Source organism: Mammaliicoccus fleurettii (genome assembly GCF_002018435.1).
GTDB classification, from domain to species: domain Bacteria; phylum Bacillota; class Bacilli; order Staphylococcales; family Staphylococcaceae; genus Mammaliicoccus; species Mammaliicoccus fleurettii.
This window is the reverse complement of sequence record NZ_MWJM01000002.1, coordinates 230,687-288,357: the sequence shown is the minus strand read 5'-3', so window position 1 is coordinate 288,357 and position 57,671 is coordinate 230,687. Positions and strand designations below refer to the sequence as shown.

The window sequence follows — 57,671 nt, the reverse complement described above, 5'->3', positions numbered from 1 at the left end:
ACATAATTCGAAGTCAGTAAATATTGAAATGCACTTTCTCTATGGTTGTCACTCATAGAATCTACACCTGGCGTATCTTGAAAAGTGAAACCTTTATTAAATTTATCAGAAGTAAACTCTATCTCGATTGATTCTACTTTACGATCTTCAGTATTTAATCTTTTGACATCTTCTTGGTTATTCACCACTGTATATTGGTTATCACTTAAATTGACGGAAATACTATTTTTATTTGATGAAATTAATTGTGCGGTATTACTCGTTGTCGGCACTGGTGAACTCGGTAATATGCTTTGGCCGATAACATTATTTATTAATGTAGATTTTCCAGCTGAAAAATGACCTACAAAGCTAACAGTATATTGTTCATTATATACTTTCTTAATCATTTCATTGATTTGTTTAATCAATTGTTGATTTGATGATTTTTCAATTTCTTTTTTTAGTTTATAGAGTAAATCTAATGATTCTTGATTACTTTCCATTTTAATTCCCCTTCATTTATGCACAAATAATTTAAATAATGTGATTTACATCACATTATTTTTTCTATCTCTATTCTATTATAAATAATGAAGAGAATATAAGAAAGGATGAATCATATGACAGTCCAAAAAAATGACCTTAGTAATAAAACTGATGACCATTCACATGATGATCTCGACCTAAGAGGCACGCTCTACTCAGTTTTTACATTGGGAGGAATTTTTGCAGTATTATGGGTGATTTGTTTTATTTTATTTTTGATAAGAATGTAAGGGGTGAAATTTGTGCATAAATATGAAAAGTTATGGTTAACCATAGGAACAGCTTCTTTAGTATTGTTTCTTGCAATTTTAATAATCACTGGATTACATAATGGACATAAGCCAGCCGCTTCTGGTAGAGAGTATGTAAATCCAGATAAAGTCGATCAAATTGAACCTTTTAATAAGCCGGGTCTCAATAAAGTGGATGGTAAAGATTATGACTATGAACTAGTAATAGTCGCTTCAGCTTTTAATTATCAACCTGGGAAAGTAGAAATACCTAAAGGTTCGAAAGTAAAAATCATTGCAACAAGTAAAGATACTTTGCATGGCTTCAGTTTACCTGGAACAAACGTTAACATGATGCTTGAACCAGGACACATTAGTGAATATACAAAGACATTTAATGATAAAGGCGAATATTTGATCATCTGCAATGAATATTGTGGTGTCGGTCATGCAGATATGAAGTCGATGATAAAGGTTGTGGATAAAAAATGATAACACGTTTAAATAAGTCAGACAGTAAACTCGTTATGGCACATATGTATGTGGCAATTGGTTGTTTAATTCTAGGGGGACTCGCAGGTTTATTACAAACTTTCGTAAGATCAGGTTTATTACAATTACCTAAGAATATTTCTTATTATCAAATTTTGACTGTACACGGTATTGTTTTAGCACTTGTACTTACAACTTTCTTTATTTTAGGGTTTCAATATTCAGCAGTAGCCAAAACATGTGGACATTTAACATCCGTACAAAGAAAATTAGGATGGATTGGCTTTTTTGTTATGATTGTTGGAACGCTTATGGCTGCTACAATGGTGTTACTTAATAAGGCAACAGTTTTATATACTTTTTATGCACCATTACAAGCACACGTCATATTCTATGTAGGTATGGCTTTAGTAGTTGTAGGTAGTTGGATTTCTGTAATTGGCCAAATTTTGAAATATAGAGAATTTAAGAAAACTTATCCAGGTAAGAAATCTCCCTTACTTAGTTATATGGTAGCAATAAATGGAGTAATGTGGATTGTATGTTCGTTAGGGGTTGCAGCAACAGTGCTTTTTCAATTAATACCATGGTCTTTAGGTTTAGTTGAAAGAGTTGATGTGTCTTTAAGTAGAACATTATTTTGGTATTTTGGACATGCATTAGTTTATTTCTGGTTATTGCCAGCTTATATGTGTTGGTATGCAATTGTACCGAAAATAATAAACGGCAAAGCATTCTCAGATAACTTAGCAAGAATGTCATTTATGCTTTTCTTATTCTTCAGTATTCCTGTTGGGATACACCACCAATTAGTTGAACCTGGAATTGATGATATATGGAAGTATTTACAAGTAGTTCTAACATTTATGGTAGTAGTACCTTCATTTATGACAGCATTTAGTTTATTTGCAACTTTCGAGCATCATGGGCGTTCTTTAGGATATAAAGGATTATTTACATGGTTTAAATCTTTACCTTGGAACGATGCAAGATTTGTATTACCTTTCTTAGGTATGTTGGCATTTATACCTGGTGGTGCTGGAGGCTTAGTAAATGCTTCAGCACAAATGAATGGTCTTATACACAATACGATTTGGGTAACTGGACATTTTCATTTAACAATCGCATCAGCTGTTATATTAACTTTCTTCGGCATAATGTACTGGTTGATACCTCATTGTACAGGTAGAAAATTGACTAAATTTACTAATAAATTAGCAATTATACAAGGTTATACTTGGGCTATCGGAATGACAATTATGAGTGGTGCAATGCACTATGTAGGTTTATTTAAAGGTGCTCCAAGAAGATCGACTTTTTCTGAATATGGTGGCGCTAAACAAGCGGCAGAGTGGATCCCATATCAAGTTTTACAAGCCGTTGGGGGAACAATTCTATTTATTTCAATTATATTAGTTGTAATGATATTTATACACTTAACTTTCTTATCACCAAAAGGAGAAGAAGAATATCCAATTGCGGAAGCATTAGATGAGCAACAACCAGTAACTAAACTTGTCGAAAATTGGAGATTCCTAATCATCATTACTGTATTATTAATTCTAATAGCTTATACAGTTCCGATTGGTCAAATGTTTATAGATCCACCACCAGGCGCTAAAGGATTAGGTGAAGGTAAACTTTGGTAAGTAAATGAAAAGTTAATAAATACGCTTCATACAAAAAAGATGAAACACCCACAATTGGATGTTTCATCTGTTTATTTATGTTTTATTTACTTCGCTTACCCCAATATTGATAGTAAGTACATTCGATATAACCGTTAAATAATTTTCTTCTCTTAGTAGCTTTTGTACCTACTAAAGGTTCGAATTCTTTATAACTCGTTAACATATATAATGAAACTTGGTTATTCTTGTTTAATATTTCACCTAAATGTTTGTACATTGCTTCTACTTCGCTTCGTTCACCTATACGTTCTCCGTATGGTGGATTCCCTATTATTGAAACAGGTCCTTCTGGTACTACTAAATCATGTACATCTTGAACAGTAAATTTAATTATATCGCCTAGTCCAACTTCTACAGCATTTGCTTTCGCTATTTCTACCATTCTAGGGTCTATATCGCTAGCCACAATATCAATCTCTTTATCATATAAAGCTGCTTCATCTGCTTCTTGTCTTAATTGATCATATAAGCCTTCTGGAATGATATCCCATTCTTCACTTGCAAAGCTACGATTGAAACCTGGTGCAATGTTCTGAGCTATTAGAGCTGCTTCAATTGCAAGAGTACCTGAACCACAGAATGGATCTATAAATGGTGTTTCTCCACTCCAGTTTGTTAATCTTACGAGTGCAGCTGCTAACGTTTCTTTCATTGGAGCTTCACCTTGTGCTAAGCGATAACCTCTTTTATGAAGTCCTGAACCTGATGTATCAATTGTTAATAACGCTTCGTCTTTTAACAATGATACTTCTACTTGATATTTACTACCAGATTCATCAATCCAACCTTTAATGCTATATACATGTTTAAGTCTTTCAACTATCGCTTTTTTAACGATTGCTTGGCAGTCAGATACACTAAATAATTTAGATTTAACGCTTTTGCCTTGTACTGGAAACATGCCTTGAGCTCCAATAACATTTTCCCATGGTAGTGACTTTGTCTTTTCGAATAGTTCATCAAAAGTTGTTGCATTAAATCTTCCGACTACTATTTTGACTCTATCAGCAGTTCTTAACCATAAATTTGCTTTAACAATTGCTTTTTCGTCACCTTCGAATAATACGCGACCATTTTCTACAGTCGTCTCATACCCTAATTCTTGAACTTCTTTAGCAACAATTGATTCTAATCCCATGGGACTAGTAGCGAGTAATTGATACATGTATATACTCCTTTATATTTAAATTATTATTTACAAATAAAAAGCTCTCCTACTTGGGAGAGCGACACTAGTAAGTGATAAATCTGTAAGCCATGTTTTGTCCTTTAGTACTGCTAACGTGTACTAGTTACACTCGTACGCCAGTGATAATCATCTGTCTGTATGATTACATACCTTCTCATTCCGTTCATTTCCGTCAAAGAAGTGCTCCTACCAATTTTGGATTGCTCACTCGAGGGGTTTACCGCGTTCCACCTTCTACATTTCTGTAGAAGCTACGTCACTGTGGCACTTTCAAACTACTTTAACCATATTATAAATAACTTAGGTTATTTCGTTGCCGTCAATTAATTGCCTTGGCTTATTGTTTCGCCAAGCACGAACACTACATTCATCTCAGAATGTGTGAGCATGGACTTTCCTCTACATAATGTAGCGATTATCCGAAATACCACTCGACTTAGAATTATAGCATAAACTGAGAAAAATAACTATAATTTATTCACCAAATACAGCTTTTTCAAGATTAGAGATTCTCTTTAATATATCTACATTATTAGAATTATATTGTTGTGAACCTTGTGGTCTTCCTGAAGCAACACGCAATCTTAACTCTTCGATTTCTTTTTTTAGTTTAGAATTTTCTTCTGTTAACTTTAGTACTTCATTATTTAAGTCAGCCATCTTTTGATAGTCTGAAATAATGTCATCTAAAAAAGCGTCTACTTCTTCAGTTTTAAAGCCTCTTAAACTTTTTTCGAATTCCTTTTCATAAATATCTTTAGCAGATAGTTTTAATGTTACATCAGCCATATTTACACCTCATTTAATAAGATTCATTTTCATTATTATAATTAAATTCCATAAAGTCTTGTAAATCGATGAACGTAATAACATTATAAGTATAATTTGTCTTTTCAGCAAAATCAACTAACTTACTTTTGAAGTACTTTGGTGAAGCTTCTTGTTCGTCATCATAGAATAAAATGGTTTTGTCGGTATTATCCAAAATAAAATCATTTGCTTGTTGGAATTGAAATGCTCCTTGGTATTCATTTTGATGAATAGCATTTACGTAATCAGCTTGAGCAACAATACTTTGATATTTATGTTGGTTTGTTTCATTCCATTTATTAAAATGATTCAAGAATGGTGTTAAAATTGCAAGTTTCAATTGAGGATATTTACTTTTCATTTCTATTGTAACTTCAGCTGCCCACAATTCAAAGCCAAGCTGACCAGATATTATTGCCCATTCCATACCTTCCTCAATTTCTTGTTCAATGATTTCCTTAATATATGCTTTGATCACTTTAACTTCAGGCTGATCATCTTTAAATATATTGAGTTCAAAAGGTTTATAGCCAGTAAAGTATATGGATGTCATGACAAATCACCTAAATGTGTATGAATATAATTCAAATCGTGTTGTACTGCTTTATGTTTCTCTAGAAACATTTTTTTACTCGTTCTTTTATAATGACATTCAACTGATAATTCTTTATAGTTATCAATTAGTAAATAAAACTTTTGTTCGTTCATATACTGTAATTTTAGAATTTCTTGTTGTTGCGAAGAAAGTTTATCTAGTAACTCGTCAACCACTTCAACAAATGGGACGACATCATTATAAAAATCATATTCATGATCATCTTTAGCATTTTTAAATATTTGCTGCATATCATTCAATTTATTTATAAGATTTAATAACATAATTATCCCTACTATCAATGAAGTTTGTGTTTTAAAAATCCCCACGATAAAATGATAACATAACTAGAAAAGTTCTAGAATATATTTGTATCATAAAAAACTTTTGTAACTTATAATGAAATAAGGTATAATATTTAGAGTTTTATGATATGAAGATAGGTGATGAATTTGAACTACCCAAATGGTAAAAAAGTATCAAAAGATACTTCTAAAGTCTTAAGTCAAGACTCCACAAAGTATAGTAAAATAAAATATGGTAAACGGGGTATGAATTTAGAAGAGGAAATTGATAAATCAAATCAATATTTCAGATTAGAAAATATTGCTGTTATCCATAAGAAACCGACACCTATTCAAATTGTTGATGTAGATTATCCTAAAAGACAAAAAGCTGTCATTAAAGAAGCATATTTTAGAAAACCTTCAACAACAGATTACAATGGTGTTTATAATGGATACTATATTGATTTTGAAGCTAAAGAAACCAAAAATAAAACAAGTTTCCCATTAAATAATATTCACGACCATCAAGTATCACATATGGAACAAGTTTCAAACCAAAAAGGTATATGTTTTTTATTGATAAAATTCAGCTATCATGATAGCGTATTTTTATTGCCTTTTAGGGAATTTATGGTATATTGGGACAGATATAAATCTGGTGGGAAAAAGTCCATTACACTTAAAGAAATTGAAAATGATGGATATTTAATTCCAATCCAATTTAGACCAAGAATTAACTACATAAAAATAGTTGATCAATTGATAAAAATAGAAAGTGAGGCGCTCAAATGAGTCAATCAAAAGCTTCTAATAGTAAAAATAACAAAGAACAACCTAAGAAAAAGAGGAATATTAAAAGAACAATAATTAAGGTGTTTGGTATTCTCGCACTTGCATTCTTGGCAATGGTAATAGTAGGTGTTCTCTTATTTGCATATTATGCTTGGAAAGCTCCTGCTTTCAATGAAAGTGCACTTAAAGACCAGTTGCCAACTAAAATTTACGATAAAAACAATGAACTCGTAACAACCCTTTATATGGGACAAAAAAGAGAACATGTTAAATTTGACGAAGTTCCAGACCAATTAAAAGATGCTGTTCTAGCAACTGAAGATAATCGGTTTTATGATCATGGTGCATTAGATTATAAACGTTTATCTGGCGCAGTATTGAAAAACTTTACAGGTGGATTTGGATCTCAAGGTGCCTCAACACTTACACAACAAGTTGTAAAACGTTCATTCTTAACAGATAAGAAATCAATTGAAAGAAAAGCTCAAGAGGCATACCTTTCATATAGACTTGAACAAGAATATTCAAAAGATGAAATTTTTGAAATGTATTTAAACAAAATCTATTACTCAGATGGTATTTATGGTTCACAAACTGCAGCTAAGTATTATTTTGACAAAAAACTAAAAGATTTAAACTTAGCAGAAACAGCATATTTAGCTGGTTTACCACAAGTTCCAAACCAATATAATATTTATGACAATCCTGAGGGTGCTGAAAAACGTAAAGACACAGTACTTTATTTAATGGAAAGACATGGTAGAATTTCTAAGGAAGAAATGAAAGAAGCACAAGATACACCTATCGATAAGAACTTAGTTCAAAGAACGGTAGAAGAAAGAAATGAAGCTATGACAGAAACACCAGATAACGAGTACGCTTCATATATTAATTTTGTTAAACAAGAAATTACTGAGAATAAAGCATTTAAAGGACAATCTTTAAACGATATTATGACAAACGGAAATAAAATCTACACAAACATGGATAAAGATGTTCAAAAGAAATTACAAGATGCTGTAGATAACGGTACTTTCTATAAAAACAAAGACCAAATTACTGGTTCATCCATTATAGATACTAAAACTGGTAAACTCGTTGGTATTAGCGGTGGTAAAGATTATAAAGATGTTGTAGATAGAAACCAAGCAACAGACCTACATCCAACTGGTTCGTCATTAAAACCAATTTTATCTTATGGTCCAGCAATAGAAAATATGCAATATGCTACAAATCATAAGTTCCAAGATGAAAAAGAATACAGCATTAATGGTAGTGTATTTAAGAACTATGATGGCAATGGCCACGGATCAGTGACAATGGCAGATGCATTAGCAAGATCATATAACATACCAGCACTGAAAGCTTGGCAAGAAACAAATCAAAATGCTGGTGAAAAAGCAGTTAAAGATTTTGCATCTAAAGTTAATTTAAATTATAAAGAAGAAATAGGACCTTCAGAAGTACTAGGTGGTTCACAATCTGAATTCTCCCCTACTCAACTCGCTTCAGCATTTGCAAGTATGGGTAATGGCGGAACATATAACGAAGCTAAATCAATTAGAAAAGTTGTAACACAAGATGATGAAACAATTAAATTCTCAAGTGATAGTCATAAAGCAATGGAAGATTACACAGCATATATGTTAACTGAAATGCTTAAAGGTACTTTCGATGCATATGGTTCTGCTTATGGTTATGGCGTTGACGGAGTAAATGTAGCAGCTAAAACTGGTACAGGTACTTATGGTGATGAAGTATATAATGAATATCAATTACCTGAAAATGCAGCCAAAGATGTTTGGATTACAGGTTATTCACCTCAGTACACAATGTCCGTTTGGATGGGCTTCAATAAAGTTAAAGATTACGGTGAAAATTCATTCTTAGGACACGATGAACAAATTAAACCACAAATGTTATTTAAAGATGTAATGTCACAAATATCAAGTTATGATGGTGCAGACTTCGAAAAACCTGATTCAGTAACAGGTAGTGGTAAGAGCCTAAGTGTTGCAGGTAATGAAGATAATCAAACAACAAGTAGCTCAGCACCAAGTACTGACAATAGTAATGATAGTAACAATAACAATCAAAATAACTATAATTTCTCAAACAATAATAATAATGTAACAACAAATGAACCACAAACAAACTCAAATACTTCAAGATCATCTAACACACAAAGTACAACTCAACAACAATCAACTAATACTGAAGAAGTAACAACAGAAGAACAAACAACTGAAGCACCTACTTCCGAAGATTCTAGTGATAATAGTTCAAGTAGTTCCAGTTCGAGCGCAGCTAAAGAAGCCGCCAAAGAAGCTGAAAATGATTAACGACTACTAAAAAATAAGAGCAGAAATTCATTATTAAAATGAATTTCTGCTCTTATTTTTTATAAAAATTGTTTTGGCACCTCTTAGAACTACCATCAGATTGCCCGCAAAGTCATAGACATTGTGGGCAATCTTTTATGCGCATGCTTACACTTCTACTGACTTGTGTTAACATAGGCATCTTTATTTACACTTCTCTCCACTTATGTGAATACAGACATCCTTGCTTACACTTCTTTCGACTTGTGTTAACATAGTTATCCTTAGTTACACTTCTACTGACTTGTGTTAACATAGGCATCCATAGTTACACTTCTACTGACTTGTGTAAATATAGATACCCTTGCTTACACTTCTTTCCACTTATGTAAATATAGACACTTAATATTAATTGCCTTTGACATAAATGTCCTAGTATTTTAATGATAATCATTTAGCTAACTCTTAGAACTAACATTTTTCTATATAAATATGGTTATTACGACGATTTTGTAAGTGCTGACGCCTGAGGGAATAGTATGTGTGAGAGACTACAGGCTCGAGCCATACCCTAGGCAAGCACGCACGTACAAAATCGTAAGATTTTATAAAAATAGTTATTAGTAATGATTTTGTAAAGTGCTGACGCCTGAGGGAAAAGTATGCGTGAGAGACTACAGACTCGAGCCATACCCCTAGGCAAGCATGCACTTTACAAAATCGAAAGATTTTATAAAAATAGTTATTAGTAATGATTTTGTAAGTGCTGACGCCTGAGGGAAAAGTATGCGTGAGAGACTACAGGCTCGAGCCATACCCCTAGGCAAGCATGCACGAACAAAATCAAAAGATATAAAAAAATTAGCATATCACTGTAAACTTTAAAAAATCAGTTACGTGATATGCTAAAATAATAATCCACATGATCAAATACTTTTATTTATCTTCTTTTAATCTTGCTTCTCTTTTAAGTTTAAGTTGATGTCTTGCATTCATCTTAATAAGTTCATCTTTAAGCGTTACCATCTGTCTATAACCCATAAAGTGATAAATTCTATCATTTATATATTGATATCTTTCTTCAAAGTTCATTGGTATAACTGGATAGTCATGAATACCTTTTATTTCAAATTTGTCTATTTGGTTGATTTGTTCTATATAAGCTATGATAAGTGCATAATATTGATCTAAGAGTTCGTGAGCTTCATTACTTTTTAATTGTTTGTTTTTTACAAGTGGTTCTATTTGTTCTTCTAATATTATAAAATCATTCTTTTCTATCATGCTTCATCAACCTTTACTAGTCCTGCTTTTAATCTTTTCTGACCTTCTCTACAATCAGCCAGCAATGGACATGCTTCACATTTAGGTTTGCGTGCAACACAGTGATATCTACCAAAGAAAATTAACTGATGATGGCTTTTAGTCCACCTTTCTCTTGGTATAATACTACATAAGCGATCTTCTACTTGTCGTACATTATCCTTTTGTCTACATATTGCTAGACGTTTTGAAACTCTTTCAACATGTGTATCAACCGCAAGAGAAGGTTCTCCAAATGCAACACTCATTACAACGTTTGCCGTCTTACGGCCAACACCTGCTAAAGATTCTAGCTCTAAATGTGTACTAGGTACAATGCCGTCATAATTATCCAACAGTGATTGACATAATTTTTGAATGTTTTTTGCTTTATTTCGAAATAGTCCGATTGATCTAATATCATCTTGTAATTCTTCTAAACTCACATTTAAGTAGTCTTCAGGTGTTTTATATTTTTGAAAAAGCGACTTAGTGACTTTATTAACTAAAACATCTGTACATTGTGCAGATAGCAATACAGCAATTGTTAGTTCAAAAGGATTGTCGTGTACAAGCTCACATTCAGCATCAGGAAACATTTCATCTATGACATCCATCATTTCTAATGCTCTTTTTTTACTTATCATAAGGATTCTCCCCGTTCACCCAATCAAAAATCGGTATTGAATTTACATTTTGTTTTAATTTTTTGTTGTGATTAAATTTCTCACTTTCTTCTTTTGAAGACTGAACAGTTGTAATGTTTTTCTTCTTCCAATTTAATAAAATTCTATCAATATATTTGAAGCTTAGCTTGTCTAAACTATGCGCTTCATTTAGTGCACTTTGTATAAGTTCATTAGAATGGTGATCAGTATCAATCCAATGATTTAATGTTTGAACTTCAAGTGGTGTTAAAGGACGTCCAAACGTAGATTCAAATTCATGGAATAATTTTTTGAATTGACTGTTTTGATCTTCAACAGTATCTTCTTGCTTTACTTCATTCATTATTAAAGCTAATTGTTCAAATAATGGTTCAAACGATATGAATTCATTATATTTATGCTGCTCATCTTTTTCAATTTTAATGTCAATACATTTAAGCTGTGAAAGTTGATTAATGACATGACTTACTTCTTGAATAGACAAACTTGTTCCTTGTTGAATATTTTCTAATGGTGGTTGCAAATTTCGCTCATTTTCTTGATCTAATAATTTTACTAATATAACAAATTGTTTTTCATTTAATCCTAACTTTACGTAATGATTAAATAAAGCGCGTTGAATAATGACCGGTTTTTCTTTTAACATTTCGCTGGAATACATCTTTTCACCTACTTTGTGATTGAAATAATGCCAAATGATTAGAGGCTGAGACAATTAATATGTCCCAGCCTGATTATTATGGATATAAACGATTTAATAAGCGTGGGAACGGTGAAGTTTCTCTAACATGTTCAACTCCACTTAACCATGCTACTGTTCTTTCTAGACCTAATCCAAAGCCACTATGAGGTACACTTCCATATTTTCTTAAGTCCGTGTAATAGCTATATGATTCTGGATCTAATCCATGTTCTTTAATTCTTTGATTAATTAAATCTAAGTCACTAATTCTTTCTGAACCACCAATAATTTCACCGTAACCTTCAGGTGCAATTAAGTCAGCACATAGTACTGTTTCTGGATTTTCAGGATTTGGTTCCATGTAAAATGGTTTAATTTTAGTTGGATAATTGATAATAAATACTGGTTTATCATAATGATTTGCAATTGCTGTTTCATGAGGTGCGCCAAAATCATCGCCCCATTCAATATCATCAAAGCCTTCTTTATGCAAGAATTCAACAGCATCATCATAAGTGATTCTTGGGAATGGTGTTGAAACGGCTTCTAATTTAGAAGTATCTCTTTCAAGTAAATCTAATTCTAAAGTACAATTTTCTAATACTGATTTCACAATATGATGTACATAATTTTCTTGAACTTCTAAACTTTGATCATGTTTCATAAATGCCATTTCTGGTTCAATCATCCAGAACTCAATTAAGTGACGTCTTGTTTTAGATTTTTCAGCTCTAAATGTTGGACCGAAACTGAAAACTCGACCATGTGCCATAGCAGCAGCTTCCATGTATAATTGACCACTTTGTGATAAGAATGCATCTTCTTCGAAATATTTTGTATGGAATAGTTCACTCGTACCCTCAGGTGCACTACCAGTCAAAATTGGTGGGTCTATTTTAGTGAATCCATTGTCATTAAAGAATTCATAAGTAGCACGAATAATTTCATTTCTAATTTTCATAACAGCATGTTGACGTTTAGAACGTAACCACAAATGTCTATGGTCCATTAAGAATTCTGTTCCGTGGTTTTTAGGCGTTATAGGATAATCGTGTGATTCTGAAATGACTTCTACTGAGCTTACTTGCATTTCATATCCAAATTTAGAACGCTCATCTTCTGTAATTGTTCCCGTTACAAATACTGATGTTTCTTGAGTTAATGATTTAGCAAGTTTGAAAATATCTTCTGATACTTCTGCTTTTACTACAACACCTTGCATAAATCCTGTACCATCTCTTAATTGTAAGAATGCTATTTTCCCACTAGATCGCTTATTTGCAATCCAAGCACCGATTGTCACTTCTTGATTGACATAATCTTTTGCTTGTTTAATCGTAATATTCATTTATATTTCTCCTATTCAAATAAATTACCTATAGTCATTTTATCAAATTATCTATATAACTGCTATCTGTTTGGATATTTTCTTAATTTATCTTGGAAATTATTTATATCGCCTTCTATAACTGGTATTTCGCCTAAAGCATTTATGAAAAATTTACTATAATTACTATCTAAAATTCTTCTATCAAAACATACTAACAATCCTTGATCATTTTTATTTCTAATTAATCTACCGATACCTTGTCTAAATTTAGTAACGGCATCAGGTAATACAAAGTCTTTAAAAGGATTTTCAAATTCATCTTTCATCAAATGGTATCTAGGGTCATCTTGATGAATGAACGGTAATTTAGTCATCATGACACATTTAATTCCTGAAGATTGATAATCAAAACCTTCAAAGAAAGATAATGTCCCAAGTAAAATTGTTTTATCAAATTGATTAAATTGTTGAACAATTTTATAAACATGTGAATGTTGTTGTTGCATTAATAATACATAGTCATCAAATATTTCAAGTTCTTCCATATAACGGTATGCTTGATAAAGCATTGAATAGTTCGTGAATAATACTAAACATTTTTGATTTGTTTCACTTACAAATGTAGATAAGTAATGAACAATTGTTTCAATATAGTCATCTTGATTATGGAACTGATAACTTGGCATATTTTTAGGAACAAAACATGCTGCTTGATTTTTCAAATCATAAATATCATTCAAATAGTATGTATTGAATTCAATATTTTTAGGAAACATAGATTTAAACGATGTAAACGACTCATTTACAGTTAATGTTCCTGAAATGAAAATATTACTATTAAATTGCTCAATAAATACTTGATTAAGTAAATCTTTAACTTCTTCTTTTTTAACAAAAAGAGAAAGTGTAGATTTTTGAGTTAACTTTTTAATTGATACGTATGGTACTTGCCCCGATTTAATAACGTTATATATCTTAGTATACTGATGATATATATAAATCAATTCTTTTTTGAATGCTTTCACATGAGCATGTGTAAAAGATTTGAATCTAGATAAAATTTGATTAATCGTACCGATTTGTAGTTTGAATATTTCAGATAGCTTCGTAACATCGATATCATAGATATAATGAATTTGTTGTTCGTCATCATTTTGAGATTTATGCTTTTGATTGATTTGATCCATTAATTCATCGAATAAATTTTCATTTTGTTCATGTAATAATTCGATATCTTTTTTTAATTGATAAATATCAATGGGATCTATTGGGTATTGCTCTATAATTCTTCTGTTTTCTAATTTATCTAATCTTCTAAATAATTTTTCTTGTTCATTTTTACCTAATAAACCAAGGTGATATTTAATATGTTGATAACTTAAATTATCAGTAACTTGGTTAAGTGCATAGTCTTGTATACGGTGTGCTTCGTCTACAATTATATGTTTAAACAATTGATAAACAGTGTCTTCAGTACTATGTTGCAATAAATGCGCATGATTCGTAATACCTATCTCAACACTTTGAGCACTCTCTTTAATAAATTGATAATAATGAATGTCATTTTTAAATGGAACATAAGTTGTTCTTTTTTGGTCAAAGAATACTTTTTGTCCTCCTTTTAGATGTAACTCTTCAATATCTCCAGTTTCAGTCTCTAAAATCCAAACTAATAACTGCATTTTTAAAATCGTTGCTTCATAATTATCAGTATCATCTTGAAGAATGTTTAAAATTAAGCCTAGTGAAATGTAATGATCTTTACTTTTTATAATCATCGCCTTTAAATCAAGATCTAATGCATTCAGCACTTTGTTGAACTCTTGCTCTAGTAGTTGATTTTGTAATAATTTTGTATGAGTTGAAACAAGTATATGTTCTCCTGTTTCTAAATAGTAAAGCAGTGAAGCAAGTACAAAACTCATCGATTTTCCACTTCCAAGAGGTGCTTCGATAAGCGCATTTTCATTATGCATTAAAGAATCAAATAATTGTTGAACTAATTGATATTGTTCTTTACGATAATCAAAATTAAATGTTTTAAGAATTCTATCATAGGCTTCATCAATTGTTATAATTTCACTATTTTTCGATTTACGTATAGGTGTTTGCTTTAAGTAGTTGATATTTTGATATTTTTTTATTTTGCTTGAATTTGTCACTGTATTTTGACTAGTTCTAACAATTTCAAATAAAATATCTTTCAAGTCATATTTCAGTGACTTTGATAAATAGTAAAGTTGTTTAACAGTATCTATAGGTAAATCTTTTATTTTTTGAATAGCTTTTATAAACAATAAAGCTGTTGCTTTAGCATCTTCATCTGCACTATGTGCTTGATTCAAATCGACTTTTAAAGATTGGCTTAATTCACTTAACTGATAGCTTTCTTCAGTTGGAAAAGCAATTTTAAAGAGTTCCATCGTATCTATTATTAATTTTGGTTCAAATTCTATTTGATATTTTTCAAAATGAGCCTTTAAAAAGTTCAAATCAAATAAAACGTTATGCGCTACAAACACACAGTCTTTTAACATTACAAATAAAGATTTACTAATCTCGTCAAAATATGGCGCATCTTGTAAATCTAACTCATTTATATTTGTTAATGCCTGGATGAAAGATGGAATTTCCAAATCAGTTTTAACATATGTATGGTAAGTATCTACAATTTGTTGGTCTTCTATAAATGTAATACCAATTTGTATAATTTCATCATATTGTATTTGGTTTCCAGTTGTCTCTAAATCTACGACAGCGTATCTTTGCGCCATATTATCTCTCCTATATTTCGATATCTGCGCTCATAAATTGATGTAAATTGCCATCCTCAGATATCACAGTTAAGAACCCATTATCTTGTATATCTATTGCTCGCCCAACGATTTGTTTTTTACCTTCAGTATAAGTTAAAGTTTTATTCCAGATCATGCTTTTTTCTTTATATAATGCTTTAATTTCACTAAATGGTAAATTCAAGAATTGGTCATATCTCTGTTCAATTGCTTTAATTAGTAATGTTAGAAATTGATAAGGACCTATAGGCTTACCATTCTCTAAATTTAAACTCGTTGCACGTGATTGATTTACTTTATCAAATTCTAATTGAGTCTGATTTAAATTTATACCTATTCCACAAATGATTGCATGAACACCATCCGTATCGGCAATCATTTCTGTCAAAAATCCACATACTTTTTTATTACCAATATAAATATCATTTGGCCATTTTATTTTACATTGTATATTATAATGTTGTTCAATCACTTCTTGAATTGCAAGACTAATAAATAAATTGAATGTCGACATTTTTTGAATAGCTATGTCAGGTTTTAATACGATTGACATCCACAGGCCTTTGCTTTTTAGAGAGGACCATTCACGATTAAATCTCCCTCTTCCTTTAGTCTGTTCATCGCTTAATACTACAAAATGATTATTTATCTCATTAATATAAGATTTAGCAAGTATTTGAGTAGAATCAACTTGAGTTTGAACGATTGCTTGATTCAACAATGCGTTGTCTTTAAGTTCAATATTAACAATGTCTTCTTGCCAAATGGAAGGAATACTCGCAATTTTATAACCTTTATTTGAAATGGATTCAATTTGAAATCCTTCTTTTCTAAGTTGATCAATTACTTTTTTTACAGTAACACGTGAACAATTTAAAGTCTCAGCAATTTGTTGACCTGATAAATATTCATCATTTTGATATAAATAACTAACAATTTCACGTTTATATTTCGACATTCTCTCGCACCCATTCTATTAACTCATTTTGTGTATTATTCACTTTATTTAAAATTACTGCTTGCTCTACTTTATTTAATATATCTTTTATCCATGGCCCACCATTTTTATTAAATTCATTCATGATGATTTGACCATTAATACTTAAATCTGACTTATCATATATAGGTAGTTTATCATAAATTTCATTTACTAAAATAGTATTCATTATTGTAGGATGAAATTGTATATTAAGTGATTGATTATTTTCATATATAAATTGTATGACTTTGTTTACTTTATTGTTGCCATAATTATAAATCATACTAGTCATTTCCACTTTTGAAATGTTTCTATTTTCAAATTCATTAAATAGATTATAATAAGAAATTATTTCATGTTTCTCTTTATTACTTATTTTCAAATGATTTAAACTCGAAAGTTCTAAATGATATATATAGCATAATGAAGCAATCCATAGTTCGAAATTTGAATGTTGTGGTATAAAAATTGTTTCCAAATTGATAATTTTAAAAAATGGTATATATTTAAAAATTGCCATGTCTTTCATGGTTTGAATAATATGGTATACATAATTGCCTGAAATCATCTTTTTTAATTCAACGACAATTCTTTCGATTGCAATTTTATCTAATAAATGTGCTGATTGGCTCATAGCTTCTTTTGTTTCATCATCAATATTAAATCCTGTTTGAGCTTGAAACCTTACACCTCTCATTATACGTAGAGCATCTTCTTCCATTCTATCAATAGGTGTACCTACAGCTTTTATTATTTTATTGTTAATATCTTTCAATCCATTAAAATAATCATGCAGTTGATATGATTTATCCATAGCAATTGCATTCATCGTAAAATCTCTTCTTGCAACATCTTCATATAAATCTGTTACAAATTGTACCGATGTAGGTCTTCTGTGATCAACATAATCTCCATCTTTTCTAAACGTGGTTACTTCGAATTGTTGACCACTTCCTAATACAATTATCGTACCGTGTTCTTTTCCAATTGGTAAAGTTTTATCAAAGATTGATTCCACTTCTTCTGGTAAAGCACTTGTTGTTATATCTACATCAGAAATATGTTTATCCATTAAGTAATCTCTTACAGATCCTCCGACAAAGTAAGCATGATGGCCTTGATTTTCAAGTGCTTCAATTATCCATTTGGCATCTTCAAAAACTTGATTAGCGCTCATATTAATCTCCTAACATATTGTTGTAACAAGATTCATATTGATCAGCAATCACTTTTGATGAGAAACGTTCCTTCACATCTGCTACCATAGCTTCTTGCATATTTTTATAAAGTGTATGATTAGTTAAAAGTTCAATTGCATGCTCACTTGCTTTATCAGTATCACCAACATCTACAGTGTATCCTGTTTCGCCATTTTTAATAACTTCTTTAATACCACCAGCATTAGTACCAATAGGAACGACACCAGTTAGCATAGCTTCTAACAGTACTAAGCCAAAGCTTTCTTTTTCACTCATTAACAAAGTTAAGTCTGACATCTGATAGAATATATTGACTTCATCTTGTTTTCCTAAAAATAGTACATGATTTTCTATATTGAGATGTTTGATTTGTTCTCTAGCAACTTGTAGTTCAGGTCCATCCCCTATTAAAAGCAATTTAGATTTAACCTTTTTGTTTATTTTATAAAAAGTATCTACTACGTCATGAACACGTTTAACTTTTCTAAAATTTGATACAAAAGTAATAACTTTCTCGTCTTCTTCAATTCCGTATCTACTTCTTAAATCTGTATTATAAACTTGAGGAAAGTTATCTTCTTGTACAAAGTTGTATATTGTTTTAATTGGTTTATCGGGTCCTATCACTTCGTATGTTTCTTCTTTTAAACTATCACTTACACTTGTAACGACATCACTTTTTTCAATTCCAAAGCGAATAGCACTTTGCAACGATGTATCATAACCTAATACAGTTATATCAGTGCCATGTAATGTAGTCATAATTTTTACGTCTTTTCCTGATATTTGTCTAGCTAAAATACCACATATTGCATGTGGTACGGCATAGTGCATATGTAAAATATCTAAATCGTAATCATTTATTACATCTGCAATTTTTGCGCTTAATGTTATATCGTATGGTGGATATTGGAATACAGAATATTGATTCACATCAACTTGATGAAAAGTAACATTTGGAACAGGTTCTCTCATTCTAAAAGGCATATTTGAAGTAATAAAATGAACTTCATGACCTCTTTTTGCCATTTCCAATCCTAGTTCAGTAGCTACTATACCTGAACCACCCATTGACGGATAACAAGTAATACCGATTTTCATATTATGCCTCCATAAAAACTTATTTTCGTTCAAATCTATCTTTATCTCTTACATTGAATTTATTCATAGTATCTTCAAAACTTTTATTTAAATCGATATTTAATGAATTTGCTAAACAAATTAATACAAATAAATTATCGCCTAATTCAGCTTCAATTGTATTTTCTTCTTCAGTAGATTTCTTTTTCTTTTCTCCATGAGTATGGTTGATTTCTCTAGCCAATTCTCCAACTTCTTCTGTTAATCTCGCTAAGTTAGCTAATGGTGAAAAATAGCCAGTTTTAAATTGAGAAATATAAGTATCTACTTCTTTTTGCATTTCTTGCATATCCATACAAATCCCCCTCACTTATCTTTTATATTAATTTATAAAAGTGCTCACATATTAAAATTATATATGATTAACGTACATAATGACAATGTTATAAACTGACTATAGATTTTGATGCATATAATTTTAAAATTTATAGTTCATTATGAAATTGAAAATAAAAAACTACCGATTTAAGTTTATAACTTAAATCGGTAGTTAGTAATACGAATTAACTGTTACGTGCCATTAGAATAAATCTTGCTAACTCGGCTACTGCTACTGCTGTTGCAGCGACATATGTCATCGCAGCGGCTGATAAAACTTTCTTAGCATGTCTATATTCTTGTTGATTGACCATGTTTAGTTTTTCAATTTGGCGCATCGCCCGTTTACTTGCATCAAATTCGACTGGCAATGTAATGATTGAGAATAATACAGCGAATGACATAAATACGATACCAACCCATAATAATGTTGTTCCGAATGTACTGCTCATTGCTGTTAATACGATACCAGCTAAAATAATAATATAAGATAACGAACTACCTAAACTAGCAAGTGGTACTAAAGCTGTTCTAAACTTTAAGAAACCATAACCTTGAGCATGTTGTATTGCATGTCCTACTTCGTGAGCTGCAATCGCTGTACCTGCTACGCTAGGTTGTTGATAGTTTGATGGTGATAAAACTACACGTTTTTTAGATGGGTCAAAATGATCTGATAAGAACCCTTCACCTTGTAATACTTCTACATCATGAATACCATTAGCTGCTAGTATTTCTTCAGCCACTTGTTTACCCGTTTTACCGCTTGTTGAACGTACTCTTGAGTATTTATTGTAAGTTGATTTTACTTTAAATTGGAAGTACATAGGGACAAGCATAATAATCACAAAATAAATAATGAATGAAAACAAATTACTTCCTCCTTTATATCCCTGTTAGTTATTATATTACGGAGTGATGACCCCTACGTCAAATATTTCGAACGTATTTTTATGTTTTTTTGTAAATAAATTAAAAGGAGAAAAGCGATTATACTTAGCCAAAATGCAAAATATCCAATATGTGATTCATACTGACTTAACATGCTATATACAGGATATTGATGATACACATAATCTATTACATCGTTATGAAAGACCCATATCATCGTTATTACAATATGCCAAGTTTTTATATTAAATGTAGGATAAAACATAAATGCTTGGATTGCCATAAGCCCGTGAGATGTCATTAGCATGATTGCCATAGGAAGAAGTTGTTCATAGTGAATCATGACAAATAAGTTCATCACCACTGCCCATACACCATATTTAATTAATGTCACAAATGCTAAACATTCAAATAAACCTAAATGTTTATTGAAATAAATAGCTGCAATGGCAATGACTAGGAAGAATGTTGCTGTTGGACTATCAGGTATGAATGGCCAAAAATACCATTTACTTTCTAACAATTGTCCTCCATACCAAATATATCCATAAATTGTTCCGAGTAGATTTGCAATAAATAGAGTTATGAGCACTGATTTTTGTCCCATAACGTATCTCCAAAATGCCATTATGTAACTCCTTTGAAAAAAGCCACCATAAAATGGTGGCTTTAATAATTATTTTTTCAATTCTTTACCGTTCGCATCTGTTTCGTGTAAATCAGCAACGTATTTAGAAACTTTATCGATTTCATCTTTTGAAAGTGTATCTTTAAAGCTAGGCATTTTACCTGCACCTTTTTCTACAAATCCTTGTACGCCCTCTTTTGGTAATTTCGATTCTACTAAGTTTGGACCTTGTCCACCAGTCAATTCACCACCATGACAACTTGTACAGTTTGACTTGATAATGTCTGTGTAGACTGGATCGGATTTATCTAAGTTAGAAAATACGATTTCACCTTGCTTAGCTTGTTGTTTCCAATCATGGTAATAACTTGATTCCCATGTTGTATAGAATAAGATAGCAATTGCAATTAACATGAAACCAGAAGCAAATGGTCTCTTTGTCCATTTACGTTCAGGGCCTCTATCTAACCATGGAGCTAATAATAAAGCACCAAAAGCAATACCTGGTAAGACGATTGCCCCAAATGTATTATAAGGACCAGATGCGAATGTATATTTAAGTATTTGATATAAGAATAAGAAATACCAGTCTGGTAATGGTGTGTAACCAGTATCAGATGGATCTGCCACACGTTCAAGTGGCGATGGATGAGCAACTGTTAAACATAAGTATGCAATTAAGAAAACTGCACCAGTCATCCATTCTTTTAATAGAAAGTCAGGCCAGAAACTTTCTGTACGACCTGGAAATTCTGAGTAATCTCTATTTAACTTTGGTTTGTCGTATGACTTAATTCTTGAGTCACCAACAAACTTCATCCCTTTACCGCGATGCATGTCGCATGACCTCCTTTTTCATTTATTCACGTTATTTTTATAGTGGACCTGAAATACCTTGTTTTCTGATCATTATAAAGTGTGCTGCCAGTAACGCGAATAGTGCAGCTGGTAGGAAGAATACATGTATCGCAAAGAAACGAGTTAGAGTTTGTGCACCAACTATTTCGGCATCCCCTGCTAGTAATGTCTTAACCCACGGCCCAATGATAGGAACTGATTCTGCAATTTGTAAACCTACTTTTGTTGCGAAAAGTGCTTTCATATCCCAAGGTAATAAATATCCAGTAAAACTTAATCCAAGCATTACGAAGAATATTAAAACACCTACAACCCAGTTTAATTCTCTAGGTTGTTTGTAAGACCCTGTGAAGAATACACGGAGTGTATGTAAAAACATCATTACTACTACTAAACTTGCTCCCCAATGGTGCATACCACGTACGATAACACCAGCAGCTACATCGTGTTGTAGATAGTAAACTGATTTCCAAGCATTAACGATATCTGGAACATAATACATCGTTAAAAACATGCCTGATAAAACTTGTATAACAGTAATGAAAAACGTTAGACCACCAAAACAATAAACGAAAGCTGAAAAGTGATAAGCAGGGTTAACATGCTCTGGCACTTCATGATCAGCAATATCTCGCCAAATTGGTGTAATATCAAGTCTGTCATCGACCCAATCATAGATTTTATCTATCATTGTTAATCCCTCCTTATTTAGCTAATTCGTTTTCGTGTTTTTTGCCGATTTGAATAATGCCATCTTTAACTTTTACTTCGTATTGATCAAGTGGTGCTAATGGTGGCGTACCAGGAATGTTTTTACCATTCTTTTCGTAACGGCCGTTATGACATGGACAATAGAATTGATTAGGATTTGAGTCATCACCATTCCAAGTCACTGTACATCCTAAATGTTTACAGACAGGTGATAAAGCTACAATTTCCTTTCCATCTTTGTATACCCAAGCGAATTCTGTAACTTCACTCGTATACCAAGCATCTTCTTGCTCGAATTTAAAGTCCACTTTTATAGGCTCTTTGCCAAGTTCTGACTCCTTTACGCCTGTAGCAATCAAATCGCCTTGTGCATCCGCTTTGAAAACAGGATCAAGCGCAAATCTACCCATAGGTAAAATCATACCAGCAGCCATAAATGACCCAACACCCATTAATGAATAGTTTAAAAATTGGCGTCGTGTGACACGTTGGCTCATTCAGATTCCCCCCTCTATTAATCGTTCTTTTATAACTAGGACAATTTAATTTTAGCCTATTATTTCAAGACGGTCAACGCTTTGTCACAATTTATATTTTATTTATTAAGGTTTTAACTAAGAAAGTTCAAAAATATGAAAAGGCTTTAATTTTTATGGACATTTTTTGGCGATAAAAGTGATTTTTGAAGAGTACTTTTTGAAAAAATTATCTAAGACATACTCAAAATAAAAAGCATATCACTGCATAACTGAAAATATCAGTTGAGTGATATGCTTATTATTTACAAAAATTAAGAGTTTGATTTATTCCAAGTTTTTATGATGAATTTCATAAATTGTTTAACTTCATCTTCTATAAGTGTACGTTTCATTTCATCGTCTAGATCACTCATAGGGATTGTGTTAACCGTATAATATTCAATCTCAGAATTTATATTTATTTTTTCACTACTTAAAATGATTATATTGTTAAGTCCATATTCATTTAAGCTTTGCACAAATGAATTTACATGGTCGTATTGATTTCCACTTGTAAAAAATGTAGGAGTTAGTAGTAATCTACCTTTAAATTGTTTTTCTGCTAGCATTCCAACTAATTGTACTGTTTCATTTTTATCGCATGAAGTTAATAATTGATGATTCATATCGATATTTGAAACTGGAATAATTGCTGTATCTATATATTCTAAGTTGTTTTTTAATTCTTTTAAGTCAATGTGATTAAATAACATTACTGATGTTCCTCCAACTCATTAATGAATTGCAATATTTTAGACATCTCTAAAAATGTGTCTTGATCATTATTATCTAATGATTTATCAATCTCATTTCTGATTAGTTGTCCCCAATGATGAAGTGAATTATTGTTATTGTTAAATGAACGTATATCTTTATCTTCTCCATAATAGTCAACTAACATTTGTAATAGCAGCAATCTATTTAAGCGATCGTCATTTTTATTTAAATATAGTAAGACATTAAGTTCTGTATTATCCAATCTTATATCATGAAAGATTTGTCGACCATTTTCTATACAAAATTGGTCTTTACAATACAATAATGGTAATTGTTTAGATTGGGAAGTACTAATAGATAGAATTCGATTATTAGATAATTCACTAACAAAAGTTATATTTGATAAATATTTTGGACTACTTTTAAGTAAATTTAATATCCATACACTTTCAGCAATTTTAAAATCATATTGATACAATATATATTCAATGAACCGCTGTTTTTCATAGTTAAGCCATGTATGATTCATATTTAACCCTACTTATAATAGTCTTTCGTATTCTTGGTCCCAATAAGGATTCTCAGGATCGAGTTTGCGAACAGACTCTAATATATTTTTAGCAGTTTCTACATTTCCAATTTCTATTAAATAATGGTAATAGTCATTTAAGAAGTCAATGTTTTGTGTTAAATCTGGATAAGCTAATTCGTAAAAATGCTGTGCTTCTTTATCTCTTTCTTCTTCTCCGAATGCATACCCAACATGCCAAGCTACTATTGGATCGATGTCTTCATGGTCAACATAAGTTAGCAAGTTAATTAAGCCAGTTGTGTTATCTTTTTCACGATAATAATCAGCAAGAATAATTGCAGCTTCTGTATAAGATGGATCAACTGTTAAAGCATCTTGTAAAAGAATTGCACCATGTTCGTCATTTGTTGTTAACATTAGTCTAGCTGTATCAGTCATTAATTCTTTATAATATGCATTTAATCTAAGACCTTCTTTACCTATTTCAATTGCTTTTTCATAATCTTTTTCAGATTCGTAAATTTGAAGTAAGTAATGGTAAGCTTGCATAAAGTCGGGATCTTTTTGTAGAAGCTTCTCAAGTTGTTTAATTGCTTCTCTTGTTAAGTCATTTTTTTGATAACTTATTGCTTGTTTGAAATAATCTTCAGCAGTCATATCCATTTCAGAAACATTTTCATAATATTTAATCGCTTCTTCATATGCACCACTTTGTAAACTCGCATCAGCCATACGTGAATAAATAGATATACCATTTATAATATCTTCACCTGTTTGCGTAATCGTTTCATAATTAGACATTGCTTTTAAATATTGACCGTCATAATAATACATTTCAGCTAAAGCAAAAGTAATAACGATGTCATCTGGTTCAATTTCTTTTGCTTCAATAAGTTTTTCAATTCCAACTTCGAATAATCCTTGTTGTTGATATAAATCAGCTTCTAGCATTAATTTTTCTGTTGAATGGGGGCTATTATATAGAACTTCATGTGCTTTATCTAAGTCATTTTGGTCGATAAGACCTTCTATATAATAAACGAGTAGTTCATTTTCATCTGGATAAAGTAAATAAAGTTCTTCAAATATTTTTACACCTTGATCGACTATTCCATATTTATATAATGTTTCTCCTAACATAAATAAAGCATCATGATCGTCAGATTGTAAAACTCTATTTACTTTCTCATCTAATTGTTCGATATTTTTCATATGAATATCGTCAATTACTTTATATACATCTTCCATATTTAAAGGACTCCTTCTATTCATTTATTAGAGATTTAAGTTCTATAAATGCATCTAATACTTCATCTTTAGAAACGGATTCAATTGTAAACGAAGCTTCGCCTTCTTGTAAAACCATTTGAATCGTTTGTCCAATATTCTTTTTGTCTTTTTTCATATAGTCAAAAATCAGCTCAATATTAGCATTATTTATGATGCTAAGTGGATATCCAAGTTCTTTTAAATAATTAATAAATATATGAATAGATTCTTGGTTATCAAAGAGATTTCTATTTTTATTTATGATTTTTTGGAATAAAATACCTATCATAACAGCTTCACCATGAGCAATTTTAGTTAAATATTCTAAACCATGTCCAAAAGTGTGTCCTAAATTTAAATGTTTACGTACGCCACCTTCGAACTCATCTTCAATGACAATTTTTAATTTTGTTTCTATACCCATTTTTAAAAAGGTATCTATATTCTCAAGACGTGACAGTTCTTTAATAGATGGATATTGATCCATTAAATGCCATGTATCAGTTTCACTGTTTAAAATAGCATGTTTATATACTTCTCCAAAACCACTTCTAATTTCTGTATGTGGTAATGTATTTAAGAAGTTTAAGTCATATATCACAGCGCGAGGTCTGTGAAATGCGCCAATTAAATTCTTACCGACTGAAGCATTTATTCCAACTTTGCCACCAATTGCAGAATCATGTGCAAGTAATGTGGTAGGAACTTGTATAAAATCAATTCCACGTAATAAAGTAGCTGCTAGAAAACCAACAAAGTCTCCTGTGGCTCCTCCACCAATAGCAATCAATTGTGACTGTCTATTAATATTTAAAGACAATATTTTTTCGCTAATCGATTCGAAGTACGACATTTGTTTGCAAGCTTCACCACTCATAATAGTTATAAATTTAATTTCCTGATTTTCAAGGTTTGCTTTAATATAATCTTTATGGAATCTATAAACATCTTGATCAATTAGAACGATATTTTGTTCGTTTTCTTTTAAAAAATGATTTATCTCTGCAAGTGCATTTTGCTTTAATATAATCGGATAGTTGTTGTCATTGTAAGTAGTTTCAAAAATCATTTCATCACCTAGAAATTTAAATTCCAATTACGATGATTTTTAACTGCATCTTGTAATTGGTCAATATGATTTGATTGATATTCTTCCGTAATTGCCTTAGCAACTTCAAATGCAATGACATGTTCACAAACTACGCTTGCTGCAGGGACTGCACAACTATCTGATCTTTCAATTGTTGCTTTAAAGCTATCTTTGGTATCTATATCAACAGAATTTAATGGTTTATATAGTGTAGGTATTGGTTTCATTACGCCGTTTATAACAATTGGCATACCATTCGACATACCACCTTCTAGTCCGCCAAGGTGATTTGATAAACGGTGGTATCCTTTTTCATTATCGTATGCAATTTCATCTTGAATTTCACTACCTGGTTTCTCAGCAGCTTTAAACCCTTCACCAAAACTTACGCCTTTGAAGGCATTAATACTAACCACAGCTTGAGCTAAACGCCCATCAAGTTTGCGATCATAATGTACATAACTTCCGATACCAGCAGGAATATTTTCAACAACTACTTCGACTATACCACCGATTGAGTCTCCATCTTTTTTCGCTTTGTCAATTCGGTTTCTCATTTTTTCAGCTACTTCATCATTAATACAACGTACATCGTTATGGTCAATGTTTTCTTTAACCTCTTCAAGCGTATATTCAAAATCGTCTTTTACGCCACCTATTTCAATAACTCTAGAATAAATATCTATATCTAAGGCTTTTAGTAAGATTTTTGAAACTGCACCAACAGCAACTCTTGCAGCAGTTTCACGCGCAGATGAACGTTCAAGTACATTTCTTAAATCTCTATGATTATATTTCATACCACCTACGAGATCTGCGTGACCAGGTCTAGGTTTAGTGATAACTCTTTTCATATTATCTAACTCTTCTTCAGTTAATGCGTCAGCACCCATGATTTTTCTCCAGTGTTTAAAGTCATCATTCTTCACGATGAGCGTAATAGGGCTACCTAAAGTATAACCATGTCTCACACCAGAAACTATTTCTACTGCATCTTTTTCAATTTGCATACGACGACCGCGACCATAACCTCCTTGACGTTTGAACATTTCTTCATTAATTTCATTTACGTCAATTTTTAAGTTAGCTGGAACACCTTCTATAATTACAGTTAGTTGCGGTCCATGTGATTCACCAGATGTTAAATAACGCATATAATCTCTCCCTACTGTTAATTAAATATAAAATTAATCATATCATATTTAACGCGTTAAATTAACAAAAAAGAAAGGAATCGTTTAACAAAAATTTGTTAAACGATTCCTTTCTCGTAATTATTTTTCATATACCCAATTTTCATTGTTTAATTTATAATTATTAAGTTCTGATTTATCAAACCATAAACCTATTTCACGTTCTGCTGACTCATTTGAATCAGAACCATGAATAATATTTCTTCCTAAATCAATACCATAATCCCCTCTTATAGTACCTGGAGCTGCTTTAGCAGGGTTTGTTTCACCAACAATTGTTCTTGTAACTTCAACTACATTATTACCTTCAACTACCATTGCAAATACTGGGCCAGATGTAATAAAGCTCACTAGTTTATTGAAAAAAGGTTTTTCAACATGTTCAGCATAATGTTCTTTAGCTAAATCTTCATTAGCTTGATATAATTTTGCTGCAACTAATTTTAATCCTTTTTGTTCTAGTCGTGAAACTACTTGACCAATTAAATTTCTTTGTACTGCATCAGGTTTAATCATTAAAAAAGTTCTTTCCATTGCGTAATCCCTACCTTTGTTTTATGTAAATCCAAGATAAGTTTATCATTGACTACAAGGAGTTGCAAGCGCTTTCTAATGGTTTCTATCTCTTATTTTTACAATTATTTCTAAAAGCATCTTTTTCCCTGATTCATTATTTAATGTATTGATTAAATTTTCTGCTTTCAGTAAATAATTATTGCTGACTTCTTTTGCCTTTTGCAATTCATTAGATGCTATAATTTCTTCTACTAATGAATCAAAGGTTTCTGCTGGACTCTCAACATGTAATTGATTAATACGCTCTTTAAATTCAGAAGAATTTCTCATTCTTAATAATACTGGTAAAGTAAGGTGTCCATTTCTTAAATCTGAACCAACTGGCTTACCTAACTTTTTCTCAGTGCTTGTAAAGTCCAATATATCATCAACAATTTGATAACTCATACCGATATAATAACCAATTTTAGTTAATTTTTTTACAGTTACATCATCTGCTCTAGCAGCATATGCACCTAATTCAGTAGACAATGAAATAAGCAATGCTGTTTTGCGCTTTATCCTTCTCAAGTAATTCGTTATAGATTGGTTTGAAACAAATTGATCTTCAAATTGAAATAATTCACCTCTACAAACTTCAATAATTCCTTGTGCTAATTGTTCGTGAAGTTTCGGATATTCAATCGTACTTACAGCATTTAATGATTGTGATAATAAGTAATTACCAGTTATAACTGCAGTTTGTACATCCCACTTCTTTGCAATTGTAGGCTTACCTCTTCGTTTGTCACTTTTATCAATTACATCATCGTGAACTAAACTCGCCATATGTATAAGCTCAAGTGTTGTAGCTACTGTGATTACATCTTTTGAATATTGCTCACCAAATTGACTTGCGATTAAAGTAAACAGCGGACGTATACGTTTACCACCAGAAGTTAATAAATATTGGCAAGCTTCATTTATAGTTGTTTGCTCACTATCTATATAATTATTCAATTGTCTTTCTATTTCTTTTACTTCTTTATTTATATGAATTTTTGTTTTGTCATACATGTAATCACCTTGTTATTTAGGTTTATAAGCTAAATGCATCGCTGAAACGCCACCAGTAAAGCTCTTAATTTTAATTCTTTCATATCCTACATCCGCAAACATTTCTGCTAATTCTTTTTTGCCAGGGAAATTTTCGGCAGACTCTTGTAACCAATTGTATTCTTGTAAAGACTTTGCAAATAGCTTCCCAAATAATGGCATGATATTCTTGAAATAGAATCTATACAATTGTTTAAATACTGGCATTGTTGGTTGACTCGTTTCTAAACATACAACCATACCTCCAGGCTTTACCACTCTTTTAAGTTCGTTTAATACATGTTTGTAATCTGGAACATTTCTTAATCCAAATCCAATTGTTACATAATCAAATTCATTATCTTCAAATGGTAAATTCATAGCATCACCATGAATCAAATGTATATTAGCCATATTATCCGTTTTTTTCTTACCTACTTCTAACATGTTCTCACTAAAGTCTAGCCCTACAACTTCTCCGTATGGGCCTACAGCATGGCTAAGTTGTATAGTCCAGTCAGCTGTTCCACAACATACATCTAAAGCTTTAGATCCAGGTTTAACATTCATTTGTTTCATCGTGTATTTACGCCATCTTTTATGCTGTTCAAAACTTATAATATTATTTAATGTATCATACTTTCCTGAAATGTTTTGGAAAACATCATGTACATGTTCTGATTTAGATTTATTATCCATTTAGTATTCATTCCTTTAAGTTTAAAAATATAGTCATTTTTATTTAGTAGTAATATGCATAAATGTCATCTTTTAATTGTTCTTTATCCATATTGATTTCATAATAATCTATTAGAGTTGTAATGAAAATAGATTCAATTTCTTTTATTTTCGTTGAATCAAGTGTCATATTTTCATTTGCTAAAGTTTGTTTTAATTCATTTTGTTTGCTGATTGCTTTAGTCATTGTATCTAAAAATATTAAATCCTTATTTAATGTAGCACATTTATAGAAATATGCACTAACAAGATCTCCTATTAAGATATCTTGATTAGATACATTTGCTTCACCGATTCGGTTTAAAAAGCGCATTGAGGCATCAATAGATATTGTAGCTAATTTCGCATGTATATCAATGTTAATATCATTTAATACATCTGCAATAATAGGATTAACTGCAGGTATATTTTTATTTTTAACGCCTTTTAATAAATTAGAAATTTCATAATTATAAATATTTTCAATTTTATCCATCTTATCACCTCAACATTATCACCTATATATCTTAACACTAAGTTTAAGTAATTGAAAATGCATATATTTATTTCATTTAAAGAAATAAGACAAATAAAAAAAGCCCTTTAAAAGGGCTTTGACACAATCAATTATTTAACTGCATCTTTTAATGCTTTACCTGCTTTAAATGCTGGAACTTTACTTGCAGGGATATCAATTTCTTTACCAGTTTGTGGGTTACGTCCTTTACGAGCAGCTCTTTCGCGTACTTCAAAGTTACCGAAACCAATTAATTGTACTTTTTCACCGTCAGATAAAGATTTTTGAATTGATTCGAACACTGCGTCTACAGCAAGACCAGCTTCTTTTTTAGTTAAATTAGCTTTTTCACTTACTGAGTTAATTAATTCTGTTTTGTTCATTTCAATTTCACCTCCCAAAAGGTTATCTAATGATATGTATAAATACCATTATGTTAAGACTTTAACACATCAACCAGTGCCACTGCAACGATTTACAAGCCATAAATGTATATTTTCTATAATTTTATTAATATTTTTTCATATTTGATTTAAAAACAGGCTCATTTTTGTTATTTATTGTAAATTCTGGTGAATATGCCGGTAGTATAGGCGTATCTTTATATAGTAAGTATCGAATGTCTGTACCTGGTTTAGGTAGTGATTTTTCTTTTTTTATAGCTTTTGCTAAATCTAAACGGTAATCAATTACAAAATCATTCCCTCCGTTCATATAAACAGGTAATCTTTCATTGCTATATGGACTAGGAACTGTAGGTGCTTTTTTAAAGCCATACTTTTTGTAATCAATTTCGTAGACGTTTGGTGCAACTTTCTTGCCAAGTTGTAACGGTTCACCACTCGCATCAATTCTAATTCTAAGATCTTTCAATACTTCAGATGTTCTTAAATCAATTAAGTGTACTTTTGGATCTTTATCGACATCCATAATGACATATTGATATATACCACCATTTTCAAATGAATTACCAGGTAATTGTGATAAGAACTTTGGCTTCAATTTATTAAAATCTACTGGGTGTTTTAAATAAATTGAGTAGCTGTCATCTCTTTCTTTAAGCGGTAATAATCCATTGCTTGCTTTCTGATATTCATCAACTGCCGTTTGAACCATATTTAATTGATCATTAGCTGGAACTTGATTTTCTTCTTTTTCTTTATCGGGAAATGCACATGCAGTTAAAAATAATGAACAACATAGTATAAGTATCGTAATTTTTTTATAGTTATGCATGGCTAGATCCACCTAATACAACAATCATAAATATACCAGCAAATATAAGAGAAACAACTGCTAGAAACATAGTAATTCCACTAATTATTTTGTTTTTAAATTTAAATCTTGATAAATATACGAGTATAATTGATAAAATCATAAAACCTATCGAATAAAAAGACACCCACATTAAATCCATTCTTGATATATCAAACATTTCATTACCCCACTTGCTTAAATATTCTCTGACTTTTTGTCACGTTCCATAAGATCTTTAACACCTTCTGAAACAGGATAATCTTCAAATAATACTCTATAAAGACCAGATGTAATAGGCATTTCTACATCATATTCTTTAGCTAAATTGTAAGCAGCTTCAGTTGTTCTTACACCTTCAACTACCATATTCATTTCTTCTAAAGCTTCGTCTAATGTTGCACCTTTGCCTAACATGTTACCGCATTTCCAGTTTCTTGAATGTACGGATGTACACGTTACTATTAAGTCACCAATGCCTCCAAGTCCAAGGAATGTCATCGGATCTGCACCCATTTTAACACCTAGACGCGTGATTTCTGCTAAACCTCTAGTAATAAGTGCTGCTTTAGCATTATCCCCATATCCAATTCCATCAGTAATACCTGCAGCAAGAGCGATGATATTTTTCAAAGCGCCACCAATTTCTATTCCGATCAAATCATTATTCGTATAAACACGGAAATAATCCGTCATAAATAAATCTTGTGCAAGTCTTGCTACTTCTTCATTTTCTGAGGATACTGACACTGTCGTAGGATGCTTAATTGCAACTTCTTCAGCATGACTAGGACCTGATAATACAGCAATTCCACCATTTAATTTAGAATCAATTGATTCATCAAGCATTTCAGAGATTCTTTTAAAAGTTACAGGTTCAATACCTTTAGACACGTGTATAAATACTTTCTTGCCATCAGCAATTTGATTTATATTTTCTGCAACTTCACGAATTGCTTTAGTAGGAACAGCAATAATAAATATTGAAGAATGATGAACAGCATCTTTTAAACTTGTAGAAGCTTTAATGTTTTCATTGATTGTAATTTCTTTTAAATATTTTGAATTAGTATGTTCTTTATTAATTTCATTGATTGTATTTTCAGTTTTCCCCCACATTAGTACATCATGTTGATTGTCAGCTAATACGTTAGCTAATGCAGTTCCCCAACTTCCTGTACCAAACACAGTAATATTTGACATATTTATCAATCCTTTAATTTAGTTTCTTTTTCTAGATATTAAATGAACTGGCGTTCCTTCATAACCGAATGCATCTCTTATGCGGTTTTCTAAGAAACGTTTATAAGAAAAGTGCATTAATTCAACATCATTAACGAATATTACAAATGTTGGAGGTTGGATTGCAACTTGTGTTGCATAAAAAATATTTAATCTTCTTCCATTATCTGTAGGTGTTGGATTCATTGCAACAGCATCTGTAATAACTTCATTTAAAGTAGAACTTTGTACACGCTTACGATGGTTTTCATCTGCCATTGTTATTAATGGGAATAATGTTCTTAATCGTGATTTCTCTAAAGCAGAAACAAATGCAATTGGAGCATAATCTAAGAATTGGAAGTTATCTCTAACTTTTTCTTCGAATTTTTTCATCGTTTTAGAGTCTTTTTCTACAGTATCCCATTTATTTACTACTATAACTATTGCTTTACCAGCTTCATGTGCATAGCCAGCAACTTTTTTATCTTGTTCAATAATACCTTCTTCTGCATCAATTACGACAAGAACAACGTTTGATCTTTCAATAGCTTTAAGTGCTCTTAATACAGAATATTTTTCTGTACTTTCATACACTTTACCTTTTTTTCTCATTCCTGCAGTATCAATTAATACGTACTCTTGTTCATCATAAGTATATAAAGTATCAATTGCATCTCTTGTAGTACCTGCTATTGGTGATACAATAACGCGTTCTTCACCTAAAATAGCATTTATCAAACTAGACTTACCAACATTTGGTCGTCCAATAAGTGATAATCTAATTGTTTCATCATCATAATCAGGTTCGTCATCTTCAGGAAAATGTCTAGCTGCTTCATCTAGTAAATCTCCTAATCCTAAACCATGTGAACCTGAAATTGGGAATGGTTCCCCGAAACCTAATGAATAAAAGTCATAAATTTCACTTCTCATCTCAGGGTTATCAATTTTATTAACTGCTAATACAACAGGTTTATTTGATTTGTATAATATTTTAGCTACCATTTCATCAGCTTGAGTTACACCTTCACGACCATTTGCCATGAAGATAATTACATCCGCTTCATCTATAGCTACTTCTGCTTGTGCTCTAATTTGTTTTTGGAATGGCTCATCGCCTAAGTCAATGCCACCAGTATCAATTAAATTAAAGTCATGTGTTAACCACTCACCACTTGAATATATTCTGTCTCTCGTAATACCTGGTGTATCTTCAACAATTGATACTCTTTCTCCAACAATTCTATTAAAAATTGTAGATTTCCCTACATTTGGTTTACCTACAATTGCTATAATGGGTTTCGTCATAAACCTACTTCCTCTCATTCATAATCCTTTTTATTTTAACATATCATCACAGTTTAGCCTATGGAATTAAAAAAAGCCATTCAAAGTTTATTCGAATGGCTTTTTAGGATTATAATTTAAAATCTTTTAATTTATCTCCGAAGACATCACCCAATGTTGGATTATCATCATCAGAATTTGTTTGATTTAAATAAGACTCATCATAATCTGTTTCTTGTTCAATTGTATCTTTAATTGATAAAGAGATTCTTTCTTCATCCTTATCTATTGATAAAATTTTAACTTGTACATCTTGTCCTTTTTCTAAAACTTCATCAGGTTTACCTATATGTTCGTGACTGATTTGTGAAATGTGTACCAAACCTTGTAAACCTGCACCTATTTCCACAAATGCGCCAAATTGTGCTAATCGAACTACTTTACCTGGTACTATATCTCCAACTGAGAAATTATTATCTATTTGTTCAAACGGACTTGGTAAAGTATCTTTGATTGATAAAGAAATTCTTTCAGCGTCTCTATCAATAGCACGAACTTTAACCTTAACTGTATCTCCAACAGTAACTACTTCTTCTGGTGATTTAACATGATCGTGTGATAATTCGGAAACATGTACTAATCCATCTATTCCACCTAAATCAATAAAAGCCCCAAAGTTAGCTATTCTTGCTACTTTACCTTCTAATACATCACCTTGAGATAAATTGTTTAAGAAATCTTCTTTTTGTGAGCTTAAAGACTCTTGTTCAATTTTTTTATGACTTAAAATAACTCTGTTGTTAGTTTGATCTAATTCTTCAATTTTAAGTGTTAATACTTTACCTAAATAATTTGAAAAATCTTCAATGTAGTTAACTGATATTAATGAAGCGGGTATGAAACCGCGAATACCTGCATCTACAACTAAACCGCCTTTTACAACTTCTGTTACTTCAGCTTCGATTGTTCCATCTTCATCAAGGATTTTTTGTAGTTTCTCGTATGATAAGTTCTCGTCTAATTTACGTTTTGATAATATATAATGACCACTATCTTCGGTTTGTTCAATCTTAGTTACAAACGCTTCGATTTCATCACCAATATTGACGACTTCGTTGGCTGTTTCGATGTGTTGAGTTGACAGTTGGCTTATTGGAATGATGCCATCAAACTTACCACCCTCTATGTGTACAACTACTTGTTTATCTTCTATTTGTTGTACAGTACCTTTTACTTTGTCACCTTCTTGCACTTCATTTATCATGGATTCGTTGAATTCTTCCGTCATCAAAATTGCCTCCTTTAAATAAATATCATAATAATAACTTCTTATAAAGAAGCTAAATTGTCAAGAAATTCGAACTATTTAGTTCATTTTACTTTTTGCTAATTCTGAAATTTTATTTGTCACTTCTTCTATAGTTAATCCGGTTGTATCAATACTTATAGCATCTTCAGCTTTAACTAAAGGTGAGATTTCACGATTCATATCATATTGATCACGACGTTCGATATCTAATTTTAAAGATTCTAAATCTGATTCAATCCCTCTTAATTCATTGTCTTTCAAACGTCTTAAAGCACGTTCTTCAACAGATGCAATCATATATATTTTAAGCTCTGCATCTGGTAATACCGTAGTTCCTACATCTCTACCATCCATTACAACATTCTTTTCATTTGCTAACTTTTGTTGTTCATTAACTAAAAATGTTCTGACTGGTTCTTTAGAAGCAACGTAAGAAACTTTTTGCGTTACATCATTTTGTCTTATTCTTTCTGAGACATCTTCACCATTTAAAATAACTCTCTGACCATTATCTAAAACTATTTTCAAATCAATCTCTTTAACAAGTCGGTCAAAATCTTCAGTTTCTTGTTCAATGTAATATAGTGTTATTGCTCTGTACATAGCACCAGTATCTACATAAATCATATTAAATTTTTGCGCTACTAATTTAGCGATTGTACTTTTACCAGCAGCAGCTGGACCATCTATTGCAATATTTATTTTCTTCATTTGTATTAACCTCTCTTGTTCTTTAATCCTATATATTTTATCATAAACTATAATCATATGAATAGGAGGAAAGAAATGAAGAGAATATTAGTTATACATACAGGTGGAACAATAAGTATGTCAGAAGACAAAGATACAGGTAAAGTAGAAACAAATTCAGAACATCCAATGCACAGACATCAAGAGTTTATACAATCTTTAGGTGATATTACAGAAATCAACCCATTTCAAGTACCTTCTCCACATATGAACAATCAATATATTATTAAATTGAAAAATATCATATGCGAATCTATCAAGAATGATGAATATGATGCTTTTGTTATTACTCATGGTACTGATACGTTAGAAGAAACTGCATATTTATTAGATTTAACAATAGATACTCAGTTACCTATAATTTTAACAGGTGCTATGAGATCTTCCAATGAAATAGGTTCTGACGGTTTATATAATTATGTTTCAGGATTGAAAGTAGCATCAACTGATGATGCTAAAAATAAAGGCGTAATGGTAGTATTTAATGACGAAATCCATACAGCTAAAAACGTTACAAAGACACACACATCAAATACGAGTACTTTCCAAAGTCCAAACTATGGACCAATAGGAAGTGTCACAAAAACGCATGTAATATTTCATCACCAGCCATTTCTTAATAAGAAATATACAGAAATTAATCCTGATATGAAAATAGGTATTGTAAAAGCACATATGGATATATCTAGTGACCTATTCAATTTCTTCGTCGACTATAAATATGACGGATTAGTTATAGAAGCACTTGGGCAAGGTAATATGCCTCCTACAGCATTAGAAGGTATAAAAAGCTTAATAGAAGCGGAAATACCTGTAGTGATGGTTTCTCGATCATTTAACGGAATTGTTGGTGGTATATACGCATATGAAGGTGGCGGATATCAACTACAGCAAATGGGCATTATTTTGTCGAATGGGTTAAATGGCCAAAAAGCAAGATTGAAACTTTTAGTAGGACTAAGTAATAATTTAACAAAAGAAGAACTCGTTCAATATTTCTCATAAAAAAACACCCTGTTATAAGGTTTAATACCAATAACAGGGTGTTTTTTTATGATTCTAGTGGTGTTTGTTTTTTTCTATCTATGTCTTGTGCGATTGTACCACCATGATACTTCCCATTTTCTATGAAAATAGTATTAGCATCATTTCCAGCTGCAATAACTCCAGCTATATATAAATTCTCAACATTGGATTCCATCGTATCTTTATTAAATGATGGAGCTGTTCCAAATTCGTTTGTAATGGTTTCAACGCCACATGATTCTAGAAACTTATAATCTGGATGATAACCGATCATCGCAAATACAAAATCATTTTTAATAGTGTGAGATTTTCCCTCTTTAGAGAAAGTTAATGTTTCTTCATCGATGCGTTCTACTTCACTGTTAAAATGCATTGTAATTTTTTCGTGGTTTGCAAGCGATTCGAAGTTAGGCAATATCCATGGTTTAATACTCTTAGAATATTCTGAACCACGATATAGAACTGTTACTTTTGCTCCAGCTTTCTCTAATTCAATTGCAGCATCTACTGCAGAATTTTTTCCACCAATTATAACGACATCTTGATTAAAATAAGGGTGAGCTTCTTTAAAGTAGTGCATAACTTTACTTAACTCTTGCCCTTCTACTTCTAATGAATTAGGTTGCCCATAATATCCAGTTGCAATTGTTAAAAATCTAACTTTGTATGTTTGTTTAGTTGTAGAGACTAAAAATCTATTATCAACTTTTTTAACTGCTAACACTTCTTCAAATGTTCTAACATCAAGCTGATGATGTTTAACGACTTCTCTATAATAAACAAGTGCTTGATTTCTTTTAGGTTTTAAGTCTTCTACGATAAAGGGTACATCCCCGATTCCAAGTTTATCACTTGAAGAAAAGAAGGTTTGATGAGTTGGGTAATTATAAATTGCATCTACTACATTACCTTTTTCAATTACAACTGTATTAATACCTCTTCTTTTTTGTTCGATTGCCGCACTTAATCCACATGGACCTCCACCGATTATTAAACTTTCATATTCTTGCATGTACCTTCACTCCTTATAATATCCTCAATCATTATATCAATAAAGAGAGATTATTAAAATAAATTGTTTCTAAATTAAACAAAGAACACAGGTAAACAAACAATTTATAAAGAATTAAATAAAAAAACAGCCAACAAAATTACTCATTGTTGGCTGCTGATATTAATTGTCTTCAGTTACATCTAGAACTTTAAATCCATTTTTAGATAAGTACTTGATAAACTTATTAATATTATTTGATTTTTCAACTTTAATAATCATTCTACGGTACATCTTATCCGTTTCATCAAATGTTACAAATGAAATCGTATTTAATTTGTATTTAGCTATAATACTTGATAATCGCTTAATTCTACCTTCAGCTTCAACTGATGTAATAGCAATTCTAACCCCTTTTTGTTTCATACCGAAAGCTGACTTAAATTGTTCCATAACATCATATCTTGTAACTACCCCAAGAAAATCTTTTTCATCATTAACTACTGCAAGAATCGGAAAATCTTGCAAATTAAGTAGTGACTCTTCAACTACAAGATTTTCATTTAATGAGTGTAAATCTAATGTTAAGATTTCTTCGATTAATGTATCCGCTATAAAGTTATCTCTAGATACATTTTCTTTTTTGAAGAAATAATGTCTAAAAATACTATATCTTGTGATCATTCCTATATACTTTCCATCAGCTACAACTGGTAAGCCATCAATCCCGTGATGTTCCAACTTATCGAGAGCTGAGTGAATCGTATCTTTTGGATGAGCAATGTAACATTTTTCTTTCGGTATCATTATATTCGTTAAATACATAAATCCATCCCCTTTTGTATATGTCTATGGTATTACTAAGTTCTGACCTTGTGATATTTCATTGCCAGAAATACCATTTGCTTGTCTAATTTTCTCTACATTTTCAGGTGAACCACTTCCATAATATTGAATAGCTATACGGTATAAGTTTTCTTTTCCTGTTACTGTATGAGCTTCTTGCGATTGACTTTGATTATTTTGCGTGTTTTGATTTGCTTGATTATTTGCTGCATCTTGTGCGGCATTTTGTACATCTTCATTTTCAGCACTTTCGTTGTATTGATTCATACTATTGTCGCTGTTTTGACTTTGGTCTTGATTAGCTTGGTTATTTTGTTCATCAGAATTGTTTTCATTTGTGTTGCTTTCATTTGTGTTGTTTGATGAATTGTTTGCAGAATCACTAGAAGCATTTGAGTTACTATCTTTATCTGAATCACTTGATTTTTTATCATTGTTTTCAGATTTTTTCTCATCTTCTTTTTTAGCTCGGTCTTTTTCGGTTTGTTCATCTGCTTTTTTCTTAGTATCACTGTTTGTTTGTTCAGTTTTTTCAGCAAGCTCTTTACCATTATCTTTATTTGCACCATTTAAATACATGCCAAGGAATAGAGCTAGGGCACCTAAAATAAGAATAGCCGCAATAATAGGTATTAAAGCTTTTTTAAATTTATTAGAATTACCATCGTCTCCATTATGACCACTTTGACCGTTGTTACCACCATTAGGAGGCGTTCCTCCACCAGAAGCTCCAGCTCCAGCTACTCCTGCACCGGCAGCTGCGGCAGCACCTTTTTTCTTACCAGCCTTATCATTTTCAGCGTGTTTATTACTATCTTGTTTATTTTGATTTTTGTTGTCTTTATTTTTTGCTGAGGCTGCTACTCCTGCTCCAACTGCACCTGTTCCAGCAGCTGCGGCAGCACCTTTTTTCTTACTAGACTTATCATTTTCAGCATGTTTATTATCATCTTGCTTTTCTTGATTTTGATTGTCTTTATTTTTTGCTGAACCTGCTACTCCTGCTCCAACTGCACCTGTTCCAGCAGCTGCGGCAGCACCTTTTTTCTTACTAGACTTATCATTTTCAGCATGTTTATTATCATCTTGCTTTTCTTGATTTTGATTGTCTTTATTTTTTGCTGAGGCTGCTACTCCAGCTCCAACTGCTCCTGCACCGGCAGCAGCGGCAGCACCTTTTTTGCTATTTTTATCATTTTCTGGTTTCTGTTGTTGTTCAGGTTTGTCAGTTAAAGATTTTTTCGGACGTTTCTTACTAACATTATTATTTGAAACGCCTGAATCTGCACCAGTTGCTCCAACTGCAGCTTTATTAGATGTTGTAGGTTCTTCTTTAGTTTCTTGTTCTTTCGGAGTATCTGAAGTTGAACTCTGTTTATTTGCTTCTTCTTTTCTTCGTTGTCTTCTTAATGCACCTCTTGGAGGATAATGCTGTTCTTTTTTACTTTGTTGCTTATTATCTTGTTTTGAATCTTCTACTTCTTTCCGATTAGATTGACTATTATTGTTCGTCTCTTCGTTGTTTATTTCTTCTTTCTTTACCTTGCCTTCAGGTCGTTCTATCGGTTGACGACTCTTTTCAAATTCGTCTTTAAAATTATCTTTAGACAATAAACTCACCTCATCATTAACTTATTGATTTCAATTATATTGAATTACACTTTATTATATCCCTGTTCAACTTATCAAGTAAAGCAATCCTATTAAAATATTGCATTTAATCTAATTTGATATGTTGTTTTTCTCTTTACTTCTTTAATATTAGGCAATTTTATTAAATTTGCATTGTTACAATTATCGCAGCAGTTCTCATTTTGCATGACTTTCTCGTTAAAATATTGCATTAAATAAAGCCTTCTACAACTATCAATTTGAGCATAATTTTTCATGTAATTAAATGCATAACTTTTTTGATCTTGCTCAGCTTGTATTTTAGCTTTTAATTTATTGATAGGATATAGCTCAAGAAGGAACTTTATATTCATCGTAACCTCCTCATTTAACTGATACCCTTGTTCATATAAATTAAGCATATCTATATCAATTCCATGATCATTAGCTAAATGGTTAAGTATAAGTAAATCACGTGGTGTAAATAAACTGATTGCTTGTGACTGTTCTCCATCTCGACCTGCTCTACCAACTTCTTGAACAAATTTAGATGGTGAAGTTGGTAAATGATAATGAATAACTGTTCTAACATCTTGTTTGTTTATGCCCATTCCAAAAGCACTCGTTGCGACGATTATCTTAATGTCATTGTTAATAAATTGTGTTTGAACTGTAGTTCTCTCTTGATAATCTAAATCGCCATGATAAATACCCGTTAAATATCCTTCTTTATAAATCATATCAGCTAGTTCATGACACTTTTTTTTGGAAGATACATAAATTATTGTTGGTCCCGTTTCTTTAATTTCATTTAATAAAAATTTATCTTTTTCTTCTTCACTTTCAAAATTAAAATGATGATACATAATATTTGAACGATTTAAACCTTCTTTATGTATTTCAAATTGTCTTTTTGTTATTTCTTGAATGTCAATTATCATTTTTTTGGTTAAAGTAGCAGTTAAAGCAATAACTTGAGAATGAAGAAAGTGTTGCGTCACTTTTGAAATCAATGCATAGTGTGGTCGGAAATCAAATCCCCACTCACTCAGACAATGTGCTTCATCCAATACAATATATTTAAAATTTATTGATTTAAAATGTTTGAAGTTATGCTCTTCATAAATAAATTCTGGACTACAAAATATAAATTGATAATTCTCTAAATGTTTAAATATGTCTTGTTTCTCATCCATCGATAAAGCAGAATGTATTGCGACTGCATTCTTTTCTCCATTTAATTTCATTTGAACAACTTGATCATCCATTAATGAAATTAAAGGTGATATTATCAGTACTCTACCTCCCGTGATATATGCTGGTAGTTGGTAACACAAACTTTTTCCAGCACCTGTTGAAAGGATACTTAGTACATCGTGACCATCTAATATATTTTGAACTGTTTCTTGTTGGCCACTTCTAAATGTTTCATATCCAAAATATTTTTTAAGTTCTTCTTGTAGCATTTAATCCCTCCATTGCAAAGCAAACATACATTAATTTAATTTCAAAATAAGTAAATTCGCCTAAAGTTTCATAATAATATTTCAAATTTTGATTTGGTTTATCTTCAAAGACTTTTACAAATTTTGAATATTTAATGTCATCTATGTACTTGTTCATATCAGTTAAATAGCCTTTAATATACATTTCTATTATATGATCGTGAATTGTATGAGTTTTAACATTTTTCATAATAGCTAATTGTTCGATATCGTATGTTTGATTTAACAATTGATATGTAGACAAAGTTTGCTGATGTAATTTAGGTTGAAATTTAATTTGTGATAAAATTGGATATCTTTCTTGATTTTGTATAGTAATTTGTATCAACTGATATTCTTCGACTAAGCGTTCTTTTAATTCGATTATGGATATTTCTTCAATCTGTGATATTTGTTCTGTAGTATAAGGTGTTTCACGATACCCAGCTAATAAATAATGAACATAAATTCCACTAAAATAATGATCTATATCTTCAAATAATTGATTAACTTCTTTTATAAATTCTTCTTCTTGATGATTGTTAATAGATATGTATAATTCTTTTGCTTTGAATTGAATTGTTTTATCATTAATAATAGGTTGGTAAGAGAAATGCTCATGTTTTCTCTGGCTAATCATTTGTATTAACAATAATATAGTGCCTACTGCTTGAATAGCTTGTTGATAGAAAAAATTACCTACAATAGGATTTTGATTTTTTATTGGTTCTTGCTCAACTATCATTTCGAAATCATTGTATTTTAAATTTGGTAGACATCCATAATATAATTTTAAATGCTCGATACTAGCATCAAAATAGGTCTGATGTGTTTTCTTTGCAATTAAAATATTATAAATACTTTTATGCGTTTTATTTTCATGTTTCATAGAAAGGGCTTTCAAAATTAATTCTTTCAAATAAATCACCTCAATTAATATAAAAATGTTGAAAAATATAAGTGTTATCACTAAAATAAGTATGTATAATAAGTGTAGCATGTTTTTTAAAGGAGGCGAAAATTTTGGCTAAATACACAATAGTAGATATGGATACATGTATCGCATGTGGTGCATGTGGAGCAGCTGCCCCCGATATATATGATTATGACGACGAGGGAATCGCCTACGTAATATTAGACGACAATAAGGGAATCGAAGCTGTTCCTGAAGAGTTACTCGAAGATATGGAAGATGCTTTCGAAGGTTGTCCTACAGATTCAATTAAAATAGCAGATGAATCGTTTGACGGAGACGCACTTAAATTCGAATAATATAGATTAAATTAAGATTTTAGAATATAACAATCTTTACACATAAGGGAGTAGAAATTCATTGAACAAATGGTTTCTACTCTTTTTTTATTTAATAACATTATAAAAAAACACCCAATCCATTGCAATCAATTTTGGATTGGGTGTTCTATTGGATTTTCATTTACTTTATAATCGTTTTAAGTTTATCAAATACCAGTATATATATAATAGAAATCACAATACCTTTTATTAAGTTAAATGGGATGATCCCTGCTGAGACAATTAATTTTAGATTATGTGTTAAGTCTGCTAAATTCATAATTTGACCATATAAAGGTAATAAAACAAAATAGTTCATTAAACTCATAAATAGCGTCATTAAAATTGTTCCTGTTAATAAGCCATAGCCCATAAACAATTTATTTTTTTTAATACGGTAAAAATAGTATGTTGGTATAATTAAACAGATTGAAGCTAGAAAGTTTGCCGTGTTACCTATAGGTTCATGAGATACAATTAAAAAGTTCAATACGTTCTTGAATAATGCAACCAAAATACCCGATACAGGACCAAAAGCAAATGTTGCAACAAGTACTGGTACATCACTAAAGTCCATAGTTAAATATGGCGGTAAAAATGGCAATGGAAATTTTATAAACATTAAAATAAAGCTAATTGCAATAAGCATACTTACAGTGAGTAAGCGCTTTGTTTTGTTATCGTTAGACATATAAACTCCTCCTATTCATCTCGTAAGAATAGGAGGAAAGCAATAGCTAAATAAACCTAGTATTAACTAGATTTTTCCTCCATCTTCTCCCATCCAGACTTTAACTGTCGGCCTTAGATTTTCACTAAGTCAGCCAATACATAAATATTTACGTATCAGGTCGCGGGCTATAACCGCCGGTATGGAATTACACCAAACCCCGAAGATGAATTTTATTAAATTTTATTTTTATGATTCATATATTAGCACATTACTAAACAATTTTCATCAAAATTACTCACAATCATTTTATTTCGGTAAAGTAATTGTAAATTGAGTTCCTTTACCTTCTTCACTTTTAACATTAATTGTGCCATCATGAGCATCAATAATCTTTTGTACAATAAATAAACCAAGTCCTGTACCATGTTTACCTCTCGTACGAGATGCATCCACTTTATAAAATCGATCAAATATTTGCTCTAAGTGTTCTTTTGCAATACCTACTCCAGTATCGTTAACAATAATAACAAAGTCTTCTTCTTGTGTATCATCAAAAATCACTTCAATAGAATCGTTCTGATGAGTATACCTCATAGCATTATCTATTAAATTTGTTAAAATTTGTTCGATTCTATCGCTATCACCATACCAATTTGTAGCATCACCAAGATGTTCAAATGATAAATTTAGTCCATTTTCTTTTGCTTGTGGTAAAAATTTAGTGTCAATTTTATTAATAAGTGTTGAAATATTAAATGCTTCTAAATTGACTTTAATCCCTTCAGCATCCATTTTAGCAACTTCTAAAAGTTCATTAATTAATCTGCTCAATCTTTTAGATTCATCTAAAATGATATAAAGAAAATCATCTATATCTTTTTGTTCTGTCACGATACCATCAACTATTGCTTCTGTATAACCTTGTAGCATAGAAATAGGTGTTCTTAACTCATGAGAAACACTCGCTATAAAGTCTTTTTTCATTTGATCCATATGGTGTTCATCAGTCATATCACGAATAATAACAACAATTCCTGATGAACCATCATTTTGAATGCTATCAATATATGTTGATATAACCACATAATATTTATGACCTAATTCGTATTCAAAGAATTGAGTGTTTTTATCTTTAAATGTTTCATTTCTTTGAGTAGATATATCAACATGTGCATATTCTCTAATTTCCTGTAAAAATGTATCTGCTTTCGAATTTGAGATAATTATTTCATTTTTATCGTTTATCCCGAGCACGCCATCTATCATAGAATTAATCAATTTTTCTTGGATATTGTTTTTTGACTTAACGTCATCAATGTTTGTTCTTATATCTTTACTCATTTTATTAAATGCTAATCCAAGTTCACCTATTTCATCACGAGTATAGATAGGAACTTTCTCTGTATAATGTCCTTTTGCAACTTTAAATGCTGCATGTTTAAGTTGTATAAGTGGCTTAGTAATTCTATTAGATAAGAAAAAGGCAAATACTGTACTGACTATTAACAATATAATTGCAGAGACTAATATACTAAGTGTTACTACGTTTTGAGCTTCTTTTATGGAATTAATATCTTGAAATAAAAATATACCTGCCTCATCTTCTTGGAAAGCTTGAGATGGATAACCTAATAAGATGTATTGATGTTTTTCACCTTTATATGATAGTTTAATTTCTTTTAAAACGTGTTCATCATTGTTAAAAACTTTATCAAAAGATTGATTTGTTCTTATTTCATCAATCATGACATCTTTTAGTGGATCTTCTGATTGTTTAGTTAAATCTTGTTTGTTTTTAATTATAATCAGTCCAGCAGGATCTTCTACTAATTCTTTAGCATAATCAATTACAGATTCCTTCTCATGTGAGTTAAGAAGTAAACGTTCAATTTTACTGGCATTATTGTATAAGTTTTCACCGGTTGTTGAAGTATTATATGATTGTAAGAAAGTTATAAGAAAGGCGCTTAATAAAAGTAAAACTGTCGTTACTATTAAAATAATAGATAACCACAGTTTTACAACAACACTATTTAACCGATTCATTATTCAGGAACCTCAAATTTATAGCCAACGCCCCAAACAGTATGAATCATTTGAGCTGCTTCTTCTGAAACGCGATTTAACTTTTCTCGTAACCTTTTTACATGAGTATCAACAGTTCTTAAATCTCCGTAGAACTCATAATGCCATACTTCTTTTAAAAGTTGTTCTCTATCAAATACTTTATCTGGTGATTTTGCTAAGTACAATAATAATTCATATTCTTTAGGCGTTAAATTTACTTCTTTGTGATCAGCTAGCACACGATGTGCGTCATTATCAATCACTAGATTTTCAAATACAATTAAATCTTTAGCAGTACTTGTCTGATTAACAACAGAATGATTAGTTGTACGTCTTAACAGAGCTTTAACACGTAATACAACTTCTCTTGGAGAAAATGGCTTTACAATATAGTCATCTGCTCCAATTTCAAAACCTTCTACTCTATTATTTTCTTCTCCTTTTGCAGTAAGCATAATAATAGGTGTTGATTTTGTTTCTCTAACTCTTTTACATACTTCAATCCCATCTATTTCGGGTAACATTAAGTCTAATAATATACAGTCATAATGTTCGTTTAAAGCTTTATCTAACGCAATTTGTCCATTTTCAGCTTCATCTGTTTCATAACCTTCTCTTTCAAGATACATTTTTACTAACTTGCGAATTCTATCTTCATCATCTACAACTAAAATACGATCTGTCATACTTGCTTAACTCCCTTCTAGCAATTTTTAAGCATAAGAATGTAAACCAGCTACAATTAAGTTAACTGCAATAACATTAAATAGGATAATTGCAAGACCACCAACAGCTAACCATGCTGATTTGCGACCTTCCCAACCTTTACCTAATCTTAAGTGTAGGAATATCGCATAGTACAAGAATGTGATGAGTGCCCATACTTCTTTAGGATCCCATCCCCAATATCTACTCCATGCCATTTGAGCCCATATGCTCGCGAATAAAATACCACCCAGAGCAAATAAAGGAAATCCTATTATAACTGCTCGATATCCTATTTCATCCATTAAGGATAGATTGACTTTTTTCGTCAATGGTTTCATTAGACTGAACAATGTTTTTCCTTTTAAAATCAATCTCAGTATACCATACAAAATAGAACCAATCACAATTGACCATATTACTGTATTGAGTTTCTGAGCATTGATTACGGCTGGTAATTCAATTTTAATCCAGCTCAATATATCATTTCTTTCAATTGGTTCATAATCACTTCCTGAAACATGATCAACAAGCAAGCTGTCTTGCTGTGTCACAAATGCAGGTAAATGGTAATGTTGTACAGAATTACTGTCGTTTTTATCAATAAAGAAGAATGTGTCATCATATCCAACAATATCTTTCATGATTACAGTTGTTAAAATAAAACCTATAATGATTACAACGAAATACATAATCACTTCAACAAAGAAGCTATGTATCGTTTTTTCTTTTGGATCAACTGCTGCAAATAAATATATTAAACCAGCAACACAACTAATAGATAATATACCGTAAGAAATCGTTACTGTGATTACATGTATTGCTAACCAACTAGATTGTAATGCAGGTATTAATGGTGATACATCTCTAGAAAACATACTTGCATATGCAATTAGTAACATTGCAATTGGTAGTACGAATAGTGCAAGAATTGGTGTTTTGTAAATTGAATAAATAACAAGGAATCCTCCTACCATCATGATTCCAAACATCGTTAAAAATTCATACATATTACTAACTGGTGCATGACCAGCAGCAATCCATCTCGTAATAAAGTAAATAATTTGTAATACGAAACCAACAACTGTTAAAATAATTCCAATTTTTTCAGCTCTTTTTTTAGATGAACGAACTGAAAAAGAAAATGGCACAATTGCTATTAAATATAGTATAAATGCCGAATATAAACTAATATTACTAATATTTAAAAATAAATCTTTATCCATTATTTGCCTCCTTGCTTTCGTGAATATCTTCTTTTGTATCTTTGATATGTGAAATTTGATGTTTATCTAATACTTGATTGATCTCTTTACTAAATCCATAGTAATTCTTATTTGTATGGGCTGCAATATTAAATTCACCATTGTCACTATTAATCCAAATACGTCTGTGATTAATATATGAACCAACTGCTAGGCCAATTAAGAAAATGACAAATCCAGTAAATAATATTGGTAATGTTAAATCTTTTTTAACTGCTAACACAGTTGCCCATTGATTCGTAGCATTAGCGAACTTCACATCATATTGATTGCCTTTTGATATATCTTCTGATTCTTTAATTCTCAAGAAACTAAATTCAGGTTTCTCACCCTTTTTAGTAACTTCAAACACAAAAGCAGGATTATTTGGATTTGGTGATTTAGTAGCTAATACACCATTTTCTATTTTTTCATAGTCTGGTGCATAACTTCTTAATTTTACTGTTAAATCATCAGTAAGTTTATATTCCTTTTTAGGACTTTCCAAATTAACAGTAAATGATTCACCTAAAGATTTTCCGTCTTTCGTTTTTAAGTTAAAAGTCATATCTTTTAATAAAGAATTATCAAAGCTACTTTGATAAAATTGCAAATTGTCATATGTTAATGGATGATTTACTTTTATAGAATCTGTAGCTACTTCTTTTAAGTTTGCTTTCGAACCTATAACATCTTGTTGATCATTCTTGTATAACGTAGCTTTAGTCTCATAATTTTTAGCAATTTTATTTAAACTTGGATCGATTGATTCCGCATTTGTATTAGATTGAGACTTTTGATCATACTCTTCGTATATAAAGTCATTGTTTTTTATATAATATGCTCTATCAGTTCCAGGAACAGGTTTAGTTTCACCTTCTTTAACATAAACCATTTCATCTAAATAAAAGCCTGGTAAAAATCTAAGCATAGCACCAAATAACAATATAATAAGTCCTGTATGATTAATGTAAGGACCATATCTAGATAAGCGACCTTTTTCAAGTAACAAATGATTGTCTTCTTGTTTTACTTTGTATCTTTTTTCTTTAAATGATTTACCAATACTATCTAAGTCAACTTCACTTCTAGTAGACATGTTTAATCTTTGACGTTTATAAAATGTGCTGTGTTTTTTTGTTCTTTGATTTTTCAAAGACTTATGTAATGGTATACCTCTATCTATACTAGATGTAATAATTGAAAAGGCAACTAAGCCAAGTAAAATTAAAAACCACCATGAAGTATATAAATTATGAAATCCTAATTTGTAGTATAACAATCCTAACGATCCGTAATGTTCATAATAATATTGTTCTGGATTAACATTCATAGGAATGAAATATTCTTGCGGGAATATAGTACCTATTGATGCTGCTACAACAGTTATTATAAGTAATGTAACCCCAGTTTTAATTGAAGCAAAGAAATTCCAGACACGATCTAAAATTGTTCTATTCTTAGTCTTTGAACGTATTGCTTGGCCATCATAACGCATAACGTCAGTTGTTTTTTTCTTATCGTAGTCGTCATTTATTAAACGACCACAGTTTAAGCAGAGTTGAGTACCTTCAGGGTTTTTATGCCCACACTCACAAATAATTTGCTTGTTACTCACCTTAAATCCCCCTCTATTTCACTTTGACCATTTCCATTTCTTTGATGATTTGTTTTTTAGAAAGTTCACCAGTATGCTTAGACTTAACTTTACCATCTTTATCAACAGTAATAGTTGTAGGTAATGGGTTTACTCCATATGCATCAGTGACCAAATTATCATTATCCATCGCAACATTAAATGATGGTGTTTCTTTTAATGAACTTAAATATTGTTTAATTTGTTGTGGATTATTTCTTACATGTATAGCAATGACTTCTACGCCGTTATCTTTATAGTTTTGGTATTGTCTTTCAAGTTCAGGCATTTCGCGTTTACAAGGTTCACACCATGTTCCCCAGAAGTTTATTAATACGCCTTTTCCACGAAAATCTTTTAAGTTAACTTTTTTTCCATCAACAGTTTCAAGTTCAAATAGAGGAGCCTCATCTCCTACTTGAGCAATTTTATCATTATCTTTAGTAAGGCTAGACCATACTGTAAATATAATTGCGAGAAGAATAACCGCCGTAATAACAATTTGGAGTATAGTCTTCTGTTTTTTCTTCATTTATTATTATCCTCCCTAACACAATAAAAAAACCATACATGTAAAATGTTATGGTGTTTTGTATAGTATATCATGACTAAAAAGCAGATTAGTGGCATTATTGTGAACGTTTACAGTTTATTTACCGTCTTGTGCTAAATGTCTTAATACTTTTATTTCATGTGGTGACATTGTTCTACCTTGACCTGCATTTAACCCTTTTAAATTTAAAGGTCCATATTCAACTCGTGATAGTTTTACAACTTCATGTCCAAAGTGACTAAACATTCTTCTAACTTGTCGATTTCTACCTTCAGTAATCGTAATTTCAACATGTGTTACATTGCGTTCTTTATCCTGACTTTTCACTTTAACGATTGCTGGTTGTGTTAAACCATCTTCAAGTTGTATCCCTTTTTCTAGTTGTTTAACTTCTTCTCTCAATAAATAGCCTTTTAATTTCGCTACATATTTTTTTTGAATTTTATAACGAGGATGTGTCATTAAATTAGTGAATTCCCCATCATTTGTTAAAATTAGTAATCCAGAAGTATCATAATCTAAACGACCAACAGGAAAAATTCTTGCTTTAATTTCTTTGAAAAAATCTGTTACAACTGTTCTACCTTTATCATCAGATACGCTTGTGATTACTTTTGTTGGTTTATGGAATAATATATATAATTTATCAGGCATTTCTAAAGGAATACCTTCAACTTCTATATAATCTGAATCTCTCACTTTAGTACCTAGTTCTTTAACTTGTTTATGATTGACATATACAAGTCCTTCTTCGATTAATTTTTCAGCTTTTCTACGTGAAGTATATCCACTTTTTGCGATTACTTTTTGTAATCTTTCTAATTCTTCGCTCATATTTATTGCTCCTCATTATTTTGTTTTTCATTCATGCTACTAAAAAACAAATCCATTTCTTCTTGTTCATTTTCTTCGTTCGTTGATTTAGGTAAATCGTCTAAAGAAGTAAGACCAAAAACATTTAAAAAGTAATCAGTTGTATAAAGTAATTGACTTCTAGATTGTTCATTATGTTTTGATTCTACTACACCTTTAGCAATTAATGTTTTTACAGAAGCGTCGGAATTCACGCCTCTAATTACTTCAATATCACTTCTTGTAACAGGTTGATTATATGCAATAATTGATAAAGTTTCTAAAGCTGCTTGCGATAACTTAGTATTCATATTGTCTATCATTAACTTTTCAAGATATGCATGCATAACTGGTTTAGCAGTTAAAATACACTTGTTACCATAAAATATAATTTGCAATGTTTCTCTTTCATATTCAGCGGCTAAATCTTTCAATTGTGATGGTGTAATTTCCAGCAATTCGCATAATTGGTTTGTTTCAATTCCTTCATCACCTAATGAATATAATAATCCTTCTAATAATCCTAATTTACTCACTGACATAGTTCACGCCTCGATTTATAGTTATTTCTCCAAATTGATATTGTTGAAAAACATCAATTTGTCTTAATTTCATCATTTCTAATATTGCTAAAAACATTGTTACTAAAACATTTGTATTCAAATCAGGTGGTAAAGTTTCGAAAAAATTAAAACTTTTACAACGCGAGAGTTGATCTTTAACATTTGCAGTAGCCATCTCAATTGTATAACTATCTTCACTCACAGTTACATGCTGTGGTTTATTAAATCTCTGTCTTCTCTTTGTTCGTTGATATGCAATAATTAAATCCGTCATATCTAAATCTAATGGTGCACGTTTATCGTGTACCGCTTCAAATTTGGACAAATCTGCAGGTTTTTTAATAAATATATGTTCTCTATCATTCTTTTTAACATTTAACAATTCTGCATATTCTTTATAATTTTGATATTCTATTAACTGTTTAACTAAATCTTCCCTTGGATCATCTTCAAATTCATCAATGTCAGAAGGTTGTGTAGGCAATAATAATTTACTTTTTATCATTAACAATTCTGATGCCATAACTAAATACTCACTTGCCACATTAATTTCTAATATCTTCATTTGATGTATATAACTTAAATATTGTTCTGTAAGTTCCTTCATTGGTATATCATAAATATCAATTTCGTATTTCTGTATTAAATGAAGTAATAAATCCAAAGGTCCTTCAAAGGCATCAAGTTTTACTTCATACATTTAAAACTTCCTCATTTCTATTCCTTTTACGTGCATAAACCTAAAAATTATTATACCATGATTACATATAAAGATTCTATGCTAAGAGGGATTTAAAATGGAAACACAAGTTATGTCATTTCATTATCATTTCCATGTCTTAAGACATTACTTTGAATGTCACGATATTTTAGAAGAACATTGGAAAGAATATGAGAATTTTAGTAAAAACGACTCAATAGTTAGTTTAATATTATTTTCTACTGCTTGTTATCACTATAGACGTGGAAATATTACTGGCGCACTTAAAACATATAAAAAATCTTTGCAAAACGCAGAGGCTAATGATGAATTTCACCACTTAGGTATTGAAAAGACACCTTATGTATCAATTATTAAGTCGCAAATCATGCGAATTGATCAAGGTAAAGTATATCGCAATATACAGCTTCCATTAACTAAAGCATGTTACCAAGCTTTAGAAAGTACTTATGATGACTTTGATTTTAACTATAATAAAGATGTATCAGATTATATTAAGCATCATCATCTGCTTCGTGACCGTACGGAAGTTATAGAAAGCAGAAATTCAGCTTACAACCAACGTCATTCTAAACTATAAATAACCAATAAACAAATCCCCACACTATTGCAAAAGTTAATAGAACAGCTAATGTTCTATATTTTTTCGTTTCATTATTTTGTGATTTATTATTCTTCATGCTTAATCTCCTTTTTTGCTCTCGGATGGTAATTCAAGTACATATCTCTTATTTGTTTTTTAGAAATATGTGTGTAGAGCTGAGTTGTTGAAATGTCAGAGTGTCCTAACATTTCTTGAACAGCTCTAAGGTCTGCTCCATTTTCTAACAAATGTGTTGCAAACGAATGCCGTAAAGTATGTGGCGTTAAAGTTTTAGTAATACCTTTTTCAAATCCGATTTTTTTTAATATTTTCCAAAATCCTTGACGAGTTAAAGCTGTACCTCTAGCATTTAAAAATAATACATCTGTTATTTGTTTCTTCAATAAATTCGGTCTCACTTCTTGTATATAACGTTTCAACACAGCCATTAAATGATCACCAAGAGGTACAATTCTTTCTTTATTCCCTTTACCAAATACTCTTATAAAACCCATTGTCAAATTTACATCTTCTACTTTTAATTGAATGAGCTCTGTTACCCTTACGCCTGTACCATATAGTAATTCAAGCATTGCTCTATCACGTTCGTCTCTCTCGTTTGTGATATGCGTAAATGTAAGTAACTGGTTAACTTCTTCTTCACTTAAGACATCTGGAAGTTTTTGTTCGTATTTCGGTGTTTCAATAAGAATTGTTGGATCTTTTACAGCATACTTTTCTCTAATTGCAAACTGGTGAAAGCTTCTTATAGTAGCTGCTAATCTAGCAATTGTTTTAGAAGATTTTCCTTCTTCTTTTAAATGAGCAAAATATTTTTGAATAACAATACGGTCTATATTATCAATGTGACTAACTTTATGCTCATTTATATATTTATTATATTGTGTTAAATCTCGTTTATAAGATTGAATTGTATTTTGACTTAACCCTTTTTCTAATCTTATAAAATCTATGAATTCATTTATGATTTGATCCATATACTCACCTCGTTATTGTCACTATTTTACCATAAAAAAAGACATCACTAAAATCAGTATGTAACTTCTTTTAGTAACGTCAAAATATATAGATTTATTCTTCACGACATCTATGACAAACACCATGGAAAGTCAATCGATGGTCCAAAATTTTAAAGTTAAATTCTTTCTCAACACGACGTTCAACGTCTTCTAATAAATCTTCTTCAATTTCATCAACTGCTCCACATTCCATACATACCATATGATGATGGAAATGTTTTGCACCTTCTTTTCTCAAATCAAATCTTGCAACGCCATCACCAAAGTTAATTTTATCAACTACTTTTAGTTCAGCTAAAAGTTCAAGTGTTCGATAAACAGTTGCTAATCCAATCTCAGGTGCCTTATCTTTAACTTTTAAGTAAACATCTTCCGCACTTAAATGATCGGCTTCATTCTCAAGTAGTACTCTAACTGTCGCTTCTCTTTGCGGCGTTAGTTTGTAGGAAGCTTTGTGTAATTGTTCTTTCACACGTTGTATACGTTCTTCCAACTTGACACCTTCTTTCTTAAATAAAATCATTATCAATTAGAATTGTATTCGTATACTAAAATACCAATAATATGATTAAAAAGCAAGAGAAAATGCCCTTTTATTTAGAATGATTATAATTTAGTAATAAGTATTGAAATGCGATCATTGTCTTAGCATCTTCAATCTCTTGTGACAATAAAAGTGATTTAATTTTTTCTACTGGTATTTTACTTAAGTGTAGAAATTCGTCTTCGTCTAAATTAACTTTTCCTTCCGTTAAATCTTTAGCGATATATATACTCACTTTTTCGTTACAAAATCCTGGGCACCCATAAACTTCACCTATAAGTTCTAATTTATCAGCTATATAACCTGTTTCTTCTTCTAATTCACGTAAAGCAGCACTTTCTCTTTCTTCTCCAACTTCTAATTTACCGGCTGGTATTTCAATCAAAGTTTTCTCCATAGCTTTTCTAAACTGCTCTACAACAATAACTTCATTTTCTGGTGTTATTGCTAGTACTGAAACTGCCCCATTATGTAAAACAATTTCACGTTCACTTGTTTTACCATTTGGTAATTTAACTTTATGCTTTTCAAGGTTGATAATTCTTCCATTATATATATTTTCTTTCGATATCGTTTCTTCTGTTAATTTCATTCAAGTGCCCCTCTTTTCATTTAAATAATTTATCTGCTAAACTTAATATATAAAGTGTAGCGAAAGGAGCTTCAATATGCAAAAAAATATATTAAAAAGTGGCATTGAAATTTCAGAAGTTGGCTTAGGTTGTATGAGTTTAGGCACAGATTCAAATCATGCTGAAACAATTATAGATGAAGCCATTCAACAAGGTATCACTTATTTTGATACAGCAGACTTATATGATTTCGGTGAAAATGAAAAAATAGTAGGAAAAATTTTAAAGAAATATCAAGATCAAAATGGTATTGTTATAGGTTCGAAAGTTGGAAATCATTTTAACAAAGAAACAAAAGAACACTTTTGGGATCCTTCTAAAGAGCATATAATGAATAGCATTAAAGCATCATTACAAAGATTAAACATTGAACAATTAGATTTATATATGTTACATGGTGGTACAATTGAAGATAATAAAGACGAATCAATCGAAGCATTTGAAAGATTGAAAGAAGAAGGTTTAATTAAAGCATATGGTATTTCTTCTATCCGACCAAACGTCATTGATTATTATTTAGAAAATAGTAATATTGAGTCAATCATGATGCAATTTAGTCTTTTAGATAATAGACCAGAAGATTTATTAGAAAAAATAGATCAACATGATGTAAAAATATTAGCGAGAGGCCCAGTATCCAAAGGTTTATTAACAGGCAAATCCACTGAAATACTAAATAAAAAATTCAAAGATGGTTTATTAGAATACAATTATAATGATCTTTCAGACACGATTTCTCAGCTCAATAAAGAATATGATAATTTGTCAGCAGTCACTTTCAATTATTTGAAGTCTTTCAATGCACTCGGGTCAATTATTACAGGTGCAAGCTCACCAGATCAACTTAAAGATAGTATTCAAAACTATAACCAATCATTAACAGAAAAAGAAATCAAACATGCAAGAGCAATCGTTAAGAATCTAGAGTATACAAATCACTTATCATAAAATTTAAGACAAACAAAACACGCTCAATCCAAATTCATTTATTTTGGATTGAGCGTGTTTTATATTTTTTTGCTTAAAAACCCTTTTTTAAATATCTTTTCGAATGTTCTTGGCGCTAATTGATAAAATCTCAAACCAAAATCCATCCACTGTGGTTCATTAATTTCTATTTTCTTTTTTATCATTCCTCTAACAATATTTTCTGCTAATTCATCGACATCAAGTTGAATATTTTTTGTAAGTTTTTGAAATGTTCCTGTAGGATCCGCTTTTAAATGAAATTGAGACTTAAATGGACCCGGATGAACTGTTAGAACATGCAAATCTTCTCTTTCTAATCTAAGTGCGTTCGTAAAACTACTTAAAGCTGCTTTAGATGCCGCATAATGACTTCCGTATGGCGTTGTTACCTTTGCAGAAATAGACGAAATGTTCACTATTGAGGAACCTCTTTTTAAATTAGGCATAATTTTATTTATTAAAATAATAAGATTTATGAGGTTGATATTATATATTTCCTTAATTTCTTCAGTAGTATGCGCTTCGTTTGATTTAAAATAACCTAACCCTGCATTATTAATAATGCCATCATATTTTATATTTTCTGATACTATAAAAGATTCAATTTGAGTTAAATCATTCATATTTAGTATATATACATCTAATATATTTTTATATTTAGCTTTTAACTTATTTGCTTTTTCTTTGTTTCTAACAATTATTGATACATATGCTCCATGTTTATTGAGAGCTTGAATTATATTTTCTCCTAATGAACCCGTTGCTCCTGTTAGCATATAATGTTTACCTAGCAATACAATCATCCTTTTTTGCTTATTATATTTAATGTATCACAAATTTTTCTAACTGCTAAATTATATACAAGCACTTTTGACATAAGTTTTAATTACTTTATAATTAAAATGAATTCTTATGGAAGTGAGTGGTTTTATTATGAAAATAGTTTTTTATGGATCTGGTAATATGGCAAATGCAATTTTTACAGGAATAGTAAACAGTAAATCAATTGAGCCTGAAAATATTTTTTTAACAAACAAATCTAATCTGGAAAAATTAGAAGGTTATCATGACACATTAGGCGTGAGTTATAGCTATGATGATGAAGAATTATTAAAAGATGCTGATTATGTTTTCTTAAGTACTAAGCCTTATGACTTTTTAAAATTAGCTGAACGTATTAAACCTTACATCACAAAAGACAACAAATTCATTTCAATTATGGCTGGTTTACCAAT

At 30.8% G+C, this 57,671-nt stretch carries 62 protein-coding genes, 1 other RNA gene and 1 riboswitch (2 of these 64 running past the window's edge); of the genes, 9 read left to right on the top strand and 54 right to left on the bottom strand.

Translation table 11 applies throughout. The features are described 5' to 3' along the window. Positions 1 to 485 carry the start of a dynamin family protein gene (locus B2G86_RS02985; protein WP_078356656.1) on the bottom strand. Its footprint begins 2,944 nt before the window's first position, so the window shows 485 of its 3,429 coding nt (coding positions 1-485); its start codon is at positions 483 to 485; its stop codon lies off the left edge, out of view. Between the two features lie 285 nt (positions 486 to 770). On the opposite strand from B2G86_RS02985, the gene B2G86_RS02980 reads away from it, so the two are divergent. Both B2G86_RS02980 and B2G86_RS02975 read left to right on the top strand, forming a co-directional pair. Then, on the top strand, positions 771 to 1,250 hold the full coding sequence (locus tag B2G86_RS02980; RefSeq protein ID WP_078356655.1) for a cytochrome c oxidase subunit II: 480 nt from the start codon (positions 771 to 773) through the stop codon (positions 1,248 to 1,250). Beyond that, entirely contained in the window at positions 1,247 to 2,899 is a 1,653-nt protein-coding gene (locus B2G86_RS02975) for a b(o/a)3-type cytochrome-c oxidase subunit 1 (RefSeq protein WP_078356654.1), read from the top strand. The genes B2G86_RS02980 and B2G86_RS02975 overlap by 4 nt, the downstream gene beginning before the upstream one ends. 82 nt (positions 2,900 to 2,981) lie before the next feature. Here the strand turns inward: B2G86_RS02975 and B2G86_RS02970 are convergent, their stop codons facing one another. The 5 genes from B2G86_RS02970 to B2G86_RS02950 all read right to left on the bottom strand — a co-directional run bounded on the left by B2G86_RS02970 (position 2,982) and on the right by B2G86_RS02950 (position 5,819). Then, positions 2,982 to 4,106 (bottom strand): THUMP domain-containing class I SAM-dependent RNA methyltransferase, encoded by a 1,125-nt coding sequence (locus tag B2G86_RS02970; RefSeq protein WP_078356653.1) that lies wholly within the window; start codon positions 4,104 to 4,106, stop codon positions 2,982 to 2,984. An 81-nt stretch (positions 4,107 to 4,187) separates the two neighbouring features. Further along, positions 4,188 to 4,557, bottom strand: an RNA gene (gene rnpB / locus B2G86_RS02965) — RNase P RNA component class B. Between the two features lie 47 nt (positions 4,558 to 4,604). Continuing rightward, positions 4,605 to 4,919, bottom strand: coding sequence for a cell division regulator GpsB (gpsB, locus tag B2G86_RS02960; protein ID WP_078356652.1), 315 nt, complete (start codon positions 4,917 to 4,919; stop codon positions 4,605 to 4,607). A 13-nt stretch (positions 4,920 to 4,932) separates the two neighbouring features. Beyond that, positions 4,933 to 5,493, bottom strand: a complete 561-nt coding sequence (locus B2G86_RS02955) for an SLOG family protein (RefSeq protein WP_078356651.1) — start codon at positions 5,491 to 5,493, stop codon at positions 4,933 to 4,935. After that, positions 5,490 to 5,819 (bottom strand): DUF1798 family protein, encoded by a 330-nt coding sequence (locus B2G86_RS02950; protein ID WP_078356650.1) that lies wholly within the window; start codon positions 5,817 to 5,819, stop codon positions 5,490 to 5,492. Before B2G86_RS02950 ends, B2G86_RS02955 begins: the two co-directional genes overlap by 4 nt. A 168-nt stretch (positions 5,820 to 5,987) precedes the next feature. Here B2G86_RS02950 and recU point away from each other — a divergent pair, with 168 nt between their 5' ends. Continuing rightward, entirely contained in the window at positions 5,988 to 6,614 is a 627-nt protein-coding gene (gene recU, locus B2G86_RS02945) for a Holliday junction resolvase RecU (protein ID WP_078356649.1), read from the top strand. Beyond that, positions 6,611 to 8,956, top strand: a complete 2,346-nt coding sequence (locus B2G86_RS02940; RefSeq protein ID WP_078356648.1) for a transglycosylase domain-containing protein — start codon at positions 6,611 to 6,613, stop codon at positions 8,954 to 8,956. Before recU ends, B2G86_RS02940 begins: the two co-directional genes overlap by 4 nt. 915 nt (positions 8,957 to 9,871) lie before the next feature. Here the strand turns inward: B2G86_RS02940 and B2G86_RS02935 are convergent. From B2G86_RS02935 to cmk, 30 genes are all read right to left on the bottom strand, one after another. After that, a complete protein-coding gene (locus B2G86_RS02935) occupies positions 9,872 to 10,219 on the bottom strand; it encodes a YpoC family protein (protein ID WP_078356647.1) in 348 nt (115 codons plus the stop codon). Next, on the bottom strand, positions 10,216 to 10,884 hold the full coding sequence (gene nth / locus B2G86_RS02930) for an endonuclease III (protein WP_078356646.1): 669 nt from the start codon (positions 10,882 to 10,884) through the stop codon (positions 10,216 to 10,218). Before nth ends, B2G86_RS02935 begins: the two co-directional genes overlap by 4 nt. After that, positions 10,874 to 11,566 carry a DnaD domain-containing protein gene (locus B2G86_RS02925; protein ID WP_078356645.1) on the bottom strand — a complete coding sequence of 231 codons (693 nt, stop codon included), beginning with the start codon at positions 11,564 to 11,566 and terminating at the stop codon, positions 10,874 to 10,876. The genes nth and B2G86_RS02925 overlap by 11 nt, the downstream gene beginning before the upstream one ends. 76 nt (positions 11,567 to 11,642) lie before the next feature. Next, entirely contained in the window at positions 11,643 to 12,935 is a 1,293-nt protein-coding gene (asnS, locus tag B2G86_RS02920; RefSeq protein WP_078356644.1) for an asparagine--tRNA ligase, read from the bottom strand. A gap of 62 nt (positions 12,936 to 12,997) precedes the next feature. Then, complete coding sequence (locus tag B2G86_RS02915) at positions 12,998 to 15,691, bottom strand: helicase C-terminal domain-containing protein (RefSeq protein ID WP_078356643.1); 2,694 nt, start codon at positions 15,689 to 15,691, stop codon at positions 12,998 to 13,000. A 10-nt stretch (positions 15,692 to 15,701) separates the two neighbouring features. After that, positions 15,702 to 16,670: a biotin--[acetyl-CoA-carboxylase] ligase gene (locus B2G86_RS02910; protein WP_078356642.1), complete on the bottom strand. Its 969-nt coding sequence runs from the start codon at positions 16,668 to 16,670 to the stop codon at positions 15,702 to 15,704. Next, positions 16,657 to 17,868, bottom strand: coding sequence for a CCA tRNA nucleotidyltransferase (locus B2G86_RS02905; RefSeq protein WP_078356641.1), 1,212 nt, complete (start codon positions 17,866 to 17,868; stop codon positions 16,657 to 16,659). Before B2G86_RS02905 ends, B2G86_RS02910 begins: the two co-directional genes overlap by 14 nt. A gap of 1 nt (position 17,869) precedes the next feature. After that, positions 17,870 to 18,991 carry an N-acetyl-alpha-D-glucosaminyl L-malate synthase BshA gene (bshA, locus tag B2G86_RS02900; protein WP_078356640.1) on the bottom strand — a complete coding sequence of 374 codons (1,122 nt, stop codon included), beginning with the start codon at positions 18,989 to 18,991 and terminating at the stop codon, positions 17,870 to 17,872. 19 nt (positions 18,992 to 19,010) lie between these two features. Next, on the bottom strand, positions 19,011 to 19,325 hold the full coding sequence (locus B2G86_RS02895) for a nucleotide pyrophosphohydrolase (protein ID WP_078356639.1): 315 nt from the start codon (positions 19,323 to 19,325) through the stop codon (positions 19,011 to 19,013). A 208-nt stretch (positions 19,326 to 19,533) separates the two neighbouring features. Continuing rightward, positions 19,534 to 20,220, bottom strand: coding sequence for a zinc metallopeptidase (locus B2G86_RS02890; RefSeq protein WP_078356638.1), 687 nt, complete (start codon positions 20,218 to 20,220; stop codon positions 19,534 to 19,536). Between the two features lie 53 nt (positions 20,221 to 20,273). After that, positions 20,274 to 20,867, bottom strand: coding sequence for a DUF1405 domain-containing protein (locus tag B2G86_RS02885; RefSeq protein WP_078356637.1), 594 nt, complete (start codon positions 20,865 to 20,867; stop codon positions 20,274 to 20,276). 48 nt (positions 20,868 to 20,915) lie between these two features. Continuing rightward, entirely contained in the window at positions 20,916 to 21,704 is a 789-nt protein-coding gene (locus B2G86_RS02880; RefSeq protein WP_078356636.1) for a menaquinol-cytochrome c reductase cytochrome b/c subunit, read from the bottom strand. A gap of 37 nt (positions 21,705 to 21,741) precedes the next feature. Further along, entirely contained in the window at positions 21,742 to 22,416 is a 675-nt protein-coding gene (gene qcrB, locus B2G86_RS02875) for a menaquinol-cytochrome c reductase cytochrome b subunit (RefSeq protein WP_016912349.1), read from the bottom strand. A gap of 13 nt (positions 22,417 to 22,429) precedes the next feature. Then, positions 22,430 to 22,933, bottom strand: a complete 504-nt coding sequence (locus B2G86_RS02870) for a Rieske (2Fe-2S) protein (RefSeq protein ID WP_078356635.1) — start codon at positions 22,931 to 22,933, stop codon at positions 22,430 to 22,432. A 293-nt stretch (positions 22,934 to 23,226) separates the two neighbouring features. After that, positions 23,227 to 23,667, bottom strand: a complete 441-nt coding sequence (locus tag B2G86_RS02865) for a DUF2487 family protein (protein ID WP_078356634.1) — start codon at positions 23,665 to 23,667, stop codon at positions 23,227 to 23,229. Next, positions 23,667 to 24,200, bottom strand: a complete 534-nt coding sequence (locus tag B2G86_RS02860) for a YpiB family protein (protein ID WP_078356633.1) — start codon at positions 24,198 to 24,200, stop codon at positions 23,667 to 23,669. The genes B2G86_RS02865 and B2G86_RS02860 overlap by 1 nt, the downstream gene beginning before the upstream one ends. Before the next feature lie 12 nt (positions 24,201 to 24,212). Next, positions 24,213 to 25,451: a tetratricopeptide repeat protein gene (locus B2G86_RS02855; RefSeq protein WP_078356632.1), complete on the bottom strand. Its 1,239-nt coding sequence runs from the start codon at positions 25,449 to 25,451 to the stop codon at positions 24,213 to 24,215. Between the two features lie 16 nt (positions 25,452 to 25,467). After that, positions 25,468 to 26,541: a 3-dehydroquinate synthase gene (gene aroB / locus B2G86_RS02850; protein WP_078356631.1), complete on the bottom strand. Its 1,074-nt coding sequence runs from the start codon at positions 26,539 to 26,541 to the stop codon at positions 25,468 to 25,470. A gap of 8 nt (positions 26,542 to 26,549) precedes the next feature. After that, the gene (gene aroC, locus B2G86_RS02845; RefSeq protein ID WP_078356630.1) at positions 26,550 to 27,716 is read right to left on the bottom strand and encodes a chorismate synthase; all 1,167 of its coding nucleotides are present in this window, start codon (positions 27,714 to 27,716) and stop codon (positions 26,550 to 26,552) included. Positions 27,717 to 27,836: 120 nt separating this feature from the next. Further along, positions 27,837 to 28,289 carry a nucleoside-diphosphate kinase gene (ndk, locus tag B2G86_RS02840; RefSeq protein ID WP_078356629.1) on the bottom strand — a complete coding sequence of 151 codons (453 nt, stop codon included), beginning with the start codon at positions 28,287 to 28,289 and terminating at the stop codon, positions 27,837 to 27,839. 75 nt (positions 28,290 to 28,364) lie between these two features. Continuing rightward, entirely contained in the window at positions 28,365 to 29,327 is a 963-nt protein-coding gene (locus B2G86_RS02835) for a polyprenyl synthetase family protein (protein WP_078356628.1), read from the bottom strand. 12 nt (positions 29,328 to 29,339) lie between these two features. Beyond that, entirely contained in the window at positions 29,340 to 30,044 is a 705-nt protein-coding gene (locus B2G86_RS02830) for a demethylmenaquinone methyltransferase (protein WP_078356627.1), read from the bottom strand. A gap of 43 nt (positions 30,045 to 30,087) precedes the next feature. Continuing rightward, the gene (locus B2G86_RS02825) at positions 30,088 to 30,558 is read right to left on the bottom strand and encodes a hypothetical protein (protein WP_078356626.1); all 471 of its coding nucleotides are present in this window, start codon (positions 30,556 to 30,558) and stop codon (positions 30,088 to 30,090) included. Between the two features lie 131 nt (positions 30,559 to 30,689). Next, positions 30,690 to 30,962, bottom strand: a complete 273-nt coding sequence (locus B2G86_RS02820; RefSeq protein ID WP_016912122.1) for an HU family DNA-binding protein — start codon at positions 30,960 to 30,962, stop codon at positions 30,690 to 30,692. A 127-nt stretch (positions 30,963 to 31,089) separates the two neighbouring features. Next, positions 31,090 to 31,815, bottom strand: coding sequence for a hypothetical protein (locus B2G86_RS02815; protein WP_078356625.1), 726 nt, complete (start codon positions 31,813 to 31,815; stop codon positions 31,090 to 31,092). After that, a complete protein-coding gene (locus tag B2G86_RS02810; protein WP_078356624.1) occupies positions 31,808 to 32,014 on the bottom strand; it encodes a DUF2768 domain-containing protein in 207 nt (68 codons plus the stop codon). The genes B2G86_RS02815 and B2G86_RS02810 overlap by 8 nt, the downstream gene beginning before the upstream one ends. Before the next feature lie 17 nt (positions 32,015 to 32,031). After that, positions 32,032 to 33,036 carry an NAD(P)H-dependent glycerol-3-phosphate dehydrogenase gene (locus B2G86_RS02805; RefSeq protein ID WP_078356623.1) on the bottom strand — a complete coding sequence of 335 codons (1,005 nt, stop codon included), beginning with the start codon at positions 33,034 to 33,036 and terminating at the stop codon, positions 32,032 to 32,034. An 18-nt stretch (positions 33,037 to 33,054) separates the two neighbouring features. Then, a complete protein-coding gene (gene der, locus B2G86_RS02800) occupies positions 33,055 to 34,365 on the bottom strand; it encodes a ribosome biogenesis GTPase Der (RefSeq protein ID WP_078356622.1) in 1,311 nt (436 codons plus the stop codon). Positions 34,366 to 34,474: 109 nt separating this feature from the next. Further along, a complete protein-coding gene (gene rpsA, locus B2G86_RS02795; protein WP_078356621.1) occupies positions 34,475 to 35,632 on the bottom strand; it encodes a 30S ribosomal protein S1 in 1,158 nt (385 codons plus the stop codon). A 78-nt stretch (positions 35,633 to 35,710) separates the two neighbouring features. Then, positions 35,711 to 36,364 carry a (d)CMP kinase gene (gene cmk, locus B2G86_RS02790; RefSeq protein ID WP_078356620.1) on the bottom strand — a complete coding sequence of 218 codons (654 nt, stop codon included), beginning with the start codon at positions 36,362 to 36,364 and terminating at the stop codon, positions 35,711 to 35,713. A gap of 75 nt (positions 36,365 to 36,439) precedes the next feature. Here cmk and B2G86_RS02785 point away from each other — a divergent pair, with 75 nt between their 5' ends. Then, positions 36,440 to 37,408 carry an asparaginase gene (locus B2G86_RS02785; RefSeq protein ID WP_078356619.1) on the top strand — a complete coding sequence of 323 codons (969 nt, stop codon included), beginning with the start codon at positions 36,440 to 36,442 and terminating at the stop codon, positions 37,406 to 37,408. A gap of 46 nt (positions 37,409 to 37,454) precedes the next feature. On the opposite strand, the gene B2G86_RS02780 is transcribed toward B2G86_RS02785, so the two are convergent. From B2G86_RS02780 to B2G86_RS02760, 5 genes are all read right to left on the bottom strand, one after another. Beyond that, complete coding sequence (locus tag B2G86_RS02780; protein WP_078356618.1) at positions 37,455 to 38,441, bottom strand: YpdA family putative bacillithiol disulfide reductase; 987 nt, start codon at positions 38,439 to 38,441, stop codon at positions 37,455 to 37,457. Between the two features lie 162 nt (positions 38,442 to 38,603). After that, on the bottom strand, positions 38,604 to 39,245 hold the full coding sequence (locus B2G86_RS02775) for a CBS domain-containing protein (protein ID WP_078356617.1): 642 nt from the start codon (positions 39,243 to 39,245) through the stop codon (positions 38,604 to 38,606). 24 nt (positions 39,246 to 39,269) lie between these two features. Beyond that, on the bottom strand, positions 39,270 to 40,877 hold the full coding sequence (locus tag B2G86_RS02770; protein ID WP_078356616.1) for a LysM peptidoglycan-binding domain-containing protein: 1,608 nt from the start codon (positions 40,875 to 40,877) through the stop codon (positions 39,270 to 39,272). Between the two features lie 92 nt (positions 40,878 to 40,969). Continuing rightward, positions 40,970 to 42,343 (bottom strand): RecQ family ATP-dependent DNA helicase, encoded by a 1,374-nt coding sequence (locus B2G86_RS02765; RefSeq protein WP_078356615.1) that lies wholly within the window; start codon positions 42,341 to 42,343, stop codon positions 40,970 to 40,972. Beyond that, a complete protein-coding gene (locus B2G86_RS02760; protein ID WP_078356614.1) occupies positions 42,324 to 43,280 on the bottom strand; it encodes a helix-turn-helix domain-containing protein in 957 nt (318 codons plus the stop codon). The genes B2G86_RS02765 and B2G86_RS02760 overlap by 20 nt, the downstream gene beginning before the upstream one ends. A gap of 104 nt (positions 43,281 to 43,384) precedes the next feature. On the opposite strand from B2G86_RS02760, the gene B2G86_RS02755 reads away from it, so the two are divergent. Then, a complete protein-coding gene (locus B2G86_RS02755; protein WP_016913182.1) occupies positions 43,385 to 43,633 on the top strand; it encodes a ferredoxin in 249 nt (82 codons plus the stop codon). Positions 43,634 to 43,796: 163 nt separating this feature from the next. Here the strand turns inward: B2G86_RS02755 and B2G86_RS02750 are convergent, their stop codons facing one another. The 9 genes from B2G86_RS02750 to B2G86_RS02710 all read right to left on the bottom strand — a co-directional run bounded on the left by B2G86_RS02750 (position 43,797) and on the right by B2G86_RS02710 (position 52,647). Further along, positions 43,797 to 44,345, bottom strand: coding sequence for an ECF transporter S component (locus B2G86_RS02750; protein WP_078356613.1), 549 nt, complete (start codon positions 44,343 to 44,345; stop codon positions 43,797 to 43,799). Positions 44,346 to 44,422: 77 nt separating this feature from the next. Beyond that, positions 44,423 to 44,556, bottom strand: a riboswitch (FMN riboswitch). A gap of 77 nt (positions 44,557 to 44,633) precedes the next feature. Beyond that, on the bottom strand, positions 44,634 to 46,373 hold the full coding sequence (locus tag B2G86_RS02745; RefSeq protein WP_078356612.1) for an ATP-binding protein: 1,740 nt from the start codon (positions 46,371 to 46,373) through the stop codon (positions 44,634 to 44,636). After that, entirely contained in the window at positions 46,373 to 47,080 is a 708-nt protein-coding gene (locus B2G86_RS02740; protein ID WP_078356611.1) for a response regulator transcription factor, read from the bottom strand. Before B2G86_RS02740 ends, B2G86_RS02745 begins: the two co-directional genes overlap by 1 nt. Before the next feature lie 27 nt (positions 47,081 to 47,107). Beyond that, positions 47,108 to 48,325: a c-type cytochrome biogenesis protein CcsB gene (gene ccsB, locus B2G86_RS02735; protein ID WP_078356610.1), complete on the bottom strand. Its 1,218-nt coding sequence runs from the start codon at positions 48,323 to 48,325 to the stop codon at positions 47,108 to 47,110. Beyond that, entirely contained in the window at positions 48,318 to 49,961 is a 1,644-nt protein-coding gene (gene resB / locus B2G86_RS02730; protein WP_078356609.1) for a cytochrome c biogenesis protein ResB, read from the bottom strand. The genes ccsB and resB overlap by 8 nt, the downstream gene beginning before the upstream one ends. 13 nt (positions 49,962 to 49,974) lie before the next feature. Beyond that, positions 49,975 to 50,511 (bottom strand): thiol-disulfide oxidoreductase ResA, encoded by a 537-nt coding sequence (gene resA / locus B2G86_RS02725; RefSeq protein WP_078356608.1) that lies wholly within the window; start codon positions 50,509 to 50,511, stop codon positions 49,975 to 49,977. Between the two features lie 117 nt (positions 50,512 to 50,628). Next, positions 50,629 to 51,366 carry a pseudouridine synthase gene (locus B2G86_RS02720; RefSeq protein WP_078356607.1) on the bottom strand — a complete coding sequence of 246 codons (738 nt, stop codon included), beginning with the start codon at positions 51,364 to 51,366 and terminating at the stop codon, positions 50,629 to 50,631. 2 nt (positions 51,367 to 51,368) lie between these two features. Next, positions 51,369 to 51,926, bottom strand: a complete 558-nt coding sequence (gene scpB, locus B2G86_RS02715) for an SMC-Scp complex subunit ScpB (RefSeq protein ID WP_078356606.1) — start codon at positions 51,924 to 51,926, stop codon at positions 51,369 to 51,371. Next, a complete protein-coding gene (locus tag B2G86_RS02710; protein WP_078356605.1) occupies positions 51,913 to 52,647 on the bottom strand; it encodes a segregation and condensation protein A in 735 nt (244 codons plus the stop codon). The genes scpB and B2G86_RS02710 overlap by 14 nt, the downstream gene beginning before the upstream one ends. 97 nt (positions 52,648 to 52,744) lie before the next feature. Between B2G86_RS02710 and B2G86_RS02705 the strand changes: the two genes are divergently transcribed. Continuing rightward, positions 52,745 to 53,248 carry a DUF309 domain-containing protein gene (locus tag B2G86_RS02705; RefSeq protein ID WP_078356604.1) on the top strand — a complete coding sequence of 168 codons (504 nt, stop codon included), beginning with the start codon at positions 52,745 to 52,747 and terminating at the stop codon, positions 53,246 to 53,248. Positions 53,249 to 53,337: 89 nt separating this feature from the next. Here the strand turns inward: B2G86_RS02705 and xerD are convergent, their stop codons facing one another. From xerD to B2G86_RS02690, 3 genes are all read right to left on the bottom strand, one after another. Continuing rightward, positions 53,338 to 54,249, bottom strand: coding sequence for a site-specific tyrosine recombinase XerD (xerD, locus tag B2G86_RS02700; RefSeq protein WP_078356603.1), 912 nt, complete (start codon positions 54,247 to 54,249; stop codon positions 53,338 to 53,340). 94 nt (positions 54,250 to 54,343) lie between these two features. Then, positions 54,344 to 54,784 carry a ferric iron uptake transcriptional regulator gene (gene fur, locus B2G86_RS02695; protein ID WP_016912376.1) on the bottom strand — a complete coding sequence of 147 codons (441 nt, stop codon included), beginning with the start codon at positions 54,782 to 54,784 and terminating at the stop codon, positions 54,344 to 54,346. Between the two features lie 100 nt (positions 54,785 to 54,884). After that, positions 54,885 to 55,427 carry an NUDIX hydrolase gene (locus B2G86_RS02690; RefSeq protein WP_078356602.1) on the bottom strand — a complete coding sequence of 181 codons (543 nt, stop codon included), beginning with the start codon at positions 55,425 to 55,427 and terminating at the stop codon, positions 54,885 to 54,887. Between the two features lie 76 nt (positions 55,428 to 55,503). On the opposite strand from B2G86_RS02690, the gene B2G86_RS02685 reads away from it, so the two are divergent. Further along, complete coding sequence (locus tag B2G86_RS02685) at positions 55,504 to 56,415, top strand: aldo/keto reductase (RefSeq protein ID WP_078356601.1); 912 nt, start codon at positions 55,504 to 55,506, stop codon at positions 56,413 to 56,415. A 59-nt stretch (positions 56,416 to 56,474) separates the two neighbouring features. Here B2G86_RS02685 and B2G86_RS02680 read toward each other — a convergent pair whose 3' ends face one another. Further along, positions 56,475 to 57,239: an SDR family NAD(P)-dependent oxidoreductase gene (locus tag B2G86_RS02680; protein WP_241837732.1), complete on the bottom strand. Its 765-nt coding sequence runs from the start codon at positions 57,237 to 57,239 to the stop codon at positions 56,475 to 56,477. A gap of 130 nt (positions 57,240 to 57,369) precedes the next feature. Here B2G86_RS02680 and proC point away from each other — a divergent pair, with 130 nt between their 5' ends. Beyond that, positions 57,370 to 57,671 carry the start of a pyrroline-5-carboxylate reductase gene (gene proC / locus B2G86_RS02675; RefSeq protein WP_078356599.1) on the top strand. 514 nt of this gene lie beyond the right edge of the window, so only the first 302 of its 816 coding nucleotides appear in the window; it begins with the start codon at positions 57,370 to 57,372; the stop codon falls past the right edge of the window.

Coding starts and splice junctions, on each gene's coding strand:
- B2G86_RS02925 (WP_078356645.1), bottom strand. CDS start 11,566: ATGTATTCCAGCGAAATGTTAAAAGAAAAACCGGTCATTATTCAACGC.
- B2G86_RS02680 (WP_241837732.1), bottom strand. CDS start 57,239: ATGATTGTATTGCTAGGTAAACATTATATGCTAACAGGAGCAACGGGT.
- B2G86_RS02750 (WP_078356613.1), bottom strand. CDS start 44,345: ATGTCTAACGATAACAAAACAAAGCGCTTACTCACTGTAAGTATGCTT.
- B2G86_RS02895 (WP_078356639.1), bottom strand. CDS start 19,325: ATGGATATGCAAGAAATGCAAAAAGAAGTAGATACTTATATTTCTCAA.
- gpsB (WP_078356652.1), bottom strand. CDS start 4,919: ATGGCTGATGTAACATTAAAACTATCTGCTAAAGATATTTATGAAAAG.
- B2G86_RS02765 (WP_078356615.1), bottom strand. CDS start 42,343: ATGCTACAAGAAGAACTTAAAAAATATTTTGGATATGAAACATTTAGA.
- B2G86_RS02835 (WP_078356628.1), bottom strand. CDS start 29,327: ATGTATGACAAAACAAAAATTCATATAAATAAAGAAGTAAAAGAAATA.
- aroC (WP_078356630.1), bottom strand. CDS start 27,716: ATGCGTTATTTAACATCTGGTGAATCACATGGACCGCAACTAACTGTA.
- B2G86_RS02780 (WP_078356618.1), bottom strand. CDS start 38,441: ATGCAAGAATATGAAAGTTTAATAATCGGTGGAGGTCCATGTGGATTA.
- qcrB (WP_016912349.1), bottom strand. CDS start 22,416: ATGATAGATAAAATCTATGATTGGGTCGATGACAGACTTGATATTACA.
- nth (WP_078356646.1), bottom strand. CDS start 10,884: ATGATAAGTAAAAAAAGAGCATTAGAAATGATGGATGTCATAGATGAA.
- B2G86_RS02745 (WP_078356612.1), bottom strand. CDS start 46,373: ATGAATCGGTTAAATAGTGTTGTTGTAAAACTGTGGTTATCTATTATT.
- ndk (WP_078356629.1), bottom strand. CDS start 28,289: ATGGAAAGAACTTTTTTAATGATTAAACCTGATGCAGTACAAAGAAAT.
- der (WP_078356622.1), bottom strand. CDS start 34,365: ATGACGAAACCCATTATAGCAATTGTAGGTAAACCAAATGTAGGGAAA.
- bshA (WP_078356640.1), bottom strand. CDS start 18,991: ATGAAAATCGGTATTACTTGTTATCCGTCAATGGGTGGTTCAGGTATA.
- B2G86_RS02825 (WP_078356626.1), bottom strand. CDS start 30,558: ATGGATAAAATTGAAAATATTTATAATTATGAAATTTCTAATTTATTA.
- B2G86_RS02810 (WP_078356624.1), bottom strand. CDS start 32,014: ATGTTTGATATATCAAGAATGGATTTAATGTGGGTGTCTTTTTATTCG.
- B2G86_RS02950 (WP_078356650.1), bottom strand. CDS start 5,819: ATGTTATTAAATCTTATAAATAAATTGAATGATATGCAGCAAATATTT.
- B2G86_RS02815 (WP_078356625.1), bottom strand. CDS start 31,815: ATGCATAACTATAAAAAAATTACGATACTTATACTATGTTGTTCATTA.
- B2G86_RS02865 (WP_078356634.1), bottom strand. CDS start 23,667: ATGTTATTTAATCACATTGACTTAAAAGAATTAAAAAACAACTTAGAA.
- B2G86_RS02885 (WP_078356637.1), bottom strand. CDS start 20,867: ATGGCATTTTGGAGATACGTTATGGGACAAAAATCAGTGCTCATAACT.
- B2G86_RS02940 (WP_078356648.1), top strand. CDS start 6,611: ATGAGTCAATCAAAAGCTTCTAATAGTAAAAATAACAAAGAACAACCT.
- ccsB (WP_078356610.1), bottom strand. CDS start 48,325: ATGGATAAAGATTTATTTTTAAATATTAGTAATATTAGTTTATATTCG.
- B2G86_RS02860 (WP_078356633.1), bottom strand. CDS start 24,200: ATGAATCATACATGGCTTAACTATGAAAAACAGCGGTTCATTGAATAT.
- B2G86_RS02785 (WP_078356619.1), top strand. CDS start 36,440: ATGAAGAGAATATTAGTTATACATACAGGTGGAACAATAAGTATGTCA.
- B2G86_RS02805 (WP_078356623.1), bottom strand. CDS start 33,036: ATGTCAAATATTACTGTGTTTGGTACAGGAAGTTGGGGAACTGCATTA.
- B2G86_RS02955 (WP_078356651.1), bottom strand. CDS start 5,493: ATGACATCCATATACTTTACTGGCTATAAACCTTTTGAACTCAATATA.
- cmk (WP_078356620.1), bottom strand. CDS start 36,364: ATGAAGAAAATAAATATTGCAATAGATGGTCCAGCTGCTGCTGGTAAA.
- B2G86_RS02970 (WP_078356653.1), bottom strand. CDS start 4,106: ATGTATCAATTACTCGCTACTAGTCCCATGGGATTAGAATCAATTGTT.
- B2G86_RS02910 (WP_078356642.1), bottom strand. CDS start 16,670: ATGTCGAAATATAAACGTGAAATTGTTAGTTATTTATATCAAAATGAT.
- B2G86_RS02905 (WP_078356641.1), bottom strand. CDS start 17,868: ATGAGCGCTAATCAAGTTTTTGAAGATGCCAAATGGATAATTGAAGCA.
- B2G86_RS02710 (WP_078356605.1), bottom strand. CDS start 52,647: ATGTATGAAGTAAAACTTGATGCCTTTGAAGGACCTTTGGATTTATTA.
- B2G86_RS02880 (WP_078356636.1), bottom strand. CDS start 21,704: ATGCATCGCGGTAAAGGGATGAAGTTTGTTGGTGACTCAAGAATTAAG.
- B2G86_RS02685 (WP_078356601.1), top strand. CDS start 55,504: ATGCAAAAAAATATATTAAAAAGTGGCATTGAAATTTCAGAAGTTGGC.
- aroB (WP_078356631.1), bottom strand. CDS start 26,541: ATGATTTTTGAAACTACTTACAATGACAACAACTATCCGATTATATTA.
- rpsA (WP_078356621.1), bottom strand. CDS start 35,632: ATGACGGAAGAATTCAACGAATCCATGATAAATGAAGTGCAAGAAGGT.
- B2G86_RS02740 (WP_078356611.1), bottom strand. CDS start 47,080: ATGACAGATCGTATTTTAGTTGTAGATGATGAAGATAGAATTCGCAAG.
- xerD (WP_078356603.1), bottom strand. CDS start 54,249: ATGGATCAAATCATAAATGAATTCATAGATTTTATAAGATTAGAAAAA.
- resA (WP_078356608.1), bottom strand. CDS start 50,511: ATGAAGAAAAAACAGAAGACTATACTCCAAATTGTTATTACGGCGGTT.
- B2G86_RS02855 (WP_078356632.1), bottom strand. CDS start 25,451: ATGGAAGATGTATATAAAGTAATTGACGATATTCATATGAAAAATATC.
- B2G86_RS02935 (WP_078356647.1), bottom strand. CDS start 10,219: ATGATAGAAAAGAATGATTTTATAATATTAGAAGAACAAATAGAACCA.
- B2G86_RS02915 (WP_078356643.1), bottom strand. CDS start 15,691: ATGGCGCAAAGATACGCTGTCGTAGATTTAGAGACAACTGGAAACCAA.
- B2G86_RS02820 (WP_016912122.1), bottom strand. CDS start 30,962: ATGAACAAAACAGAATTAATTAACTCAGTAAGTGAAAAAGCTAATTTA.
- scpB (WP_078356606.1), bottom strand. CDS start 51,926: ATGTCAGTGAGTAAATTAGGATTATTAGAAGGATTATTATATTCATTA.
- B2G86_RS02870 (WP_078356635.1), bottom strand. CDS start 22,933: ATGAGCCAACGTGTCACACGACGCCAATTTTTAAACTATTCATTAATG.
- B2G86_RS02720 (WP_078356607.1), bottom strand. CDS start 51,366: ATGAGCGAAGAATTAGAAAGATTACAAAAAGTAATCGCAAAAAGTGGA.
- B2G86_RS02705 (WP_078356604.1), top strand. CDS start 52,745: ATGGAAACACAAGTTATGTCATTTCATTATCATTTCCATGTCTTAAGA.
- B2G86_RS02775 (WP_078356617.1), bottom strand. CDS start 39,245: ATGTATTTAACGAATATAATGATACCGAAAGAAAAATGTTACATTGCT.
- B2G86_RS02975 (WP_078356654.1), top strand. CDS start 1,247: ATGATAACACGTTTAAATAAGTCAGACAGTAAACTCGTTATGGCACAT.
- B2G86_RS02830 (WP_078356627.1), bottom strand. CDS start 30,044: ATGGATAATAAATCTAAATCAGAACATGTACATGATGTTTTCCAAAAC.
- asnS (WP_078356644.1), bottom strand. CDS start 12,935: ATGAATATTACGATTAAACAAGCAAAAGATTATGTCAATCAAGAAGTG.
- B2G86_RS02690 (WP_078356602.1), bottom strand. CDS start 55,427: ATGAAATTAACAGAAGAAACGATATCGAAAGAAAATATATATAATGGA.